51 protein-coding genes and 4 tRNA genes (2 of these 55 running past the window's edge) are annotated in these 55677 nt (G+C 71.3%); 29 read left to right on the top strand and 26 right to left on the bottom strand.

The annotated features are described in order from the left end of the window. A protein-coding gene (gene orn / locus AC07F0_RS12105) for an oligoribonuclease (protein WP_478977514.1) crosses the window boundary here: on the top strand, positions 1-136 show its final stretch. The gene continues 467 nt to the left of window position 1, outside the view; 136 of the gene's 603 nt are visible here — the last part of the coding sequence; its start codon lies beyond the left edge, outside the window; its stop codon occupies positions 134-136. Between the two features lie 115 nt (positions 137-251). After that, a tRNA-His gene (locus AC07F0_RS12100) sits at positions 252-324 on the top strand. A 163-nt stretch (positions 325-487) separates the two neighbouring features. On the opposite strand, the gene AC07F0_RS12095 is transcribed toward AC07F0_RS12100, so the two are convergent. Beyond that, entirely contained in the window at positions 488-817 is a 330-nt protein-coding gene (locus AC07F0_RS12095) for an alpha/beta hydrolase (protein ID WP_478977511.1), read from the bottom strand. Between the two features lie 883 nt (positions 818-1700). Here AC07F0_RS12095 and AC07F0_RS12090 point away from each other — a divergent pair. Continuing rightward, positions 1701-2894, top strand: coding sequence for a hypothetical protein (locus AC07F0_RS12090; RefSeq protein WP_478977508.1), 1194 nt, complete (start codon positions 1701-1703; stop codon positions 2892-2894). On the opposite strand, the gene AC07F0_RS12085 is transcribed toward AC07F0_RS12090, so the two are convergent. Continuing rightward, complete coding sequence (locus AC07F0_RS12085; protein ID WP_478977505.1) at positions 2875-3759, bottom strand: serine/threonine-protein kinase; 885 nt, start codon at positions 3757-3759, stop codon at positions 2875-2877. The genes AC07F0_RS12090 and AC07F0_RS12085 overlap by 20 nt on opposite strands. Further along, entirely contained in the window at positions 3756-4811 is a 1056-nt protein-coding gene (locus AC07F0_RS12080) for a LacI family DNA-binding transcriptional regulator (protein ID WP_356929697.1), read from the bottom strand. Before AC07F0_RS12080 ends, AC07F0_RS12085 begins: the two co-directional genes overlap by 4 nt. A 395-nt stretch (positions 4812-5206) precedes the next feature. Here AC07F0_RS12080 and AC07F0_RS12075 point away from each other — a divergent pair, with 395 nt between their 5' ends. From AC07F0_RS12075 to AC07F0_RS12060, 4 genes are all read left to right on the top strand, one after another. Then, positions 5207-6532 (top strand): ABC transporter substrate-binding protein, encoded by a 1326-nt coding sequence (locus tag AC07F0_RS12075; protein WP_478977502.1) that lies wholly within the window; start codon positions 5207-5209, stop codon positions 6530-6532. Between the two features lie 5 nt (positions 6533-6537). Beyond that, on the top strand, positions 6538-7548 hold the full coding sequence (locus tag AC07F0_RS12070) for a carbohydrate ABC transporter permease (protein ID WP_478977499.1): 1011 nt from the start codon (positions 6538-6540) through the stop codon (positions 7546-7548). Between the two features lie 11 nt (positions 7549-7559). Next, positions 7560-8465: a carbohydrate ABC transporter permease gene (locus tag AC07F0_RS12065; RefSeq protein WP_478977496.1), complete on the top strand. Its 906-nt coding sequence runs from the start codon at positions 7560-7562 to the stop codon at positions 8463-8465. A gap of 110 nt (positions 8466-8575) precedes the next feature. After that, complete coding sequence (locus tag AC07F0_RS12060) at positions 8576-10006, top strand: GH1 family beta-glucosidase (RefSeq protein ID WP_436729906.1); 1431 nt, start codon at positions 8576-8578, stop codon at positions 10004-10006. Between the two features lie 61 nt (positions 10007-10067). Here AC07F0_RS12060 and AC07F0_RS12055 read toward each other — a convergent pair whose 3' ends face one another. From AC07F0_RS12055 to AC07F0_RS12030, 6 genes are all read right to left on the bottom strand, one after another. Then, positions 10068-11384 (bottom strand): glycoside hydrolase family 36 protein, encoded by a 1317-nt coding sequence (locus AC07F0_RS12055; protein WP_478977493.1) that lies wholly within the window; start codon positions 11382-11384, stop codon positions 10068-10070. A 21-nt stretch (positions 11385-11405) separates the two neighbouring features. Beyond that, a complete protein-coding gene (locus AC07F0_RS12050) occupies positions 11406-12293 on the bottom strand; it encodes a carbohydrate ABC transporter permease (RefSeq protein ID WP_478977490.1) in 888 nt (295 codons plus the stop codon). Then, a complete protein-coding gene (locus tag AC07F0_RS12045; protein WP_478977487.1) occupies positions 12290-13264 on the bottom strand; it encodes a carbohydrate ABC transporter permease in 975 nt (324 codons plus the stop codon). The genes AC07F0_RS12050 and AC07F0_RS12045 overlap by 4 nt, the downstream gene beginning before the upstream one ends. Continuing rightward, the gene (locus AC07F0_RS12040; protein ID WP_478977484.1) at positions 13261-14574 is read right to left on the bottom strand and encodes an ABC transporter substrate-binding protein; all 1314 of its coding nucleotides are present in this window, start codon (positions 14572-14574) and stop codon (positions 13261-13263) included. Before AC07F0_RS12040 ends, AC07F0_RS12045 begins: the two co-directional genes overlap by 4 nt. A gap of 187 nt (positions 14575-14761) precedes the next feature. Then, complete coding sequence (locus AC07F0_RS12035; RefSeq protein WP_478977481.1) at positions 14762-16165, bottom strand: sensor histidine kinase; 1404 nt, start codon at positions 16163-16165, stop codon at positions 14762-14764. Further along, complete coding sequence (locus AC07F0_RS12030) at positions 16162-16866, bottom strand: response regulator transcription factor (protein ID WP_436729900.1); 705 nt, start codon at positions 16864-16866, stop codon at positions 16162-16164. The genes AC07F0_RS12035 and AC07F0_RS12030 overlap by 4 nt, the downstream gene beginning before the upstream one ends. Before the next feature lie 131 nt (positions 16867-16997). Between AC07F0_RS12030 and AC07F0_RS12025 the strand changes: the two genes are divergently transcribed. Next, positions 16998-17510: a hypothetical protein gene (locus AC07F0_RS12025; protein ID WP_478977478.1), complete on the top strand. Its 513-nt coding sequence runs from the start codon at positions 16998-17000 to the stop codon at positions 17508-17510. 58 nt (positions 17511-17568) lie between these two features. On the opposite strand, the gene AC07F0_RS12020 is transcribed toward AC07F0_RS12025, so the two are convergent. Together AC07F0_RS12020 and AC07F0_RS12015 are read right to left on the bottom strand one after the other, a co-directional pair. Beyond that, entirely contained in the window at positions 17569-18438 is an 870-nt protein-coding gene (locus tag AC07F0_RS12020; protein ID WP_478977475.1) for a spermidine synthase, read from the bottom strand. 128 nt (positions 18439-18566) lie between these two features. Beyond that, complete coding sequence (locus tag AC07F0_RS12015) at positions 18567-18971, bottom strand: hypothetical protein (protein ID WP_478977472.1); 405 nt, start codon at positions 18969-18971, stop codon at positions 18567-18569. Positions 18972-19268: 297 nt separating this feature from the next. Between AC07F0_RS12015 and AC07F0_RS12010 the strand changes: the two genes are divergently transcribed. After that, on the top strand, positions 19269-20720 hold the full coding sequence (locus AC07F0_RS12010) for a hypothetical protein (protein ID WP_478977469.1): 1452 nt from the start codon (positions 19269-19271) through the stop codon (positions 20718-20720). A gap of 90 nt (positions 20721-20810) precedes the next feature. Here the strand turns inward: AC07F0_RS12010 and AC07F0_RS12005 are convergent, their stop codons facing one another. After that, a complete protein-coding gene (locus AC07F0_RS12005; RefSeq protein WP_478977466.1) occupies positions 20811-21416 on the bottom strand; it encodes a histidine phosphatase family protein in 606 nt (201 codons plus the stop codon). 191 nt (positions 21417-21607) lie between these two features. On the opposite strand from AC07F0_RS12005, the gene AC07F0_RS12000 reads away from it, so the two are divergent. From AC07F0_RS12000 to AC07F0_RS11970, 7 genes are all read left to right on the top strand, one after another. Continuing rightward, entirely contained in the window at positions 21608-22561 is a 954-nt protein-coding gene (locus tag AC07F0_RS12000; RefSeq protein WP_478977463.1) for a phosphatase PAP2 family protein, read from the top strand. Beyond that, entirely contained in the window at positions 22512-23633 is a 1122-nt protein-coding gene (locus AC07F0_RS11995; RefSeq protein ID WP_478977460.1) for a hypothetical protein, read from the top strand. The genes AC07F0_RS12000 and AC07F0_RS11995 overlap by 50 nt, the downstream gene beginning before the upstream one ends. Then, positions 23624-25216, top strand: a complete 1593-nt coding sequence (locus AC07F0_RS11990; protein ID WP_478977458.1) for a hypothetical protein — start codon at positions 23624-23626, stop codon at positions 25214-25216. Before AC07F0_RS11995 ends, AC07F0_RS11990 begins: the two co-directional genes overlap by 10 nt. After that, positions 25213-26547 (top strand): AAA domain-containing protein, encoded by a 1335-nt coding sequence (locus AC07F0_RS11985; RefSeq protein WP_478977455.1) that lies wholly within the window; start codon positions 25213-25215, stop codon positions 26545-26547. Before AC07F0_RS11990 ends, AC07F0_RS11985 begins: the two co-directional genes overlap by 4 nt. Positions 26548-26781: 234 nt before the next feature. Further along, positions 26782-27150: a hypothetical protein gene (locus AC07F0_RS11980; protein WP_467371463.1), complete on the top strand. Its 369-nt coding sequence runs from the start codon at positions 26782-26784 to the stop codon at positions 27148-27150. Positions 27151-27284: 134 nt separating this feature from the next. After that, positions 27285-27884, top strand: a complete 600-nt coding sequence (locus tag AC07F0_RS11975) for a bifunctional DNA primase/polymerase (protein WP_478977452.1) — start codon at positions 27285-27287, stop codon at positions 27882-27884. After that, positions 27875-27948, top strand: a tRNA-Lys gene (locus AC07F0_RS11970). Before AC07F0_RS11975 ends, AC07F0_RS11970 begins: the two co-directional genes overlap by 10 nt. 67 nt (positions 27949-28015) lie before the next feature. On the opposite strand, the gene AC07F0_RS11965 is transcribed toward AC07F0_RS11970, so the two are convergent. After that, positions 28016-29311, bottom strand: coding sequence for a M6 family metalloprotease domain-containing protein (locus tag AC07F0_RS11965; protein ID WP_478977449.1), 1296 nt, complete (start codon positions 29309-29311; stop codon positions 28016-28018). Positions 29312-29588: 277 nt separating this feature from the next. Between AC07F0_RS11965 and AC07F0_RS11960 the strand changes: the two genes are divergently transcribed. Beyond that, positions 29589-31451 (top strand): putative bifunctional diguanylate cyclase/phosphodiesterase, encoded by a 1863-nt coding sequence (locus AC07F0_RS11960; RefSeq protein WP_478977447.1) that lies wholly within the window; start codon positions 29589-29591, stop codon positions 31449-31451. On the opposite strand, the gene AC07F0_RS11955 is transcribed toward AC07F0_RS11960, so the two are convergent. From AC07F0_RS11955 to AC07F0_RS11940, 4 genes are all read right to left on the bottom strand, one after another. Then, complete coding sequence (locus AC07F0_RS11955; protein WP_478977444.1) at positions 31427-32518, bottom strand: LLM class flavin-dependent oxidoreductase; 1092 nt, start codon at positions 32516-32518, stop codon at positions 31427-31429. The genes AC07F0_RS11960 and AC07F0_RS11955 overlap by 25 nt on opposite strands. Positions 32519-32607: 89 nt before the next feature. After that, positions 32608-32877 (bottom strand): hypothetical protein, encoded by a 270-nt coding sequence (locus tag AC07F0_RS11950; RefSeq protein ID WP_478977441.1) that lies wholly within the window; start codon positions 32875-32877, stop codon positions 32608-32610. 503 nt (positions 32878-33380) lie between these two features. Continuing rightward, entirely contained in the window at positions 33381-34112 is a 732-nt protein-coding gene (locus AC07F0_RS11945; RefSeq protein WP_478977438.1) for a maleate cis-trans isomerase family protein, read from the bottom strand. Then, entirely contained in the window at positions 34109-34924 is an 816-nt protein-coding gene (locus AC07F0_RS11940; RefSeq protein ID WP_436729585.1) for a maleate cis-trans isomerase family protein, read from the bottom strand. The genes AC07F0_RS11945 and AC07F0_RS11940 overlap by 4 nt, the downstream gene beginning before the upstream one ends. Positions 34925-35122: 198 nt before the next feature. On the opposite strand from AC07F0_RS11940, the gene AC07F0_RS11935 reads away from it, so the two are divergent. Together AC07F0_RS11935 and AC07F0_RS11930 are read left to right on the top strand one after the other, a co-directional pair. Continuing rightward, on the top strand, positions 35123-36070 hold the full coding sequence (locus tag AC07F0_RS11935) for a D-2-hydroxyacid dehydrogenase (RefSeq protein ID WP_478977435.1): 948 nt from the start codon (positions 35123-35125) through the stop codon (positions 36068-36070). 17 nt (positions 36071-36087) lie between these two features. Further along, entirely contained in the window at positions 36088-37497 is a 1410-nt protein-coding gene (locus tag AC07F0_RS11930) for an amidase (RefSeq protein WP_478977432.1), read from the top strand. Here AC07F0_RS11930 and AC07F0_RS11925 read toward each other — a convergent pair. Next, complete coding sequence (locus tag AC07F0_RS11925; protein WP_403851637.1) at positions 37478-37972, bottom strand: DUF3830 family protein; 495 nt, start codon at positions 37970-37972, stop codon at positions 37478-37480. The two genes, AC07F0_RS11930 and AC07F0_RS11925, sit on opposite strands and share 20 nt — an antisense overlap. 107 nt (positions 37973-38079) lie before the next feature. On the opposite strand from AC07F0_RS11925, the gene ehuB reads away from it, so the two are divergent. The 6 genes from ehuB to AC07F0_RS11895 all read left to right on the top strand — a co-directional run bounded on the left by ehuB (position 38080) and on the right by AC07F0_RS11895 (position 42281). After that, positions 38080-39009 (top strand): ectoine/hydroxyectoine ABC transporter substrate-binding protein EhuB, encoded by a 930-nt coding sequence (gene ehuB / locus AC07F0_RS11920; protein ID WP_478977429.1) that lies wholly within the window; start codon positions 38080-38082, stop codon positions 39007-39009. After that, entirely contained in the window at positions 39006-39722 is a 717-nt protein-coding gene (gene ehuC, locus AC07F0_RS11915) for an ectoine/hydroxyectoine ABC transporter permease subunit EhuC (RefSeq protein ID WP_478977426.1), read from the top strand. The genes ehuB and ehuC overlap by 4 nt, the downstream gene beginning before the upstream one ends. Next, on the top strand, positions 39719-40369 hold the full coding sequence (gene ehuD / locus AC07F0_RS11910; protein ID WP_478977423.1) for an ectoine/hydroxyectoine ABC transporter permease subunit EhuD: 651 nt from the start codon (positions 39719-39721) through the stop codon (positions 40367-40369). Before ehuC ends, ehuD begins: the two co-directional genes overlap by 4 nt. Next, entirely contained in the window at positions 40359-41144 is a 786-nt protein-coding gene (gene ehuA, locus AC07F0_RS11905; RefSeq protein WP_399408457.1) for an ectoine/hydroxyectoine ABC transporter ATP-binding protein EhuA, read from the top strand. Before ehuD ends, ehuA begins: the two co-directional genes overlap by 11 nt. 199 nt (positions 41145-41343) lie before the next feature. Then, entirely contained in the window at positions 41344-42105 is a 762-nt protein-coding gene (locus AC07F0_RS11900; protein ID WP_478977420.1) for an IclR family transcriptional regulator, read from the top strand. 102 nt (positions 42106-42207) lie between these two features. Further along, a tRNA-Lys gene (locus AC07F0_RS11895) sits at positions 42208-42281 on the top strand. Here AC07F0_RS11895 and AC07F0_RS11890 read toward each other — a convergent pair. The 5 genes from AC07F0_RS11890 to AC07F0_RS11870 form a co-directional block, all read right to left on the bottom strand. After that, entirely contained in the window at positions 42247-43947 is a 1701-nt protein-coding gene (locus AC07F0_RS11890; RefSeq protein ID WP_478977418.1) for an AMP-binding protein, read from the bottom strand. The genes AC07F0_RS11895 and AC07F0_RS11890 overlap by 35 nt on opposite strands. Before the next feature lie 40 nt (positions 43948-43987). Further along, a complete protein-coding gene (locus AC07F0_RS11885; protein WP_478977415.1) occupies positions 43988-44482 on the bottom strand; it encodes a hypothetical protein in 495 nt (164 codons plus the stop codon). 100 nt (positions 44483-44582) lie between these two features. Next, positions 44583-45188 (bottom strand): lytic polysaccharide monooxygenase auxiliary activity family 9 protein, encoded by a 606-nt coding sequence (locus AC07F0_RS11880; RefSeq protein ID WP_020271731.1) that lies wholly within the window; start codon positions 45186-45188, stop codon positions 44583-44585. A 101-nt stretch (positions 45189-45289) separates the two neighbouring features. Beyond that, a complete protein-coding gene (locus AC07F0_RS11875; RefSeq protein ID WP_478977412.1) occupies positions 45290-46411 on the bottom strand; it encodes an SPFH domain-containing protein in 1122 nt (373 codons plus the stop codon). Between the two features lie 80 nt (positions 46412-46491). Continuing rightward, the gene (locus AC07F0_RS11870) at positions 46492-47832 is read right to left on the bottom strand and encodes a peptidoglycan-binding protein (protein ID WP_478977409.1); all 1341 of its coding nucleotides are present in this window, start codon (positions 47830-47832) and stop codon (positions 46492-46494) included. 199 nt (positions 47833-48031) lie between these two features. On the opposite strand from AC07F0_RS11870, the gene AC07F0_RS11865 reads away from it, so the two are divergent. The 4 genes from AC07F0_RS11865 to glxA all read left to right on the top strand — a co-directional run bounded on the left by AC07F0_RS11865 (position 48032) and on the right by glxA (position 53204). Continuing rightward, positions 48032-48105: transfer RNA gene (locus tag AC07F0_RS11865), tRNA-Lys, on the top strand. A gap of 115 nt (positions 48106-48220) precedes the next feature. Next, a complete protein-coding gene (locus AC07F0_RS11860; protein WP_436729597.1) occupies positions 48221-48934 on the top strand; it encodes a FadR/GntR family transcriptional regulator in 714 nt (237 codons plus the stop codon). 326 nt (positions 48935-49260) lie between these two features. Then, on the top strand, positions 49261-51267 hold the full coding sequence (locus AC07F0_RS11855) for a glycosyltransferase family 2 protein (protein WP_478977406.1): 2007 nt from the start codon (positions 49261-49263) through the stop codon (positions 51265-51267). Continuing rightward, positions 51264-53204, top strand: a complete 1941-nt coding sequence (glxA, locus tag AC07F0_RS11850) for a radical copper oxidase GlxA (RefSeq protein WP_478977403.1) — start codon at positions 51264-51266, stop codon at positions 53202-53204. The genes AC07F0_RS11855 and glxA overlap by 4 nt, the downstream gene beginning before the upstream one ends. A gap of 84 nt (positions 53205-53288) precedes the next feature. On the opposite strand, the gene AC07F0_RS11845 is transcribed toward glxA, so the two are convergent. The 3 genes from AC07F0_RS11845 to AC07F0_RS11835 form a co-directional block, all read right to left on the bottom strand. After that, positions 53289-54323 carry a glycoside hydrolase family 6 protein gene (locus AC07F0_RS11845; protein ID WP_478977400.1) on the bottom strand — a complete coding sequence of 345 codons (1035 nt, stop codon included), beginning with the start codon at positions 54321-54323 and terminating at the stop codon, positions 53289-53291. A 566-nt stretch (positions 54324-54889) separates the two neighbouring features. Next, on the bottom strand, positions 54890-55579 hold the full coding sequence (locus tag AC07F0_RS11840; protein WP_436729602.1) for a class F sortase: 690 nt from the start codon (positions 55577-55579) through the stop codon (positions 54890-54892). Between the two features lie 2 nt (positions 55580-55581). Then, positions 55582-55677, bottom strand: the 3' portion of a protein-coding gene (locus AC07F0_RS11835; RefSeq protein WP_478977397.1) for a hypothetical protein. Its footprint extends 759 nt past the window's final position; only the last 96 of its 855 coding nucleotides appear in the window; its start codon lies beyond the right edge, outside the window; the stop codon is at positions 55582-55584.

The raw sequence follows: 55677 nt of genomic DNA, 5'->3' as shown, positions 1-55677 counted from the left end.
CCGGGCGCTCGCCGACATCCGCGAGTCCATCGCGGAGCTGCGCTACTACCGCGAGGCCGTCTTCGTCCCGCAGCCCGGGCCCGACTCGGACACCGCGAAGAAGCTCGCCGCGAAGCACGTACTGCCTGCGCAGTAGCCGTGCCGGAGGCCCGTGGAGGGGCGCCGCGAAAGCCGGGCGCGAGCACCCCTTCGGACCCTGTACACTTTTTCTCGGCCGGTCGGGGAAATCACTGACCTCCAAGCCGGTCATGGTGGGTGTAGCTCAGCTGGTAGAGCACCTGGTTGTGGTCCAGGATGCCGCGGGTTCGAGTCCCGTCACTCACCCTGTGTGTTCAGCCGGTGACTTCACGAACGAGGTCACCGGCTGAAGGCTTTTCACGACGGCGTCACGACCGCGCACCCTCTCCCGCGCACTCCACGTCCCCGGCGGGGAGCCGTCCCGTTCCCAGGTAGTCGTTCACGAGACGGTCGGCACACGGCACCGGCGTCAGCCCCTCCGCCCTGCGGCGGTAGACACCGTGGGACCGGATGTCGGCCGTGACCAGAGGGAGCCGGTGAGGCGGCGGTGGAACTCCAGCGCACCGGCGTAGGGGACGTTGTTGTCGCGCCGGGCCTGCACCATCAGCAAGGGCACGGAGTTGGCGATGCCGGTCCCCGGCTCGCGCGGGGCTGTGAGCCAGAACGCGCACGGAGCGATCATGCCGTTGACGAGCGGGCCGAAGACCGGCTCGGTGGCCCGGCCGCGGACGCTGTTGCGCCAGTACGTCTCCGGATCGGCCGGCCAGCCGCCCGCCGGCCAGCCCCCGTCGCCGCACATGAACATCGCCCCGCCGACCAGGCTGTCCGCCAGCTCCGGGGAGGACAGCAGGGCCAGCAGGGCGGACAGGTCCGGGCTCGGCTCGGCCAGGTCCCCGGGCGCCGCGGCGGACAGGTCACCACGGACGCGAGGGATGTGTCGTACTCCTGATGCTGGATCAGCTGACGGAGCAACAGACGTACGACCGGGGCGTCGAGACGGGTGCCCGCGACCCGGAGCGGACGCCGTTCGGCCTCGGCGAGCATCTGCTGCACGGTGGCCCGGACCTCGCGGGCCGTGCGGCCGAGTCCGTAGCGGGCGTGGTGCCGGGCGGCTCAGCCGGCCCATTCGTCGAGCCCCCCTCCAGGGGCCGCGCCCCTGACCCGGATGACGTCCTGCCGCGCTTCCGGTCACCTGTGATCAGGCGGGGGCAGAGATCATCATTAGTGATCTATCGGCCTGCCGGAGCCCGGGCTTCCGGCAGACTGTCGCGCCTGGATCGGGCGACAGGGCGGGCACGACAGCACATGGGGCGTTCACGGGCACGGCATCTGAGACCGCGATGTCTCGTGCTCGCGGTGGCCGCCTCGCTCGGCTCGTCCGCGGGCTGCTCTTCGTCGACCGTGCAGGAATCCACCCCGGAAGCACCGCGCGCGTCCGTGAGCGCCCCGGCCGACTCGCCCACCACCAGTCGGGGGCCTGCCGTCCCGGACGGACCCCCCGGGCACGGTGAGCCGAGCGCCCCCGTGAGCAGGCCCGCTCCTTCGCAGTCGGCAGACGGGTCGAGCACGCCCTCGCCCGACCAATCTGTCGGTGGAGACCCCGTCGACCCTGTGCCGCCGCCACCGCGTGCCCCGGGCCCGGGCCCCAGGGACCAACTGCTGCCGGACCCGGCGGCACCCGCGTGTCCCTCAGGTCCGTCCGCCGGCACCTCCGCGTCCCCTGGCCCGTCCACCGGCACCACGCCCTCCCCCAGCCCGTCCACCGGCACCTCGTCGTCCCCCGATCCGTCCCCGGGCCCCTCCGCGTCTCCCGGTCCTTCGCCCGGCAGCCCTCCGTCCTCCTGCGGTTCCACGTCCACGGCGTCACCGGCCGGGACGGAGTCCCCGGGGGCGTCCCCGTCATGAGCGACCCGCCCGCCGTTCCCCCTCCCCACTTCCGCGCGTCCGCGCCACCGCCCGAACGTCGTCCGCGGCAGGCCGGGGCCCGGCGTCGGCGCCGTCGGGTCCTGCGTCGCGTATCCGGCACCGGTGCCCCGGAGCCGCCCGTCTCCCGCCTTCCGGGCGCCGGCTTCCCGGCCGACCTGGCCACCCTCGTGTCGCTCCTCGCGGCGCTGCTGTTCTATGCCGGAGCGGTCCACACCCGGGCGTACTTCGAGTACTTCCACATCGACGTGCTGGCGCTCGGCCTGAGTTTCGCCGAGTTCGTCATGCGCAGTCTGCATCTGGTGACGGCTCCCGTGGTGCTGACCGCCGTGGTGGCCGTGGTCGTACTGCGGGATCCGCAGCTGCCGAGCCGCTCGCTTTCGCGTCTCCTTCCGCCCGCCCTGATCGGTCGGCTCCGACGGGTCGTCCGGGGCCTGGCCCGTCTCCACCTGCTCGTTCTGGGCGTGGCGGTCGCCATGCTCTTCTGCTGGAGCCGTATCCAGCCGTACGGATGGCTCGTGCCCGTTCTCCTGGCCGTCGGCATCCTGTGCGGTCAGCCGACCGCCGCCGGCGACGGCAGCCGCCCGGGCGGCATCCGGGCACGAGGCGCTCCGCTCACGGCGGTGTGTCTGTGCCTGCTCTGGGCTGTCGCCCTGGCCGCACACGAACGCGGTCTGCGCGATGCGGAGCGCGACGCCGATCACCTGGTCGGCAGAACGGCGGTCGTCGTCTTCAGCACCGACCGACTGAGCATGACCGGCCGCGGCCTGAAGGTGAAGGACCTCGGTCGGCAGATGCACTATCGCTATCGGTACACCGAGCTGAGGGTCGTCATCGAGCGCGGCGGGCGCTACTACGCCGTGCCCACGGGATGGCGGCACGACACCGACTCGACGTATGTACTCCGCGAATCCGACGACGTACGCATCGAACTCATGCCGGGTGCCCGGTGACGGCATGGTTGCCCCGGCGGCCGGCCGCCAACGGGATGTCGTACGCCCCAGACGTCACCGCCCGCCACGCCTCCGTCAACTCCCGTACTCTGCCGTACCGTTCGCCCGGATCGGCCCGCGTCGCCCGTTCTGCCACCGCCAGTTGCGCCGCTGTCCCGCGCCAGGCCGACTCGTCGTCGCCGGCGTCCAGGAGGAGGCGCAGAGACCGGCCCAGGGCGTGGACGGTGGTGCGGGTGTCGATCAGGGCGCCGCGGCGGAACTCCTCCGGGGCCATGAAGCGGCGGGAGCCGGGGAGCCGGTTCGCCGCCAGGACGAACGGGCCCGGGCGGTACTCGTCGAGGTCGACCAAGTGGAGTTCGTCGCCATCGAAGTCGTACAGGAACGCGCCGTCGTAAAGGTCGACGGCGACGTGTCCCGCGGCCTCCACCGCCAGGTGCGCGTCCAGCACCCTGTCCAGGGCACGGCAGACCCGGCCCAGCGGCAGGGCGCGGAAGCGGGCCATGGGGCTGTCCTGCTCAGCGCGGCCCCCCTGCCTTCGGGAGGTCGAGTGGTAGAGGACCTCGCCTCGGCGCCACGGCATCACCACCGCCGTACGGCCGTCCCGTACCGCGAACCGGTGCAGTTGCGGGACGATCACCGGATGCCGCACCGCCCGGTGGAAGGCCCAGGACCGGTCGAGGGAACGCTCGGCGGCGTCGGTCGGCGCCTCCTTCACGAACCAGTGGTCGCCGTCCGGGAGCCGGACGCCGTACGACACACAGCCCGAGTCCTGGTCGCGGAAGACACGGAACACCTCGCCCACGGAACCGAGGTACCGCTCGACCTCCTCGGCCCCGGCGAGGTCCAGCAGGCCGTGACTGCTCACGACGAGGTGCGCGGCACCAGTTCCGTCGCCAGGACCACCTGGCGGCGTTCCAGCCCCCGGGACACCGGCGGGCGGCGGTCGGCGATCTCGGCCAGGAGGAGGTCGATCATCCTGCGGCCCATCTCCTCGATGGGCTGGCGGACGCTGGTGAGGGGCGGATCCAGGTGGCGGGCGATGGCGGAGTCGTCGTAGCCGACCAGCGCCACGTCGTCGGGGATGCGGCGGCCCGCCTCGCGCAGGGCCTGGCGGGCGCCGGCCGCGGTCACGTCCGAGGCGGCGAAGACGGCGTCCACGTCGGGGCGGCGGGACAGCAGGGCCTCCATCGCCCGGTGGCCGCCCTCCTCGGAGAAGTCGCCCGGCTCGATCAGCAGCTCGTCCACCTCGTGACCCGCGTCGCGCAGGGCGTCGCGGTAGCCGTCGATGCGACGTTGCGCGCCGTACACGTCGAGGCGGCCGGTGATGTGGGCGATCGTGCGGCGGCCGCGCTCCATGAGGTGCTCGACGGCCTGGCGGGCGCCGCCGTAGTTGTCCGAGTCGACGGAGGTCAGCGTCTCGGCGGCGGACCTCGGGCCGCTGATCACCGCCGGGATCTCCAGCTGGGCGAGGAGGTCCGGCAAGGGGTCGTCGGCGTGGACCGAGACCAGCAGGACACCGTCCACGCGGTGGGCGGCCAGGTACTGGGCGAGCCGCTGCCGCTCCCGGTCACTGCCCGCGAAGATCAGCAGCAGCTGCATCTCCGTGTCCGACAGCTCCGCCCCGACGCCCTTCAGCATGTCCGAGAAGTACGGTTCCGCGAAGAACCGGGTCTCCGGCTCGGGTACGACCAGGGCGATCGCGTCCGTGCGGTTGGCGGCCAGGGCGCGGGCGGCGGTGTTCGGGACGTAACCCAGCTCGGCGACCGCCGCCTCGACGGCCGCCCGGGTCGCGTCGCTGACCCGGGGCGATCCGTTGATCACCCGGGACACCGTGCCGCGGCCGACACCGGCGCGCGCCGCCACCTCTTCGAGGGTGGGCCGGCCACCGCTTCGGCCCCGCGCTCCGTGGCTTGCCATGGGCTCCGCCTTCCCGTCCACACCCGCACTCTGCGGCTGGCCTGGAATTTAACAGGCTCGTCAGCTGGAGTGACCGCTACCGGCGCCCGTCGCCCCGGCCTTCCGCTTGTGCCCGCGGGCCGGTCCGACTGGCTCGATACCGCCGCCCGTGGCCGCAAGGGACTACGGCCAAGGTCCAGTTAACAGCCCGATAACTGAACGCATCTCTCCCTGTCCGGTCCCTTGACACCCCCGCCCGGACCGGAGAACCTTCAACACATCACTGGTGGGAGCGCTCCCACAGTACCTGACACATACACAACCCGCACGTTCCCCGCCCGAGCCGCAGCGAGTAAAACGGGCCCAACAATGCAGTTGGCCGGGGGGTCGGCACGTCAGGGCAACAGGAGGACGACATGCGAGCACGCATCCGAACCGCCCGCAAGGCGATGGTCCTCGCGGCCGTCGCGTCGCTGGGCGCCGGGCTGCTGGCCGGCTGTGCCGACGACGGCAAGGACGATGGCTCCGGCTCGCCGGACGGCGGTGACAAGGGCAAGACCACGATCACGTTGGGGCTTTTCGGCACCATGGGCTTCAAGGAAGCCGGGCTCTACACCGAGTACGAGAAGCTCAACCCCAACATCAAGATCGCCGAGAACGTCGTCGAGCGGAACGAGAACTACTACCCGGCGCTGCTCAACCACCTCACCACCAACAGTGGTCTGCAGGATGTCCAGGCCGTCGAGGTCGGGAACATCGCCGAGATCGTGAACACCCAGGCGGCCAAGCTCGAGGACCTCTCCAAGGTTTCGGGAGTGAACAAGAGCAACTGGCTGGAGTGGAAGTGGCAGCAGGCCACGACCAAGGACAACCAGACGATCGCCCTCGGCACGGACGTCGGTCCGATGGCCATCTGCTACCGCACGGACATGTTCAAGCAGGCCGGCCTGCCCACCGACCCGGCGGAGGTCGCCAAGCTGTGGGCGGGTGACTGGGCCAAGCTCGTGGCTGCCGGTGAGCGGTACCAGGGCAAGGCGCCCAAGGGCACCACCTTCATGGACTCCCCCGGTGGTCTGCTCAACGCGATCCTGAGCAGTGAGAAGGAGAAGTTCTACGACTCCTCCGGCAAGGTCATCTACAAGACGAACCCGGCCGTCAAGAAGGCCTTCGACCTCACCTCGGAGGCCGCCGAGAAGGGCCTGCTCGGCGCGCAGACCCAGTTCCAGCCGGCCTGGGACCAGACCATCGCCAACAACAAGTTCGCCGCGATGGCCTGCCCGCCGTGGATGCTGGGCTACATCAAGGGCAAGTCGAAGCCGGACGCCAAGGGCAAGTGGAACGTGGCCGTGGCGCCCAAGTCCGGCAACTGGGGCGGCAGCTTCCTCGCGGTGCCGAAGAACGGCAAGAACGTCGAGGAGGCCAAGAAGCTGGTCGCGTGGCTGACGGCGCCCGAGCAGCAGGCGAAGCTGTTCAAGGTGCAGGGCAGCTTCCCGAGCGCGCAGGCCGCGTACGACCTGCCCGAAGTGACCGGCGCCGTCAACGACATGACCGGTGACGCGCCGATCGGCAAGATCTTCTCCGAGGCCGCCAAGCAGATCCCCGTCCAGCCCATCGGCCCGAAGGACCAGATCATCCAGCAGGGTCTGACGGACAACGGCGTCATCCTCGTCACGAAGGGCAAGTCCGCCGAGGAGGCCTGGAAGACGGCGACGAAGACCATCGACAACAACCTGGACCAGTGACCCGGATGGCCACCCGTCACGACACCGCCGCGCCCCCCGTGGAGGGGGGCGCGGCCCCGGGCCGCCCGCCTGCGGACGCCGTCCCCGAGCAGGAGCGGCGACGGCGCGCCCGGCTGTCCCGCCGCTGGCAGCGGGACGTGCGCTGGAGCCCGTACGCCTTCATCTCGCCGTTCTTCCTGCTGTTCGTCGCCTTCGGTCTGTTCCCGCTGATCTACACGGGCTGGGCGTCGCTGCACCAGGTCGAGCTGACCGCGCCCACCGACATGAACTGGGTGGGGCTGCGCAACTACACCCGGATCTTCGACGACGACTTCTTCTGGAACGCGGCGAAGAACACCCTGACCATCGGCATCATCTCCACCGTTCCACAGCTGCTGATGGCGATGGGGATCGCCCACATCCTCAACTACAAGCTGCGGGCCTCGACCTTCTACCGGGTCGCGATGCTCGCGCCGTACGCCACGTCGATCGCCGCCGCCTCGCTGGTGTTCGTGCTGCTCTTCGGCCGTGACTACGGCATGATCAACTGGGCGCTGGACTTCGTCGGGGTCGACCCGGTCGACTGGCAGGGCGACAAGTGGCCCTCGCAGATCGCCGTCTCGTCGATCATCATCTGGCGCTGGACCGGCTACAACGCGCTGATCTACCTGGCCGCGATGCAGGCGATCCCACAGGACCTGTACGAGTCGGCGGCCCTGGACGGGGCCAACCGCTGGCAGCAGTTCTTCCACGTGACGCTGCCGTCACTGCGTCCGACCATCCTGTTCACCGTGGTCGTGTCGACGATCGGGGCGAGCCAGGTCTTCGGCGAGCCACTGCTGTTCGACGCCAACAAGGGCGCCTCCGGCGGTGCGGAGCACCAGTTCCAGACGCTCGGTCTCTACCTGTACGAGCAGGGCTGGGTCAACCAGCACCTGGGCCGTGCCTCGGCGATCGCCTGGACGATGTTCCTCATCCTGATCGTCATCGGCATCGTCAACTACGTCATCTCGCGCCGGCTGCGCGCCAGTAGTTAGGAGTTCCGGCCGTGACGACGACTGTGACGCCCCCCGAGACCACGCCCGCCAAGGCGGCGAAGCGTCCGCGCCTGCCGAAGTCCGCGCGGGCCGGCGGGCAACTGCACGGCGGTCCGATCGCGTACGCGATCCTCATCGTGTTCACCATCGTTTCGCTGTTCCCGCTGGTGTGGACGGCGATCGCCGCCTCGCGCGACAACCAGCGCCTGGCGCAGACGCCGCCGCCGTTCTGGTTCGGCTCCAACCTCTTCGACAACCTGGAGATCGCCTGGAAGGACGCCAACCTGGGCGAGGCGTTCTTCAACACCACGCTGGTGGCGGGGATTTCGGCACTGACCATCGTCTGCCTGTCGACGATCGCCGGGTTCGCCTTCGCCAAGCTGCGCTTCAAGGGCCGCAACGCGATGATGCTGATCGTGATCGGCACGATGATGGTGCCGCCGCAGCTGAGCGTGATCCCGCTGTACATGATGGTCGCCAAGCTGGACTGGACCGACCAGTTGCAGGCGGTGATCTTCCCCTCGCTGGTGAGCGCGTTCGGTGTGTTCTTCATGCGGCAGTACCTGATCCAAGCGCTGCCGGACGAGATCATCGAGGCCGCCCGGGTCGACGGGGCGAGCAGCTGGCGCGTGGTGTGGCACGTGGTGTTCCCCACCGCGCGGCCCGCGATGGCCGTGCTGGGCATGCTGATGTTCGTGCAGACCTGGAACGACTTCCTGTGGCCGTTCCTGGTGCTGACGCAGACCGGCAACCCGACCGTGCAGGTCGCGGTCGCGGGCCTGGGCCGCGGCTACACGCCCGACCAGTCCCTGATCATGGCGGGCGCGCTGCTCGGCACGCTGCCGCTGCTGCTGGTCTTCGCGATCTTCGGCAAGCAGATCGTGGGCGGCATCATGCAGGGCGCCGTCAAGGGCTGACGCCCTCCTCCCCAGGGGCCGGGCCGACGCTGCTCCGGCCCCTGTTCTCCCCCTTCCTCCCCCCTCCCCCCTCCACCGTCGGTCTCCACGACCCCAATGGGAGCGCTTCCATGCCTGACTCCGAGAACCCGGCCACTGCGGTGACCTTCCCTCCCGCCTTCCTCTGGGGCGCGGCGACCTCCGCGTACCAGATCGAGGGCGCGGTGCGGGAGGACGGCCGCACGCCGTCGATCTGGGACACCTTCAGCCATACGCCGGGCAAGACGGCCGGTGGCGACACCGGTGACATCGCTGTCGACCACTACCACCGCTACCGCGAGGACGTGGCGCTGATGGCGGAGCTGGGCCTGGGCGCCTACCGCTTCTCCGTCTCCTGGTCGCGGGTGCAGCCGACCGGGCGGGGTCCGGCCGTCCAGAAGGGCCTGGACTTCTACCGCCGGCTGGTCGACGAGCTGTTGTCCAAGGGCATCAAGCCGGCCGTCACGCTCTACCACTGGGACCTGCCGCAGGAGCTGGAGGACGCGGGCGGCTGGCCCGAGCGGGACACGGCGTACCGTTTCGCGGAGTACGCGCAGATCGTCGGCGAGGCGCTGGGCGACCGGGTCGAGCAGTGGATGACGCTCAACGAGCCGTGGTGCAGCGCGTTCCTGGGCTATGCCTCCGGGGTGCACGCCCCGGGCCGGACGGATCCGGCGGCCTCGCTGCGTGCCGCGCACCATCTGAACCTGGCGCACGGGCTGGGCGCGTCCGCCCTGCGGTCGGTGATGCCGGCCCGCAACACGGTCGCGATCAGCCTCAACTCCTCGGCCGTCAGGCCGCTTTCGCAGACCCCGGCGGACCTGGCGGCGGCCCGGAAGATCGACGACCTGGCCAACGGCGTCTTCCACGGCCCGATCCTGCACGGCGCGTACCCGGAGTCGCTGTACGTGGCGACGGCGGAGCTCACGGACTGGAACCACGTCCTCGACGGCGACCTGGCGCTGATCAACCAGCCGCTGGACGCGCTGGGCCTCAACTACTACACGCCCGCGCTGGTCTCGGCGGCCGACCCGGCGGCCAAGGGACCGCGCGCCGACGGCCACGGCTCCAGCGAGCACTCGCCCTGGCCGGCCGCGGAGGACGTCGCCTTCCACCAGACGCCCGGCGACCGCACCGAGATGGGCTGGACGATCGACCCGACCGGCCTGCACGAGCTGATCATGCGCTACACCCGGGAGGCGCCGGGCCTGCCGCTGTACATCACCGAGAACGGTGCGGCCTACGACGACAAGATCGACTCGGACGGCCGGGTGCACGACCCGGAGCGCGTCGCCTACCTGCACGGCCACCTCTCGGCGGTCCGCCGCGCGATCGCCGACGGCGCGGACGTCCGCGGCTACTTCCTGTGGTCCCTGATGGACAACTTCGAGTGGTCGTACGGCTACGGCAAGCGCTTCGGCGCGGTGTACGTGGACTACGCGACGCTCGAACGCACCCCGAAGTCCAGCGCCTACTGGTACGCCCGAGCGGCCCGGACGGGCACGCTGCCGGAGGCCGTGTAGCCACTGCGGAGGCGGGGGGACGGGGCGCGGCACCAATAGGGGAGTGCCGCGCCCCGGCATGTCAGGAGACGCTGCGTGGCGTCAGCAGCCGGCGGGTCGTCGTCACGCCCCACTCGTCGAGTGACAGCAGGCGGTCGCTGGAGGCCATCAGGCCTCCGGTGGATTCCACGTGTGCCGCCCACTGTTCACGGGTCTCGACGGCCGGGCGGGCCATCAGGCAGTCGGGGTCGTTGGTCCAGAGGCGGTCGTGCTGCCACTGGCGGTTCGCGCCCGTGAACTCCGCCGGGTCCTGGCCCGGCTGGGAGTAGTCGTCGGCCTCGGGGCGGCGGTGGGGGGCCGTGTCGGGGCTGACGCGCATGGCGTCGAACAGGCCGATGGAGGGGAGCATCGGGGCGCCGCAGCCCAGGAGGTAGGAGTCCGGGCCGATCGCGTCGCGGATCAGGCGGATGCCGGAGCGGTACGCCGTGAGGGGGTCGACGTCCGCGTGGCGGATGCCGTCCAGGGCGCCCGCGTAGAGGAAGTCCGTCTTGAAGTAGTCGTAGCCCTCCGTGCGCAGGGTGGTGAAGACCTCGGTCAGGTACGCCGCCGCGTCCGGGTGGGTGGTGTCCAGGACGCGCAGGTCGTGGCCCCAGTTGCGGCCGGCGTGGGCGAAGCCGCCGGCGGTGTCGCGGACCAGCCAGGCGGGGTGCTCGGCGGCCAGGTCGCTCGCCGGGTCGACGAGGAAGGGGGCCGTCCAGATGCCGGCGCGGCGGCCGCGGGAGCGAATCTTCTCGGCGATTCCGGCACGGGAGCGGAAGCGTCCGGAGAGAGTGAGCCAGTCCCCGAGGGCCCGCTGGTAGCCGTCGTCGATCTGGACGACGTCGACGGGCAGGTCGAGGGTGTCCATCGCGCGGAGGTTCTCGTGGATGTCGTCCTCGGTGACCTCCGTGAAGTACTCGTACCAGGAGCACCAGACGGTGGGCGCCGGGCGTGGGGCCGCGATGCCGAGACCGGAGGCCCACTCGCCCAGCACGGACTGGATGTCGTCGCCCGTCCACTCCTTCACCGGGCCGTCGGCACCGACCTCCGCGATCCCGCCCCGTGCGGCGAGCCGGATCGACGGCACCTCGCGCGTCGGTTCGGCCGCCGCCCACAGCCGGACCGGTGAGCCGTCGCCGGGGTCGAGCGCGAGCAGGCCCTCGCCCTGGAAGACGCCGGCGGGGACGGTGACGCCGGGCCGGTAGCAGACCGTGGCCCAGTTGGCGTTGACCGGACGGTGGGGCGCCGCGCCGAGGGCGTAGGCGCCGCTGGGGCTCCAGGACTGCCAGCCCTCCTCGTGGACGCGGGCGCGGCGGCGGTCGACGGGCACGGAGGCCAGCGGCGTGAAGGGGTGCTGCACGGTGATCTCTTTCGGGAGGGGTCAGCCCTTGTTGGCGCCCAGGGTCAGGCCGCTGACGAACTGGCGCTGGAGCACGAAGTAGACGATGAGAGTGGGGATGGCCGTGAGCAGGGCTCCGGCCGCGACCAGGTTGGGGTCGGTGAAGTACTGGCCGGAGAGGTTGTTCAGCGCCGACGTGATGGGCATGTTCTCGCCGGTGGAGATCAGGACGATGGCCCAGAAGAAGTCGTTGTAGATCCAGATGGACAGCAGGGTGGCGAGGGCGGCCATCGCGGGCTTGCACAGGGGCAGCACGATCTGCCAGTACAGCCGCCACACGGAGGCGCCGTCGACCAGGGCGGCCTCGGTCAGTTCGTGTGGCAGCGAGCGCATGTAGTTGCTCAGCACGAACGCGCAGAAGCCGGACTGGAAGGCCACGTGGATCAGGACCAGGCCGAGCGCGGAGTCGTAGAGCTTGCCGGACATGGTGATGCCGGGCAGGTCGATGAGCAGGTACAGGCGGTACAGCGGGGTGATGATGACCTGCTGCGGCAGCAGGTTGCCCGCCGTGAAGACCAGCAGCAGGAACAGGTTGACCCGGAAGTCGAAGCGGCTGACGTAGAAGGCGACCATCGACGACAGCAGCAGCGTCAGCAGCACGGCCGGCACGGCGACGATCAGCGTGTTGCCGAAGTAGTGCAGCATGTCCGACTGCTGGAAGGCGTTCGTGAAGTTGTCGACGTTCAGCCTGTCGGGCCAGGAGACATAGCCCTTCTCGCTGGTCTCCGCGTACGGCCGCATCGCCGCGAGCAAGGCCCACAGCAGGGGCGCCAGCCAGGCCAGCGCCGTGACGACGAGAAAGGTGTGCAGCAGGATCCGGGCGGGGCGGATGGGGGTGCGCTGCTTGTGAGCGCCGGCGACGGTGCTCATGCGCGCCGCTCCTTCCGGAAGGTGGCGATCAGGTACGGGATGATCACCGCGAGTGAGATCACCAGCAGCACGACGGCGATCGCCGAGCCGTATCCGATCCGGCTGGACTCGCCGATGATGTTGTTGGTCACCAGGATCGACAGCAGTTCGGTGCCCTGGGCGCCCTTGTTGAAGACGAAGACCAGGTCGAAGGCGCGCAGGGCCTCGATGATGGTGACGACCAGGACGACGGTGTTGGTGGGCCGCAGGGTCGGGAAGACGACGTTCTTGAACGTCTGCCACTCGTTGGCGCCGTCCAGCGAGGACGCCTCCCGCAGGGCGGGGTCGACGCCCTTCAGGCCGGCCAGGTAGAGGATCATCATGTAGCCGGCGTGCCGCCAGGAGGCGGCGACCAGGACGGCCCAGAGGTTGAGGTCCGGGTCGCCGATCCAGTCGATGTAGTGGCCGGGCTTGTTGGCCCCGATGAGGCTGTTGATCAGGCCGGTGTCGGGGTTGTAGACGAGCTGCCAGACGAATCCGGTGACCGCCAGCGACACCACCACCGGCAGGAAGAACGCGGTCTGGTAGACGCGGCTGAAGCGGATCTTCTTGTCCAGCTGCACGGCCAGGAACAGGCCGAAGGGGGTGGGCAGCAGGATGAGGACGACGAACCAGATGACGTTGTGCTCGACGGCGGGCCAGAACTGCGGGTTGCTGGTGAACAGCTGCCTGAAGTTCTCCAGGCCGACCCAGTGGATGGAGTCGAAGCCGATGCCGTCCCAGCTGGTGAAGGCCAGCGCGATGGAGGCGAGGGCCGTCAGCCACACCAGGGCGACGTGCAGGATCGTCGGCACGCCCGCCATCAGGCCGAGCGTGATGCGGTCGCGGCGGGTCAGCAGCCGGCGGTGGCCCGTCGAGCCCTTCGCGGGGGCGGCGCCCGGAGACGGCGCGGGGGCCGTCTCCGGGTTCTCGGTGGAGGTGTCGGTGCTCATGAGGACGCGAAGATCGTCTTCTTCTGACGCTCGATCGACGCGAGGATGCTGTCGACGTTCTTGGGGTTGCGGACGAAGTTCTGGAGCGCGGGCTGCATCACCGTGGAGGTGAAGTCCGGGCGGGAGTCGCGGTCCATGAACTGCGTCAGGCTCTTCGCGCCGGAGATCATCTCGAAGGACTTCTTCTGGAGCGCGGTGTAGGAGGCGGTGTCGGCCTTGGTGGAGGCGGCCACCACGCTCGAGTCGGCCTTGAGGTAGATCTGCTCGGCCTCGGGGGTGCCCAGGAACTCCAGCAGCTTGGCGGCGCCGTCGCGGTTCTTCGGGGCCTTGGAGAGCATGAAGCCGTCGGTGGGGGCCTCGACGGTGTCCTGGCCGAACTGCGGGTCGATCTCCGGGAAGGCGAAGAAGTCGAGGTCGTCCAGGTCGGCCTTGTTCGTGAACTGCTGGCCGACGAAGGTGCCCAGCAGGTACATGCCGGCCTTCTTCGCCACCAGGGTCTGGGCCGCGTCCTGCCAGGTGCGACCCACCGCGCCGTCCTGGTGGTAGGGGAGGATCTCCGTCCAGTGGTCGAAGACCTTGCGCACCTTGGGGTCGGTCCAGGAGGCCTTGCCCGCCATCAGCTCGACGTGGAAGTCGTAGCCGTTGGTGCGGAAGTTGATCTGGTCGAAGGTGCCCATCGCGGGCCAGGCGTCCTTGTCACCGAAGGCGATCGGGACCAGCCCGTCCTTCTGCATCCGCTTGCACAGGGCGACGAAGTCGTCCCAGCTGGTGGGGACCTCGTAGCCGTGCTGGGCGAAGACGCTCTTGCGGTAGAAGACCGCCCACGGGTACGTGTACAGCGGCACGAAGTAGTACTTGCCGTCCTCGCCCTTGCTGAGCTTCTTCATCGCGTCGGGGAAGTTCCCGCCGATCTTCTGCCACACGTCGTCGATCGGGGTGGCCAGCTTCTTCGACGCGAAGAACTGCATGCGGTACCCGGCGAACCAGGTGAACACGTCGTCGGGCGTGCCCTGGAGGTAGGAGTTGATCTGCTCCTGGAACGTGTTGTGGTCCTTGGTGTTCACGTCGACCTTGATGCCGGACTTCTTCGTGAAGGCGGCGTAGATCTCGGCGAACGCCTTCTTCGGCACCGCGTCCGAGGAGTTCGAGCCGAGGCTGACCGTCTTCGGGTCGGCGGCCGCACCGCTGCCGCCACAGGCGCTCAGCAGGGGTATGCCGGCGCCGAGCAGGGCCGCACCGCCTATGCCGCGCAGGACGGAGCGGCGGCTGGCAGCGGGGAGGGAGAGTCCGGAAGGAGAGAGGTCGTGCATGAACGGCTCCTGGGGGCATGGTTCGGCCACGAGGGTGTGGCGTGAAATCCAGTCTTAATCGACCAGAAATCAACTTGACCGAACACGGTGGCGCAATAACAGCCGTATGTCCGGTCATGCGTCAAGAGCCGTCGACCTCATTTGTCGAAACGTGACCGACCCGTGAGCGTGACCGGCCGCGGAGAGGTCAGACAGAGCGGGAGCGGTTGTATGCGGCAACCAGCCTGCCCCGCCGCCGGCGCCGCACCGGCCCGCGGTGGCCCCTGCGGCTCACCGGCGCCCGGTCGTCCAGCTGGATCCAGATCCGCACCTCGGTCCCGCCGAGCACCGAGGAACCGATCCGTGCGTCCCCGCCGGTCGACTCCGCAAGCCGGCGCACGATGTCCAGACCGAGCCCGGTCGAGCCGTCGGTCCCGGAGCCGCGGCCCCGCGCCATGGCGGCCTCCGGGTCGGGTATGCCGGGGCCCGCGTCGGACACGAGGACGATCACCGCGTCCTCGCCGTTGTGCACGTCGACCGCGAAGGCGGTGCCCTCCGGGGTGTGCCGGAAGACGTTGCCCAGCAGCGCGTCGAGCGCGGCGGCCAGGTCGGTGCGGGCCACGGGTATGCGCACCGGCCGGTCGGCCCCGGACACCCGCCACTTGCGGCCCTCGTCCTCCGCGAGCGCCGACCAGAAGGCCATCCGCTCCCGGACCACCTCGGCGGCGTCGCACCCGGCGCCCGGGCCGGCCGCGGCCGTCTGCGGCTTGGCCTCCCGGGCCGTGCGGATGATGGTGTCGACCTCGCGCTCCAACTGCTCGACCGCGGTCCGGGTCTGCTCGGCGGCCGGTCCCTCGCCGAGCGAGGCGGCGTTGAGCCGCAGCACGGTCAGGGGCGTGCGCAGCCGGTGGGACAGGTCGGCCGCCAGCTCCCGTTCGTTCGCCAGCAGATGGACGACCTGGTCGGCCATCGAGTTGAACGCGACCGCGGCGAGCCGCAGTTCGGTCGGGCCCTCCTCGGGCACGCGGGCGCCGAGCCTGCCCTCCCCCAGGTCGCGGGCCCCCTTCACCAGGCGCTTGGCGGGCCGGACCATCCGCACGCCCAGCCGGTCGGCGACCGCGACCGAGCCGAGGACCAGCGCGACACCGACCCCGGCGAGCACCGCCCAGGCCGTGCCCACGCCGTTGGTGACCTCGGCCTCCGGCACGTACACCTCGACGACCGCGATCTTGCCGGTGCTGAGCGCGACCGGCTGGAGCAGCGTCGAACCGCCGGCCACGCCCGTGGTGGAGGCGCGGCCCAGCTTGCGCACGGCGGCGATGTCCTCGTCCGTCGCGCGCTGCCGCCCGAGCTCCAGGGCATCCTGGCCGTCGCCCGCGGGTATGTGCACGGCCATCCCGGCATCGGAGCCCGCGGAGGCCACGACCCGTTCGAGCTGATCGCGGTCGGTGGTGATGGACAGCGCCGGGGCGACGGCCGCGGCCTCCCGCTCGGCGTTGGAGAAGGCGCGGTCCCGGGCCATCTCGCCGATGACGAGTCCGAGCGGCACCGCGAAGGCGAGCACGACCATGGTGGTCACCGCCAGCGACACCTTGACCAGCGCCCACCTCATCGCGGCGCCTCCGCCCCCGGCGGTTCGAGCTTCACGCCGACGCCCCTGAGGGTGTGCAGATAGCGGGGGCTGGCGGCCGTCTCGCCCAGTTTCCTGCGCAGCCAGGACAGATGGACGTCGATGGTCTGGTCGTCGCCGTACGACTGCTGCCACACCTCGGCGAGCAGTTCCTTGCGGGGGACGACGACCCCGGGGCGGCGGGCCAGGAAGGCGAGCAGGTCGAACTCGCGGCGGGTGAGGTCGAGCCGCGCGCCGTCCAGCTCGGCCTGGCGGCGCAGCGGATCGACGGTCAGGCCGCCCACCCGGATCACCGGGGACGGCTCCCCCTCGCCCGAGCCGGAGCGGGCGCGGCGCAGCACGGCCGCCATGCGGGCCGACAGGTGCTCGACGGAGAAGGGCTTGGTCAGGTAGTCGTCCGCCCCGGCGTTGAGCAGCCGGACGATCTCCGCCTCGTCGTCCCGGGCCGTGGCGACGATCACCGGCACGTCCGTGATGCCGCGCAGCATCTTCAGGGCCTCGGAGCCGTCGAGATCGGGCAGTCCGAGGTCCAGGATCACCACGTCGAAGCGGACATGGGCGACCTCGCGCAGCGCCTCCAGTGCCGTCCCGACGCTGCGTACGGTGTGCGAGGCGTCGGTCAGGTGCCGGATGAGCGCCGAGCGTACGAACTGGTCGTCCTCGACCACGAGCACACGTGCCATGCGCCGCACCGTACGCCATCTCGAACAGCCGGGTGCGGGCCTGTGGACAACTCCGCGCCTGGGGACAACCGGCCGCGCGTGACTGCCGTTTGTGGGCAACGCGTGGGACGAGTGCGGCAGTATGACCGGCGATGCGCAGAGGACTTCTCCACCTACTGGCATGGCTGCTCGCCACGGGCGCGGCGGTCACGCTGTCGTGGTGGGGTGTCCACACGGTGATGGCGGGCACGGCCTATGACCCGCCGCGCGCCCTGCCCGTCAAGGCCGCCGATGCGCCCGGACTGGAGTCGAAGCCGCCTGCCACGCCGTCGCAGCGGACGGGTCCGCGACCGAGCCGGACGCCGAGTCCACCGCCACCGCCCACGGCCGGAAAGCCGAGCCCCACTCCCACCCGACCACCCCGTCCCTCCCCCACGGCCACCGGCGAGGTCGAGAGCTACGACACCGAGGGCGGCCGGGCGGTCTTCGACCTGGGCAGGACCTCCGCCTCCCTCGTCTCGGCCACTCCTGGCGCGGGCTGGTCGATGCAGGTGTGGAAGACGGAGTCGTGGATCCGCGTGGAGTTCTCCTCGGGCGCGGACCGGGTGTCGGTGTTCTGCACCTGGCACGACGGGCCGCCGCGCGTGGAGATCGGGACCTACTGAGTGCCGGACGGGTGCGTGCCGCACGGGTGCGCGCCGTACCGGTGCCTTCCGCGGGGGCTCACCGGAACACCGAAGCGGGCGGCGCGGGGGACGCCACGGCCGCGATGTCCGTGACGGGTGCGGCCCCGCCGGTGAAGTCGGTGAGCGTCCTGCCGTGCTCGACCCGGCCGGGATGCGGGTCGGAGGCGGCGCGGCGGGTCAGTTCGGCGACGGGCAGCGGCTGGTCGGAGGCGACCAGGACGGCGTTCCCGAAGCGTTTGCCGCGCAGCACCGTCGGGTCGGCGACCAGCGCGAGCTGTCCGAATCGGGCGGCGGCGGTGGCGATCTGGCCGCGCAGATGGGCGAGCGGCGGCCCGTCGGCGAGGTTGGCGGCGTAGATCCCGCCGGGCTTGAGGGCCCTGCGCACGTCGTCGAGGAACTCGGTGGAGGTCAGATGGGCCGGGGTCCGGGCGCCGCTGAACACATCGGCGATGACCAGGTCGGCCCAGCCGTCCGGAACCTTGGCGAGCCCTTCACGGGCGTCGACGGACCGCACCCTGATGCGCGCGTTCGCGTCCAACGGCAGCTCGCGGCGGACCAGTCGGACCAGGCCGGCGTCCCGTTCGACGACCTGCTGGGTGGAGCGGGGCCGGGTGGCGGCGACGTACCGGGCGAGGGTGAACGCCCCTCCGCCGAGGTGCACGGCGTGCACGGGCCTGCCCGGCGGGGCGACGAGGTCGATGACATGTCCGAGCCGGCGCTGGTACTCGAAGGAGAGGTACGCCGGGTCGTCCAGGTCGACGTGCGACTGCGGGGCCCCGTCGATCACCAGGGTCCAGGCACGGGCCCGGTCACGGTCGGGGATCAGCTCGGCGAGCCCGCCGTCGACACTCTCGACGACGGCTTCCCCACCGGCCTGCCTGCGCCGACCGCTCCTGGACTTTCCCATGGGGTCATTATCGGGGTCGGGCTGTTAAGCAGGACGTACGGTTCCCCGGGGCGCCACCGCCCACCCCGCCTCCTTGGCCGCCTCGGCGGCCCGCTCCCGCACTCACCGCCCCCACCGAACCTCGGCGTCTAGCGGCAGCTGTCCGCCGCCTTGATCGTCCGGGCCGCCTCCCCGAGGGCCTTGCGCAGCACCACCGGGTCCGTCGCGAGGTCCGCCTCGCCGGGCGGCAGCAGCCAGTCCGAGCCCTCCACCGGAGGTTCGGGGGCCGGCAGTGCGCGTCCGTCGGTCTCCGTGCAGGTGCTCCCCGGCACGTCCCACGCCGCGGCCGTCCCCGGCGGCACCAGGAAGCCCAGCGTGTCACCGCCGTCGTCGTGCAGAACGGGCCCGACCGCTTCCCCGGCCCCGCGCCTCAGGATGTCGACCGCCTCCAGCCCCTGCCGCGCCGGCACCGTCACGACGTCGCAGCCGGCCGACGGAGTGCTCGGCGGCGTACCCGGCGGTGTACGAGGATCGTTGATCTGGCTGGTCTCCATCCCGGCCTCCACCACGGAACCCCTGCTTGGACGAGCGGTCGGGAGTCGGGGGCCTCCCGGTCCACAGGGTTCAACGCGGCAGACCGTCAACGGCTACGGCGCAAGTCAGCCGCAAAGGATGGCACTTCATGGCAGATCACGGGTGGGATATCCGGTTTGTAGCCAAACCCAGCGTGAGGACTCCGGCACAGCAGGTACGTTCTTGCCCGCCGGACACGGGGCAGACCATACGGGACAACACGTACAACCCGCCCCGAACCCGGCATGGTTCGACGGTTCGCACGAGAGGACCCGGCCATGGCGTCGTCAATGGTGACCTCGTCTCAACCCAACCGGCCGCCACAGCCCAACCTCGCCTTCCGGCAGCTGCGTGGACAGCGCTCGCCGGCCGAGTTCGCCGCGGCGATCCGCCGGGCGGCCCTGGAGATCGGCGAGCAGGTCTGCTGTGACGCGCGATACATCGGCCGGGTCGAGGCGGGCGAGATCCGCTGCCCCAACTACGCGTACGAACGGGTGTTCCTGCACATGTTCCCTGGCCGCACGCTCACCGACCTGGGGTTCGCGCCCCGCTCATCGGTACGCGGACGCCGGGCGCGCGATACCGAGGACGCGCCCCTGATGTGCATCCCGAACCCGGCGAACGCCACGAGTGAGACCAGCGGGGCGTGCGAGCCGTATGAAACGCAGAACCCGTACGACCCGCACCACCCGCACGACACCTACGAGGAGAGCGACGTGCTACGTCGCGCATTCATGACCGGCGGGGGCGCCACGGTGGCCGCCGCCTCGCTGGGGCCCGTCGGCCTCGCCCTCGACGCCGCGGCGGCACAGCGCCCCGTGCGCCGTGCCGGGGCGAGTGACGCGGGTGCTCTGGAAGACGCCGTCCGCCGCATCCGGCTGCTCGACGACCGGCACGGGGCCGACGGCCTCTACCGCCGCGCGGCGGCCCCGCTGCGTGCCGCCTACGCCCTGCTGGACGCCGGTACGACCCGGCAGACGACGGCGGACCGGCTCTACTCGGGCGCCGGTGAACTCGCCATCTCCGTGGGCTGGCTGGCCCACGACTCGGGACGCTTCGACGACGCCCGCTCCCATTACGCGGAGGCCCTGGCGACCGCCCGGATGACCGGCGACCCGGGCCTGGAGGCGCACGCCTTCTGCAACACGGCCTTCCTCGCGCGCGACGCGGGCCGGCCGCGCGAGGCGGTCCGGGCCGCCCAGGCCGCACAGCGCGTCGCCCGGCCCGTCGGCTCGGCCCGGCTGATGTCGCTGCTCGCGCTGCGCGAGGCGGGCGGCTGGGCGGGCCTCGCCGACCGCGTCGGCTGCGAGCAGGCACTGGCCCGGGCGCAGGCCCTCTTCGACCGGGGCCCCTCGGACGACGACCCCGAGTGGATGAGCTTCTACGGAGAGGCCGAACTGGAAGGCCTGGAGGCGCAGTGCTGGTCCACGCTCGGCGACTGGCCCCGGGCGGCCCGGCACGCGCGGCGGGCGGCGGAGCTCCAGGATCCGCACTTCACACGGAACATCGCGCTGTACACGGCGGAGCTGGCGGACGACCTCGCGCGGGGCGGGCGGCCGGACGAGGCCGCCGTGGCGGGGATGCGGGTGCTGGATCTGCTGCAGGAGGTCCAGTCGTCCCGGATCCAGACGATGCTGGCGGCTACGGCGCGGGTGCTCTCGCCGCACCGGCGGGCGTCCGGGGTGTCGGCGTTCCTGGAGAGGCATGCGTCGACGCCGAGGGCGGTGTGACGCGCTGCCCCCGGCAGCACCCCTGCCCGCCGCCAAGCGGCCCACGGCGGCCAGGCGGCTAGGCGGCTAGGCGGCTAGGCGGCTAGGCGGCTAGGCGGCTACGGCGGCCAGGTGCCCGAGATCGTTCCAACTCTCGATCGCCGGCTCCCCGTAGGCCCACCCCAGCACCGACAGCGACGTCGGATTCAGGCGTATCCGCGCCGCGAAGTCGATCGGCAGTCCCAGCCACCGCGCCCCGATGGAGCGCAGGATGTGCCCGTGGGCGAAGACCAGGACGTCCCGGTCCTCGGCACGCGCCCAGGAGACCACCTCGTCCGCCCGGGCCGTGATCTCGGCGAGGGTCTCGCCCTCGGGGACACCGTCGCGCCAGATGAGCCAGCCGGGCCGGACGGCCTGGATGTCCGCCGGGGTCATGCCCTCGTACGCCCCGTAGTCCCACTCCAGCAGCGTGTCCCAGGTCCGCGCGCGGTCGCCGAAGCCGGCCAGTTCGCACGTCTCACGCGCGCGGGCCAGCGGGCTGGTGCGCACCTCGACGCCGGGCAGGCCGTCGTACGGCGCCCGGTGCAGGCGCTCCCCGAGCAGCTCGGCCCCGCGCCGGCCCTCCTCCAGCAGCGGCACGTCCGTCCTGCCCGTGTGCTTGCCGGACAGCGACCACTCGGTCTGTCCGTGCCGGGCCAGCAGGATGCGCGGAGCCATGGGGGACCTTTCCGGGAGAAAAACGCGAGCGGAACTCCACCATCATCGCGCACGCTGGTCGCGGGCAACCCGGGGGGCGATCTCTGCGTCTTTGAGGTCCGGAGGGCGCCCCCAGGGGGCGCACGTACGCCGTAAAGTGGCACGACCTACCGGCCGGGCGCCGCGTGACGACGAAGGGGGAGGGCGATCGGATGCCGCACACCGAGACACCGGGCACCGAGGCGGCCCCTGCGCCCCGGCTCCGCTGGTGGACGGAGCTGCCGCTGATCCTGCTGGTGTACGCGTGCTACACGGCGGGCCGGCTCCTCGCCCGGGGCGATGTCTCCGGTGCGGTCGACAACGGCCTGGCGCTCCTGCGCGCCGAGAAGGCTCTGTATCTCAACTTCGAGCACCCGCTCAACCGCCTCTTCACGCACGAGGCCTGGATAGGCATACCGGCGGACTTCTGGTACGCGTCGCTGCACTACCTGGTCACGCCGGCGATCCTCGTGTGGCTCTTCCGCTCCCACGCGGTGCGCTACCGCGCCGCGCGCACCTGGCTAATGACGTCCACCCTCATAGGCCTGGTCGGTTTCACACTGATGCCGACCTGTCCGCCCCGGCTCCTCGACGCGAGCCACGGCTTCGTGGACACGATGGCGCAGTACAGCTCGTACGGCTGGTGGGGCGGCGCGGCGAGCGCCCCGCGCGGCATGGGCGGAATGACCAACCAGTACGCGGCGATGCCGAGTCTGCACGTGGGCTGGGCCCTGTGGTGCGGAGTGATGCTGTGGCGCTACGGCGGTACGCGCACGGCGAAGATCGCGGGAGTCGCCTACCCGCTGATCACGACGATCGTGGTCATGGGCACCGCCAACCACTACTTCCTCGACGCGGTCGCGGGCGCCGCCGTCATGGGCGTCGGGCTGCTGCTCGCCCCGGTCGTGATGCGCGCGGCGGACCGGGTCAAGGCGCGTTTCGTGCCGCGTGCCGCACCGGTCACGGCGGCATCTCCCGCCGCGGGTTCCCCGATTGTCAGTGCCGGATGCCAGACTTCCGCGGGTGAGCGAATTCCACGGCAGCGCGAGTCGCGGCTCGGAGCGGGAGCCGAGCCGAGTGCCTCCCCCAAGGACGCGGGGGACGGCGCTCCGGCACCGGCTCGCTGAGCTGCGCGGCCCCGACGTACCGGCGAAGGCCCTGGACGCGCGCGCGTTGGCGGCGCTGGCCGCCAACCCCGGTTGCGCGCGCAGAGCGGTCCTCGACGGCGCCGGGGTGAACAAGGCGGCGCTGGCGAGCGCACTGGGCTCGCCCTCGGCCTTCGGGCAGTCCCAGTTCGCGCTCACGCGGGGCAACGCGTTCGAGGCGCGGGTCAAGGCCGACGGCGGCGCGGAGCTGCTGCGGCTGGTGCACGAGAAGCTGGACCGGACGGCGGAGCCGCCCGCCGAGGCGCGCGTGCCCGACCTGACCGCGACCGGCCCCGAGGGGCGTACGGCCCGTACGGCGCTGGAGCTGCGGGAGGCCGCCGCGCACCCGGGCGCGTGGACGCTGCTCGATCATCCGATGCTCGCGCTGGACGTCGCGGGCTCCCCCGCGTTCCTCGAGCCGGACGCGGTCGTGGTGCATCCGGGCGGCAGCTGGACCGTGGTCGAGATCAAGTCGTTCCCGCTGCTGGACGGTTCGGCGGACCCGGCGAAGGTCGGGGCGGCGGCCCGGCAGGCGGCGGTGTACGTGCTGGCGCTGGAGGAACTCGCGGCCCGGCTGGACCCGTCCCCGCGCGTGCGGCACCGGATCCTGCTCGTCTGCCCCAGGGACTTCTCCAACCTGCCGGCCGCGTCCGCCGTGGACATCCGCAAGCAGCGTGCGGTGACGGCTCGTCAGCTGACCCGGCTGGCCCGCATCGAGGACATCGCCGAGACGCTCCCCGAGGGCACGTGTTTCTCCCCCGAGCTGCCCGCCGACGAGCTGACGGCCGCCGTCGAGTCGGTCCCGGCGACGTACGCGCCGGAGTGCCTGTCCGCGTGCGAGCTGGCCTTCCACTGCCGGGGCCGCTCCCGCGAGGCGGGTGCGGTGACCTCGCTCGGGCGGCCGGTGCGGGCGGAGCTGGGCGGGCTGACGACCGTGGAGGACGTCCTGGCGGCGGCCCGCGGCGAGGCGGGCGATCCCGATGATCCGGCGGTGGCGGCCCTCAGGCGGGCGGCGGCCCTGCGCGCCGAGGCACTGGAGGCGGCATGTCGCTGATCTCCACCCTGGCCCGGCTGGAAGCGGTCAGCACGGGCCGTGCCCAGCCCGCCGCGACCGTCCGGCACCGGCACCTGTCCGACCGTCCGCTGGTGTTCGTGCCGCTCACCACCGCCGGTGAGGCCGGCGCCCCGCTCGGCGCGCTGGTCGGCACCGACCGGGACGCGCCGCGGCTGCTGGTCGTCCCGCAGCCCCGCGACCGGGACCTCAGGTTCGCGTTCCTGGCGGACCTGGCCGACGTGGTGCTGCCGTACGTCGACGCGTACGCCGAGGTCGTGGAGGCCGCCGAGCGCACCGAGACCGACCCGGAGACCGGCAAGCGGGTCAAGGTCGAGGTCGACCTGTGCGCGGACGCGCCGCAGCTGATCGTGCCGAGCCGCGGGGGCATCGACCTGGTGCGGCTGCTCGGGCGCTCCATGCGGTTCCGGCGGACGGCCGAGCAGGAGCCGGAGGCCCCGTATCCGGCGCCGCCCCGGGTGCCGCTGCTCGGGCGGTGGCTGACGCACTTCGGGGAGCGGGCCCGGGTGCCCGGCTCCTCCCTGCTGCTGGCCATGACCGACGTACTGGGCCGGCACTGGGCGACCGGGCAGTCCACGCTGGAGGACCAGCACCTGGGGGCGCTGCTCGCCTGGATCGACCCGCCGGAGGGCCTGACCGGCGCCGAGGCGGCGCTGCGGGCCGAGCTGGAGCGGGACGCGCAGGGCCAGCTGACGTGTCCCCCGGCCGGTCCCGCCACGGACCCGGCGTTCGACAACAAGCTGCTCGCCCCGGCCATCGAGCGCTACGACCGTGCCCGCACGGCCCTGGCCGCCGCCGAGGACGGCCTGGAGGCCGACGACCGGCTCGGCGCGCTGACCGCAGCCGAGCGGGAGATCCGGGACCTGGTGCTCAGCCGCACCCTGCCCACCTGGGAGAAGGTCTGGCAGGGCCTGGACCTGCTGCGGGAACTGCCCGAGGGGGCGCATGTCGAGGAGCGCTGGACCCGCGACCGCTGGTCCTTCACCGGCCACCGCGACCGCGTCCTGGCCGGCGAGCCCCCGCAGCCGCGCCGCGACGACGCGGTCACGGCGGCCAACAAGCTCGCCACACGCGAGCGCGAGCAGGCCCGGCTGGAGGCGCAGGAGGCCCTCGACGACCCGCTGGTCATGGCGGGACGGCGGCTGTCCGGGGAGGCGTTCGCGGGTGAGGTCACGGACGTCGTGATGGCGTACAGCGAGGGCAAGCGGCCCAGCCCGCGCCCCCTGGTCACCGTGCGCACGGACGACCGGCCGCATCTCGGGGAGCGGACGAAGGTCTACCGGTCGCTGGGCGGGAAGCCGCAGTCGGCGGAGTTCGTCGGGGCCGAGGAGGACGGCGCGTACGTCGTGCTGCGGATCCTCGACAAGATGGGCCGCGGCAAGGAGCCCGAGCCGGGGTCGGTGCCGGAGAAGGGCGACCGCGTCTGCTTCACGCTCTTCGAGCACGAGCAGCGGGGCGGCGCGAAGCTGCCCGACCCGGAGGAGACGCCCTGGACGCACGGTGGGCCGCCCGGTGAGGCGACCCTGGAGGCCGCCGACCCGGTGACCGCGGAGGACCTGCTGTGACGACGCTCTTCGATCCCGCCGCCGCGGCGGCCCAGGCCACCGACGCGATCCTCCACGACACGCTGCACGGCACCGCGCGCGGTGTCGTCGTCGACTCGCCGCCCGGCGCCGGCAAGTCCACGCTCGTGGTCCGCGCGGCCCTGGAGCTGGCCGGGGCCGGCCATCCGCTGATGGTGGTGGCGCAGACCAACGCCCAGGTCGACGACCTGGTCCTGCGGCTCGCCGAGAAGAGCCCCGAGCTGCCGGTGGGGCGGCTCCACAGCAGCGACGCCGACCCGTACGACAAGGCGCTCGACGGCTTGGAGAACGTCCGCAAGTCGGCGAAGGCGGCCGATCTCGCCGGGCTAGCCGTGGTGATCTCGACGGCGGCGAAGTGGGCGCATGTGAAGGCCGACGAGCCGTGGCGGTACGCGATCGTCGACGAGGCGTACCAGATGCGCTCGGACGCGCTGCTCGCCGTGGCCGGGCTGTTCGAGCGGGCGCTGTTCGTGGGCGACCCGGGGCAGCTGGACCCGTTCGCGATCGTGGGCGGCGAGCAGTGGGCGGGCCTCACGTACGACCCGTCGGCCTCGGCGGTGACGACGCTGCTCGCGCACAACCCGGACCTGCCCCAGCACCGGCTGCCGGTGTCCTGGCGGCTTCCGGCCTCGGCGGCGCCGCTGGTCTCGGACGCCTTCTACCCGTACACGCCGTTCCGCAGCGGCACCGGCCACGACGACCGCCGTCTCTCCTTCGCCGTGCCGTCGGACGGCTCGGGCCCCGACCGGGTGATCGACGAGGCGGCCGAGTCGGGCTGGGGCCTGCTGGAGCTGCCCGCCCGGCACACCCCGCGCACGGACCCGGAGGCGGTCCGGGCGGTGGCGACGGTCGTACGGCGCCTGCTGGACCGGGGCGGCGCGGCGACGTCGGAGCGCTCACCCGACCCTTCTCCCCTGACCGCGGACCGGATCGCCGTCGGCACGGCACACCGGGACCAGGCGGCGGCGGTGCGCGCGGCCCTGGCCGGCCTCGGCGTCACCGACGTGGTCGTGGACACGGCGAACCGGCTCCAGGGCCGCGAGTACGACGTCACGGTGGTCCTGCACCCCCTCTCCGGCCGCCCCGACGCCACGGCCTTCCACCTGGAGACGGGCCGCCTGTGCGTCCTGGCCTCCCGCCACCGGCACGCGTGCGTCGTGGTCTGCCGGGCGGGGGTCGGCGACCTGCTGGACGCCTATCCGTCGACGGAGCCGGTACAGCTGGGGACGGAGGTGAAGTTTCCGGACGGGTGGGAGGCGAATCACGCGGTCCTGGCGCACCTGGCCGAACATCGCGTGCCGTGGCAGCCGTGACGAACGCCACGGATGTGACGGCCATCCCCCCACCAGCGAACACCCCACCCTCCACCGGCACAGGCCGGCACGCCGCCGGAGGCGGCCGGTGAACACAGCGTGGCGGCCGTGACGAACGCCGGGTGGTGTCGCAGCCGTATCCACTACCGCGATGCCCACTTGCGCGCCCGCGAGACAATGGACGGTGGCCCGCTCCACCGGGAGGGCCAGCGCGACGTACGAGGAGGAGTAGACATGGCGGAGCCCACGCCGCGTCGGAACGAACCGCGGCTACGCCCCGCGCCCCTGCTCTTCGAGCCCGCGGAGGCGGCCTCCGACCCTGAGCACTTCTTCGATCTCGAGTCGATCGACGATCCCCGCGCGCTGCTGTCCCGCGCGACGGAGCTGACGCTGGCGTTCCGGGCCGCGGCGGACCGGGCGGTGGAGTTCCAGGCGATCGCGGCGGCGCAGCTGGCGGATCCGCGGCGGTTCGACCGGCTGACGACCGCGGACATCGCGGAGCGGGCCGAGTGGACCGAGGACTACGCCAAGAAGATGGTCGAGTTCGGACGGGACCTGATGCGGGGCGGCGGCGAGGGCCGGGGGTCCGTCGACCCGGTGTGAGACCGGGAGAGCCGCACCTTCTCGATCTACCTGGCATATGCCAGGCGGGCAAGATACCCCCTCCCCACCCCTCCTGTCCCGATTTCCCGCAACCCTCGGGAACCGCGCGTTCACGGCCGGTAGATATGGACGCCATGAGCAGCGCATGGAACGCCTCCTATGTCACCCCGGACGGGGCCGCCTGGCTCGCCTCGGCAGGAACGTATCCGCGAAGCACGCTCGCCCTCTGGGACGAGCGCCCGGACGCACCGGTCGTGCTGCCCTGCGGGTCGGTCTTCGACGTCGTCAGCGCGCCCGCGATGTTCGGGCGGCGGATGCTCGACCGGCTGTGGGACGACGGGCCCGGCTCGGGGCCGGTCGCGGAGTTCCGCGGCCGGATGCTGCTGTTCTCCGCGCCCGGCACGGCCCAGCGGCTGCCGGTGCTGCTGGAGTGGGAGGAGTGGGGCAAGCGCGGCGGGGACCGCCGGGAGCCCGGCCGCACGGGCGGGGTTCCACCCCTGCTGTGCCACGGCACGGGCGACGCGGTGACCGTCCCGGCACCGGCGGACGACACCTCCCCCGACCGCTCCGGCGCCCGCTGGCTCGTCGCCCCCGACACCCGTCAGCCCTGGCTGCCCGGCCCCGAGGTACTGCTGTGGGCGGCCGTCCGGGCGGCCCGTTCGGCGGTGCGGATATCGATTTTTCCTCCCGCCGACCAGGGTGCTAAGGTCTACGACGTCAGCAGGCGCCGCTAGCTCAGTTGGTTAGAGCAGCTGACTCTTAATCAGCGGGTCCGGGGTTCGAGTCCCTGGCGGCGCACAGACGGCAAAGGCCCCTCGCGAGAGCGAGGGGCCTTCTGCATGCCCGGCGTCCGCATCGCGCGTCTTCAGTGCCCGGCCATGATCCGCACGGTCCAGGCCCCCGAAGCCGTACGCCCCTCCACCTCCACCCGGACCCCCTCCCCCGGCACCGTGAAACTCTCCCCAGGGCCGATCGGCGCGTCCGCGAGGGGCGGGTAGACCGAGTCCTCCCGGCAGGCCCCGGTGCGCGGATGGGCGTCGATCACCTCGATCGGCCCACCCCCGGAGTGCGCCCCGCCCCGCACCCGGTACACGAGCACCCCCTGCCGGCACGCTGCCACGTCGTTGCCCACCGGCCCGCGCGCCTCGAACGCGAGCACGCTGTCGCGGCCGGTGCGCAGCACCGCGAGCTTGGTGCCCCGCCCGAGCCCGAAGGCCGGCGCCCCCGCGGCGCCCGTCACCGGCACTCCGGGCCCGGCCGCCAGTGGCTCCAGGGTCAGCCGGGCGGGCCCGGCGTCCTGCACGCACCGCACCTGCCGCTGCTCCAGCCAGCCCAGTTTCCACTTGTGCCAGCCGAACAGGTCGGGCGCCAGTCCGAACTGGCTGCCCATCAGGTCCCAGTCGCCGACGTGCGTGTCCCAGTCGCCCTTGCCGTCCACGGGCCGGTGGTAGAGGTCGGGCAGGTCGAACACGTGCCCGGTCTCGTGGGCGAGGACGAGCCGGTCCGGGGGATGCTGCTCGAACACCGTGACGACCCGGCGCAGATCGGTGCCGTCGGCCCGCATCGGACTCGTCAGGTTGACGACCTTGGTCGCGTCGGACTCCACACCGGGCGCGTCCGGGTCCGCGACGAAGTACACGACGTCGTAGCGGGAGAAGTCGACCTGCGGGTCGGCCACGGAGAGCGCGTCCCGCAGATAAGCGGCCCGGTGCGCGGCGCTCCAGTCGCGCTGTATGTCGTACGCCGTGGACGGCTGCGGCATCTGGATCCAGTGCCCGACGGGGCGCGGGCGCAGGGTGAAACGGCCGTAGGAGGCGCGTTCGAAGAAGCGGGTGGTGGCCGGGAAGTGGTCGGCGGTCAGCTCCTGCGGCGTGGTCAGCGGATGGGCGTCCGGGAAGGACAGGAACACCATGACCGCGTCCAGGGCCCGGACCGGGCGCGGATAGGCGGCGTTCCAGGTGTCCAGGCCCTCGGAGTGGTGGGCATTGGTGCGGGTCAGGGCGCAGGGCGCCACCGGGTCGGGTTCGGCGGCCGACGGGCCGGTGCCGAGGGAGGTCGCGGCGAGCGCCGACATGGTGGTGAACACGGCCGCGGTGCTGCGCAGTCGGGCGCGCGAGAACTGACGCGGCACGGGCACCTCCGAGTACGGTTCGCGGGACACCGCACCCAGCCTGTGATGATTTGTCGCACTGCGTCCTGTTTGCTTGCGCCAGTCGGGTGAAGAAGCCGAAGCATCGCGGATGTCGACACCCGCGAAGCACTCACAGAACGTCACAACTGGTCGGGGGCCTGAAGAAGCCGTCCAGGCATGAGCAGAAACGATCTGGCAGAGGGGCGGGTTGGTCCGGAAGACTGGACACCGGCTGGAAGGCCCTGGGGCCAGCCTCTATGATCGGCACACTTTCCTGACCTTTCCTGCACGGACAGAGATCGAATACATGCGGGAGCGAGCGGTGAGCGGAACCTCCGAAGGGCCGGCGCCCGCGGCAGACCTCGACCGGCCGGCCGTCACAGAGAGTGAGATCGACGCGCCTCCCCGTGCCGAGCCCCCGGCGCCCGCGCCCTATCGCTCCGTCTTCGCGGCCGCCCCGCTCGCCATGGCCGTCGTCGACCGCGAGGGGATGGTCGTCAGCGCCAACGACTCGCTCGCCGTGCTGCTCGGTACCCCGCCCGACGATCTGGCCGGGACCGTCGCCGCCGACCTGGTCGACCTCACCTGTGACGCCCGCACCTGGCACGCGTACCGCGAGGTGCTGCGCGGCCGGCAGTCCCGGCTGCGCTGCACGCGCCGGCTCAAGCACCCCGACGGGCATTCGCTGTGGGTGCAGGTGACGGTCGCCCCACTGCCCGCCGAGGACGGGGCCGTCCTGCTGACTGTCGCCGACATCAGCTCACGCCGCGAACTCCAGGCCCGGCTGCGGCACTTGCAGATGCACGACCCGGTGACCCGGCTGCCCAACCGCACGCTGTTCTTCGAACGCCTGTCGGCCGCGCTGGAGGCGGAGTCGTACGAGCAGAGCGGCACGGGCCGGATCGGGCTGTGCTACCTGGACCTGGACGGCTTCAAGGCCATCAACGACACCCTGGGCCACCGCGTGGGCGACCGGCTGCTGGCCGCCGTCGCCGAGCGCCTCACGCGCTGCGCGGACGAGGCCGGGCATTCCCGGCCCAGCATCCCGCTGGTGGCCCGGCTCGGCGGTGACGAGTTCGCGCTGCTCGTCGAGGACTCCACGGGCACCGAGCAACTGGCCGAGCTGGCCGAGTCGGTGCTGGAGGCGATCCAGGACCCGTTCGACATCTCCGGGCAGCGACTGTCGGTCTCGGCGTCGATCGGCGTGGTGGAGCGGCACGCGGCCGGGACGACTCCGACCGCCCTGATGCAGGCGGCGGACACCACGCTCTACTGGGCGAAGGCCGACGGCAAGTCCCGCTGGACGCTGTTCGACCCGGAGCGCAACGCCCACCGCATGACCCGCCAGGCCCTCGCCTCCACCCTGCGGCCGGCCATCGACCGGGGCGAGTTCCAACTGGAGTACCAGCCGCTGGTCGGCATGGAGGACGACCGGCTGCACGGGGTCGAGGCACTCATCCGCTGGAATCATCCTCAGTTCGGCGTACTGACGCCGAATCGGTTCATCGGACTTGCCGAGGAGGACGGTTCGATCGTTCCGCTGGGCCGCTGGGTGCTGCGCACGGCCTGCGGACAGGCCCGCCGCTGGCAGCTGGACCACCCCGACGAGCCGCCGATCTTCGTGAGCGTGAATGTGGCGGTGCGTCAGGTCTGGGACTCAGACCTGGTGGCGGACGTGGCACAGATCCTGGCCGAGACGGGCCTCGCGCCGCACCTGCTCCAGCTGGAGCTCACCGAGTCGGCGGTGATGGGCTCGGCCGGCCGGCCGCTCCAGACCCTGAAGGCCCTCAGCGACATGGGCGTGCGCATCGCCATCGACGACTTCGGCACCGGCTACTCGAACCTGGCCTACCTCAGCCGCCTGCCGGTGTCCGTACTGAAGCTGGACGGCACCTTCGTCCGCGGCTTCCAGTACGACGACCAGGACAGCACGGCCACCCGCCCCAACCCGGCCGACGAGGTCGTGGTCGAGGCGATGATCCAGCTCGCCCACCGGCTGGGGCTGACCGTCACGGCCGAATGCGTGGAGACCTCGGACCAGGCGACCCGGCTGCGGCGCATCGGCTGCGACACCGGACAGGGCTGGCTCTACTCCCGTCCGGTGCCGCCGGACCGTATCTCCGAGCTGCTGGGCACGCCGGGCGTTCAGGCGGGCGTCGGCAACCCGTAGGCGTCGGCGATGAGTTCGTAGGAGCGCACGCGTACGTCACCGCCGTGCGCGTTGGCCGTGATCATCAGCTCGTCGGCGCCGGTGCGCTTGTGCAGGTCGTCCAGGCCGGAGCGGACCTCGTCCGGGGTGCCGTGGATGACGTTGGCGTTCCAGGAGTCGACGAAGTCGCGTTCCATGGGGCTGAACGCGTAGGCCTCCGCCTCCTCGGGGGTGGGCACGAGGCCGGGGCGTCCGGTGCGCAGCCGGACCATGCTGAGGGCGGCGGCCAGCACCTGGCGGCGGGCCTCCCTCTCCTCGTCGGCGGCGAGCGCGGAGACGCCGATGAGGGCATAGGGCTCGTCGAGCACGGCGGACGGCTGGAAGGACTCCCGGTACAGGTCCAGGGCCGGGATGGTGTTCTGCGCCGAGAAGTGGTGCGCGAAGGCGAAGGGCAGGCCGAGGACACCGGCGAGGCGGGCGCTGAAGCCGGAGGAGCCGAGCAGCCAGACGGGCGGGCGGTGCGGGGACTGGACGCCGCCGGGGGACGTGGCCTGGACCGGCCCGGGTACGGCGTGGATACGGCGGTAGGGATGCCCGTCGGGGAAGTCGTCGTCGAGGAACCGGGTCAGCTCGGCGAGCTGCTCGGGGAAGTCGTCGGCGCCTTCGCGCAGCCGGTCGGTGCGGCGCAGGGCGGCGGCCGTGGCACCGTCGGTTCCCGGCGCGCGTCCGAGCCCGAGGTCGATGCGGCCCGGGGCCATGGCCTCCAGCGTCCCGAACTGCTCGGCGATGACGAGCGGGGCGTGGTTGGGCAGCATGACGCCGCCCGAGCCGAGACGGATGCGGCCGGTGTGGGCCGCGAGGTGGGCGAGGATCACGGCCGGGGACGAGGAGGCCACACCGGGCATGGAGTGGTGTTCGGCGACCCAGTAGCGGTGGAAGCCGCGGGACTCGGCGAGGCGGGCCAGGTCGACGCTGGTGCGCAGCGCGTCGGAGGCGGTGCGGCCGGCCCCGACGGTGACCAGGTCCAGTACGGAGAGGGGGACGGGGGCGCTGCCCTGCGCTGCGCCGCGTATCTCGTCTGCCGCCACGGTGGGGTGCCTCCTGCTGTGGGCCGTGTGCTGTCGTCCCGGCCTTAACAGGGGACTGTCTCCGGTTATTCCCGAAAGGTGCCGCAGGGTCAGGCGGCCTGCTCCCAGTCGCTCCGCGCTCCGCCGTACGGGGGCCGCCGGGCGGCCTTCTCGCGGACTCGGAGCACGATCCACGCGAGGGCGGCTCCACCGGCGAGCCACCAGGGCAGGGACCACACGGCACCCCACCAATCCGCCCGCGGATCGAGGACGGCGTCGGCGCCGGCCGTGACCATCGCCGCTGCCAGGCTCCAGCACAGCAGGCGCCCGGACAGCTGGACAGCGCTTACAGAGGGTCTGAACGGGCCCGTTTCGGCCATCGGGGAGTCCTTCACGGCACGACTGGCTGCGGACGTGGCCAGTGTGCACGGGATGGACCACCGAAGGGGAACGCGCTTTCGGTCAACTCAAGAGCCCTGTGATGCGGCGGAGTTGAGCGTTCCTCACCTCCTGGCGGGTCGTTCACCCCCTATGCCCGGATCTGCCCCGCCGAAGAGGTGGGACCGATTCCGGGCGTCGGGGGCGAGAACGGCACGCGCGCCAGGTGCGTACCAGGCGTCACGGGGCAGGCGGGACTTTGCGGACACCTAGGGCCTGTTGCGAAAGTGGCCTCGTCGCCCGGAGGGCGGCCGCGCGGCGTCCGGTGCGTGCTCTGGGGGTCCCCCCGGCCGAAGGCTGGGGGGAGTGCCGCCCGGAAGCCCTCGTACGGGCGTACTCGGGCTTTCGGCCGGTGCGGCGAGTGGGGGCACCTCCCACGCCCTCAAGGCAGTGGGGGAGCGTGCCGGGCGCCGCGCGGCAGAGGGCACTTTCGCAACAGGCCTCCCTAGGCCTGGACGATCGGCTCCCTCGTGAACAGCGCCCCCAGTTCCGGCGCGTTCACGCGGCGGTCCGCGAGGCGGAGGCCTTCCCAGACCGTGACCTGGTTGGCGGTGAGGACCGGCTTGCCGAGGTCCTTCTCCAGGGCCGGGATGTGGGCCGCCGTGTGCAGGGCCGTGTCGGGCAGGAGGAGGGCTTCGGCCTCGGGGTGGTCGGCGTGCCGGGCCATGGCGAGGAGTTCCGCCTCGCCCCAGGTGCCGACCTCGGCGGCCGTGATGATGCCGGAGCTCTTCACCGAGACGACCTCGACACCGTCCGCCCGCAGGAACTCGGCGAACAACTGCGCCACGTCGTCCGGGTACGTCGCGCCGATCGCGACCCGGCGCACTCCCAGCTCCCGTACCGCGTGCACGAACGCGAAGGACGTCGAGGAGGCCGGCATGCCGGCGGTCTGCGCCAGGGTGCGCACCTGGTCCTGCGCGCCGTCCCAGCCGTAGACGAAGCTGCCGCTGGTGCAGGCCCAGACCACGGCGTCCGCGCCGGCGTGCCGCAGCTCCTGGACGCCCGCCGCGAGTCGCCCGGCGGAGCCCATCTCGAGCAGCGCGTCCACCCGGTGCGCGTCCTCACCGATGTCGGTGTGCACCAGGTCCACCCGGATGTCGCTGCCCAGCAACTGCTCGATGCGCGGATAGTCGTCCTCGGCCGAGTGGCCCGGGTAGAGAAATCCCAGTGCGGTCATGTCCAGCCTTCCTGCTGCTGCTCTTCTTCCGGCACGACGGGACCGTGGTCCGCCCCCGGCGATCCGAGACCGGCCCGCGCCTCCGGACTGATCAGCGCTTGATACGGTCCCACCGCACGGGTACCCAGTCGGCGCAGCGCCGCCCACATCGTCACTTGGTTGGCCGAGATCACCGGGATGCGCAGTTCGGCCTCCAGTTGGGGGATGACGTCGTAGGTGGGCAGGTTGGTACAGCTGATGAACAGGGCGTCGGCATCGCCGCGTACGGCCTGCCGTGCCATGTCCACCACCTCCCGGTAGGGGACCTTCCAGATGTGCCGGGTCAGACCCATGAAGGCACAGCCGGAGATCGTGACGCCGGCCTGGGCGACGTACGCCTCCAGCGACTGCGTCACCGACACCGTGTACGGCGTCACCAGCGCCACCCGCCGTACGTCCAGCTCCACCAGGGCCTCCAGCAGCCCCCCGGAGGTGGTGATCGCCGGGACGGCGCCCGCCCGGCTCATCGCCTCGCACATCGCGCGCTCGCCCATGACACCGCCGACGAAACTGCCCGACGTACAGGCGTAGGCGATGACCTCGGGGGCGATCGCGTTGAGCGTGCGGACCGCCTCGCTCAGCGTCTCGTGTTCGCTGACCATGCGGGCGAGGTCGAGGCTGACCTCGACCGGCACGAACGGTGTTCGTGTCATGTGCAGGGAGACCTCGTCCGGCACCCACCGCCACAGCTCGCGGTCGAGAGCGAAGTCGAAGGGGGCGACAACGCCGACCCCGCGCTGCGGGCTCGGCCCGCCGAGAAATGAGACGTCCATGGCAGGGCACCGGCCTCACACTGGGCAACGAGTGTGCAACGGATCGTGGGAACGCCCGTGTTGACGACGGTAGGTTCGGGTGCGAGCGTGGTCAATCCGCCCGGATCATTCCTTGGTCAACACCGTGTTAACTCGTCGTCACCGGCCGCCTGGCGAAGGCAGGCCGCCCCCGCCGCACGGCTGGAGAAACGGCTGCTCATGCCCACCCCCACCCTGCTCGTCCTGGACGCCGAACCCCTCCCCCGCCTCGGGCGCCTCACCGGCCGCGCCCGTATCGAACACACCGACGCGGAGGGTCTCGCCGCACGCCTCCCGCGTGCGGATGTACTCCTGGTGTGGGATTTCACCTCGCGCGCCGTGCGGGACGCGTGGCCCGGCGAGGGCCCACGACCACGCTGGGTGCATACGGCGAGCGCCGGTGTGGACCATCTGATGTGTCCGGAACTCGCCGCCTCCGACACGGTGGTGACGAACGCCCGCGGCATCTTCGACCAGCCGATCGCCGAGTACGTCGCCGCGCTCGTGCTGGCGATGGCCAAGGACCTGCCGCGCACGCTTCAGCTGCAACGGGAGCGGACCTGGCGGCACCGCGAGTCGCAGAGGGTCGCCGGGAGCCGGGCCGTCGTGGTCGGCACCGGTCCGATCGGCCGGGCGATCGCCCGCACGCTGGAGGCGCTGGGCATCACGACGGCGCTCGTCGGCCGCGCCCCGCGCGCCGACGTGCACGGCCCGGAGGACCTGGACCGGCTGCTGGCGCGCGCCGACTGGGTGATCGCGGCGGCACCGCTCACCGATCGGACGCACGGCATGTTCGACGCCCGCCGCTTCGGCGTGATGCAGCCGTCCGCCCGGTTCGTCAACATCGGCCGCGGCCAGCTGGTCGTCGAGGACGCGCTCGCCGAGGCCCTGGCCAAGCACTGGATCGCGGGCGCCGCACTGGACGTCTTCGAGTCCGAGCCGCTGACCCCCGACAGTCCGTTGTGGCAGGTCCCGGGCCTGATCGTGTCCCCGCACATGAGCGGCGACATCGTCGGCTGGCGGGACGAGCTCGGTGCCCAGTTCGTGGAGCTGTTCGAGCTCTGGGCGGCCGGAAAACCGCTGGAGAACGTGGTCGACAAACAGCGCGGGTATGTACCCGGACACTGACGTTCCTTGGAGGGTGCATGACCGAGCTCACCGAGCTGACCGCCGTACGACTCCTCGACGGCTACCGCAAGGGCGAGTGGAGCCCTGTGGAGGCGACCCGCGCGGCGCTGGAGCGGGCCGAGGCGATCCAGCCGGAGGTGAACGCCTTCGTCCGGCTGACCGCCGAGGACGCGCTGGCCCGGGCCCGGGAGTCGGAGGAGCGATGGCGGCGCGGTGAGCCCCAGGGGCTGCTGGACGGGGTGCCGGTCACGGTCAAGGACATCCTGCTGCTGCGCGGCGCGCCGACCCTGCGCGGTTCGAAGGCCGTGGATCCGGCGGGGCGCTGGGACGAGGACGCCCCGTCCGTGGCCCGGCTGCGGGAGCACGGGGCGGTCTTCATCGGCAAGACGACGACCCCCGAGTACGGCTGGAAGGGCGTGACGGACTCGCCGCTGAGCGGGGTCACGCGCAACCCGTACGACCCCTCGCGCACGGCCGGCGGGTCGAGCGGCGGCAGCGCGGCGGCCGTGGCGCTCGGTGCGGGGCCGCTGTCCCTGGGCACGGACGGCGGCGGCAGTGTCCGCATCCCGGCGTCGTTCTGCGGGATCTTCGCGCTGAAGCCGACGTACGGGCGGGTGCCGCTCTACCCGGCGAGCGCGTTCGGCACGCTGGCGCACGTCGGGCCGATGACCCGGGACGCTGCGGACGCGGCGCTGCTGATGGACGTCATCGGCCACCCCGACTCGCGTGACTGGTCGGCGCTCGCCCCGCCGCCCGGGGCGTACACGGACGGCCTGACGGGCGGGGTGCACGGTTTGCGCGTGGCGTACTCGCCGTCGCTGGGCGGGCAGGTGGCGGTGCGTCCGGAGGTCGCGAGGGCGGTACGGCACGCGGTGGAGCGGCTGGCGGAGCTCGGCGCCTACGTCACGGAGACCGACCCGGACCTCACCGAACCGGTGGAGGCCTTCCACACGCTGTGGTTCAGCGGGGCGGCCCGGGTGACCCAGCATCTGGGACCGAAGCAGCGGGAACTGCTGGACCCGGGCCTGCGCGAGATCTGCACACAAGGCGCCCGCTACTCGGCGCTGGACTATCTCGCCGCGGTGGACGTCCGGATGGACCTGGGGCGCCGGATGGGCCGCTTCCACGACACCTACGACCTGCTCGTCACGCCGACCCTGCCGATCACGGCGTTCGAGGCGGGCGCCGAGGTACCGAAGGGCTCCGGCCATCGGCGCTGGACGGGGTGGACGCCGTTCACGTACCCGTTCAACATGACGCAGCAGCCGGCGGCGAGCGTGCCGGTCGGCGCCGACGGGGACGGCCTGCCGATCGGACTCCAGCTCGTGGCCGCCCGGCACCGGGACGATCTGGTGCTGCGGGCGGCCCACGCGCTGTACGAGGCCGGCGTGGCGTCCGACGGCCGGATCAGGCCCTCCGGAAGCTGAGCGTCTCCCCGGCCGCTCCCGACCTCCACAGGTCGTTGCACGCCTCGGCCATGGTGTCCAGGCCCTCGACGATCTGGCCCCAGACGATGCCGGGGACCCAGCCGACATCGCCGTTCAGCAGCAGGTTGTTGCGCTCGTAGAACAGGGCCAGGTCGACGAGCGTGGTCCCGGCGCGGACCTCGCGGTCGTAGCCGTAGGACTTGGTCCCCAACTCCGTCCCCGCGAAGGCGAAATAGCACAGATCGCCCGGGATGGGAGTGACGGTCGGGTTCTCCAGGGGTGGTTCGGTTTCGGCGAAGGGCGGAAAAAGGGCGTAGATCTCGTTGCGTGCGTACTTCGCGTGGTAGACGTCGCCGGCCAGCGGAAGGGCGTCCCAGACGGCCGCGCAGGTGATCGGCGCGCGGTCGTCCAGGAGCCTGGCCCTGCAGGTCACGTCGCGCTTGACCAGGGAGACTTCGATATAGCGATCAGCCATGCCTCCATGGGAGTGCCCGCCGCCCCCGCGGTCAAGGGCGCACCGGGAGACGTGCGGGGCTTGAAAAGATCGGCATAACTCGGATGCGGTCGGGTAGCCGCGCGCCCATGGCTCCACCACAGAGAAGCCCACTGAGAAGTACGGAACCCATATCCCAGGCCGCCTCCAGGCCCACACGCCGGTCGCTGCTCGCGGGGGTCGCGGCGCTCGGCGCGCTGGGCGCGGCGGGATGCAGCCGTGTGGCCACGGCGTCGAGCACCGAGGGCGGTGACCTGCTCGGCCGGCTCCGGGCGGCGGGCGTCGTCCGCCTCGGCATCGCCGGCGAGATCCCGTTCGGCTTCATCGACAAGAACGGCGAGTTGACCGGTGAGGCACCGGAACTGGCCAAGGTGATCTTCAAGCGCCTCGGCATCGACCGGGTACAGCCCGTGCCGACCGAGTTCGGCTCGCTCATCCCGGGCCTGAACTCCCAGCAGTTCGACGTCGTCGCCGCCGGGATGTACGTCAACCCCGAGCGCTGCGAGCAGGTCATCTTCTCCGACCCCGACTACCAGATGCTCGACGCGTTCATCGTCCGCAAGGGCAACCCGAAGGGGCTACGCAACTACAAGGACGTCGTCGAGAAGAAGGCGAAGTTCGCCACCGGGACCGGATACGCCGAGATCCAGTACGCCGTCGACGCGGGGTACAAGGAGAGCGACATCCTCATCGTCCCGGACCAGGTGGCGGGGCTGAACGCCGTCGAGGCGGGCCGCGTGGACGTGTTCGCCGGTACGGCGCTCACCACCCGCGAGGTCGTGAAGAAGTCCAGCAAGGCGGAGTCGACCGAGCCGTTCGCCCCGCTCGTGGACGGCAAGCCGCACGTCGACGGCGGCGCCTTCGCGTTCCGGCCGACCGAGACCAAGCTGCGGGACGCCTTCAACGTCGAGCTGCACAAGCTCAAGAAGAGCGGCGAACTGTTCCGCATCCTCAAGCCCTTCGGTTTCACCAAGGCGGAGATGACGGATCTGACCGCGAAGGAGCTCTGCGGCGGATGACCTCGGGACTCTGGGAACTCGTACTCAAGGGCGTCTGGGTCACGATCCAGCTGCTCGTGTGCAGCGCGCTGCTGGCCACGGCGGTCTCCTTCGTCGTCGGTGTCCTGCGCACCCACCGGCTGTGGATCGTCCGCTTCCTCGCGGGCTTCTACACCGAGGTGTTCCGCGGGACTTCGGCCCTGGTGATGATCTTCTGGGTGTACTTCGTGCTGCCGATCTCCTTCGGCTGGCAGCTGGTACCGCTGTGGGCCGGCTCACTCGCGCTCGGCCTGACCTTCGGGGCGTACGGCTCCGAGATCGTGCGCGGCGCGCTGAACGCCGTCGACCCGGCGCAGAAGGAGGGCGGGATCGCGCTCAGCTTCACGCCCTGGCAGCGGATGCGGCTGATCCTGCTGCCGCAGGCGGTGCCGGAGATGATCCCGCCGTTCTCCAACCTGCTCATCGAACTGCTCAAGGGCACCGCACTGGTGTCGATCATGGGCATGGGTGACCTGGCCTTCAGCGGCAACCTGGTGCGCCTGGCGCTCCAGGAGAGCGCGGAGATCTACACGATCGTGCTGCTGATCTACTTCGCCATCGCCTTCCTGCTGACCCGCGGCATGCGCGGCCTGGAGCGCAAGCTCAAGGCCGGCACGGGCAAGCCGGTCGGGTCCACGGCCGACCAGGAACTGAGCCGGCCGGAGACGACCGGTGTGGGAGGTGCTGTCGCGTGAAGTGGGACTGGAGCGCAGTCAGCGGCTTCATGCCGCAGTTCTGGGAGGGTCTGCTGGTCACCCTGCAGATCCTGGCCCTCGGTTCGCTGATCTCGTTCGCGCTGGGCCTGGTGTGGGCGCTGCTCATGCGGGTGCCCTCGCGATGGGTGACCTGGCCGCTCGGCGTGGTCACGGAGTTCGTCCGCAACACCCCGCTGCTGGTGCAGCTGTTCTTCCTCTTCTACGTGCTGCCCGAGTGGGGCCTGACCTTCTCGGCGCTGGCCACCGGTGTCTTCGCCATCGGGCTGCACTACTCGACGTACACGATGCAGGTCTACCGCGCCGGCATCGAGGCCGTGCCGGTCGGCCAGTGGGAGGCGGCGACGGCACTGAACCTGCCGCTGCGCCGGACGTGGACCGCGGTGATCCTGCCGCAGGCGGTGCGCCGGGTCGTCCCCGCGCTCGGCAACTACGTCATCTCGATGCTCAAGGACACACCGATGGTGATGGCGATCACCGTGCTGGAGCTGCTCGGCCAGGCGCGTCTGTACTCGCAGGAGCACTTCCAGTTCACCGAGCCGCTGACCGTGATCGGCGTGGCCTTCATCCTCATCTCCTACCTGGCCTCCCTTCTCCTGCGAGCCCTGGAGCGACGCCTTGCCCACTGACACTCTCCCCAACCCCGAGAAGAACCCCGCCAGGAGCACCGGCGAGCTGATCCGGCTGGAGCAGGTCACCAAGCGGTTCGGGAGCAACACCGTCCTGGACCACCTGGACTTCTCGGTCGACGCCGGCAAGCACGTCACCCTGATCGGGCCGTCCGGGTCCGGCAAGACCACGATCCTGCGGCTGCTGATGACCCTGCTCAAGCCCGACGAGGGCACGATCACGGTCGACGGGCAGAAGCTGTTCCCGGCCTCCGACAAGGAGGTGCGGGAGGTCCGCAAGAAGATCGGGATGGTCTTCCAGCAGTTCAACCTGTTCCCGAACATGACGGTGCTGCGGAACATCACCGAGGCACCGGTCACCGTCCTCGGCATGTCCAAGGACGAGGCCGTGGAGCGGGCCAAGGGTCTGCTGGACCTGGTGGGCCTGTCCGACAAGTGCGACGCGCACCCGGCGCAACTGTCCGGCGGGCAGCAGCAGCGGGTGGCGATCGCCCGGGCGCTGGCGATGCGGCCGCAGGTGCTGCTCCTGGACGAGGTGACCTCCGCGCTCGACCCGGAGCTGGTCGCGGGCGTCCTCGACGTGCTGCGGGACATCGCCCGTTCCACGGACATCACCATGCTCTGTGTGACCCACGAGATGAATTTCGCCCGGGACATCTCCGACCAGGTACTGATGTTCGACTCGGGCCGGGTCATCGAGTCGGGTCCGCCGGAGAAGATCTTCAGCGAGCCCGAGCACGACCGCACGCGGGAGTTCCTCAGCGCAGTGCTCTGACTACACCGCGTGACCAGGCAGAACGTCCGGACCTGAGGGCTGGGGCATGCTTCTGGCATATGCCAGAGGATCGATGCCCCAGTCCGGAGGCCCGGGAATCTTGTCAACCCCCGCTCTCCGCAGGGTGTTTGCCGGTTAACCTGGAAGAGGTTCACTGACCGGATTACGGCCCTAACAGCAAGCGCAGGGGGAGACCACCGTGGCGCTGAAGCACGAGCCGCCGACCACCCCGTACCACTTGGCCCAGGAAGCCCTGCGCGTCCTGGAGACGGTGGCGCGGAGTTCCACCGGAGTCACCGACGCCGAGCTCGCCCGGCACACCGGCATCGGACCGGAGCGGCTGACCGCGCTGCTGCGCATGCTGCGCCGCGAGGGCTACGTCGAGCAGATCGCCGACGGCGCGTACGTCACGGGCGAGACGCTGGCCCGCCTCGGCTCCGCCCAGCACCGCGAGCAGGCCCTGCGCGACAAGCTCCAGCACACCCTCGACCGGCTGCGCGACTCGGTCGGCGCCGCCGTCTACATGAGCCGGTACGTCGACGGCGAGATCAGGGTCACCCAGTACGCCGACAGCCCGGCCACGCCCAGGGTCCACGAGTGGGTCGACTTCCGCTCCTCGGCGCACGCCACCGCGATCGGCAAGAGCCTGCTCACCCAGCTCGACCACGCCGGCCGCCGCGACCACCTCGCCCGGCACAAGATGGCCCGCCTCACCTCGCGCACCATCACCAGCGACCGGCTGCTGCTCTCCCGGCTGGAGTCCCAGCCGCCCACCGTGCCCGTCCTGGACCTCCAGGAGTACGCGGTCGGCACGGTCTGCGCGGCCGTCCCCGTCACGGCCGGCTCCTCCGTCGGCTGCCTGGCGCTGTCCCTCCCGATCGAGCACGCCCACCGGCTCCGCCAGGCCGCGGACGCCCTCAACCGCAACGCGGCACCGGTCCTGCTGTCCATGGCGATATAGCTCCTGCTGAGGGTGGTCGGAAGCACCCCGCTGGACCGGGTATTATTTTCTCCGTCGCCGCCGCGAGAACGCGCCATGCGGAACGCGGTCGGCGGGAGTCATGCGCCGCTAGCTCAGTTGGTTAGAGCAGCTGACTCTTAATCAGCGGGTCCGGGGTTCGAGTCCCTGGCGGCGCACCGGTGAAGGGCCTCTCGTGGGAGCGGGAGGCCCTTCGACGTGTTCGAGATCCTCCCTGGTCAGCAGGCGGTACGCGCGCTCCCCCGGCGGGCGCCACCACACCGGGTCCGCGCACCGCAGGCCCTCCTTCCGTAACGCCGCCCGATGGATCTTGTTCGTGGCCGTCACCGGCATCCGCCCCACCACCCGCACGAACCGGGGCGCCATCTTCGTCCCGAGGTCGGGCTGGGCGAGCAGGAACCGCGCGAAAGCCTCCGGGTCGAAGGTCCCGGCGATCGTCGCCATCACCTGGTCCCCGGTCACCGGATCGGGCACCGCGTACACGGCGACGGCAGCGGCACCCTCGTACCGGGCGAGGATGTTCTCGATCATCGCGGCGGCCAGGTTCTCGCCGTCGACGCGGAGGCGGTCGTCGGTGCGGCCGGCGAAGTAGAGGTAGCCGTCGGCGTCCCGGTAGAAGAGGTCACCCGTCCAGTACCAGCCTCCCCCGCTCTCGGCTTCGCCCGAGCGGGGGGAGCCCCCTCTGCGCCGCTCCGCCTCCGCCGCCGGGTTGCGCCAGTAGCCCTCGAAGAGGCTGGGTCCCTGGTTGACCAGTTCGCCGATCGCCTCGTCCCCGTTGAGGAGCCGCCCCGCCGTGTCGAAGCGGGCCGGCTGGCACTCCTCGCGGCTCTCCGGGTCGAGGACGACGAGCCCCGGAGCCGCCCGGCCGACCGCGCCCGGCGGTGTCCCCGGTGACCACTGCACGGCCGCCCCGCCCTCCGAGGAGCCGTATCCCTCCACCAGCCGCACGCCGAACCGCCGCTCGAAGGCCGCCGCGTCCACCGCACCGGCCTCCGTGCCGAAGCCCAGGCGCAGCGGGTTGTCCCGGTCGTCGGGGCCGGGCTGGGTGGCCAGGACGTACTGGATCGCCCGGCCGACGTACGTGAAGTACGTCGCCCCGTGGCGGCGTACGTCCGGCAGGAAGCGGGATGCCGAGAAGCGCCGGCGCAGGGCCACGCCCGCGCCCGTCACCAGCGCGGGGGCCCAGCCGGCGATCACCGCGTTGCCGTGGAACATCGGCATGCAGAGGTAGTGCACGTCCTGCGGCCCCAGGGCGAACTGGCCGGCCAGGGAGCGTCCGGCGGCTGCCAGGCGGCCCTGGGAGCAGAGTGCGGCCTTGGGCGCGCCGGTCGAGCCGGAGGTGAAGTAGAGGAGGAAGCGGTCGCGCGGGGTGGCGCGGGAGGCGTCCGGGCGTGCGTCGGCATAGGGGGCCAGGAGGTCGGCGTACTCCTCCGCGTCCGTCACCAGCAGGCGTACTCCGGGCAGGTCCAGGCCCTTGAGCAGCGGCAGGTGGGTCCCCTCGGTGACCAGGATCCGGCACTCGGTGTGCAGGATGTCGCGGGCGAGTTCGGCGCCCCTGCGGGTGGGGTTCACGCCGGCGACCGCCGCCCCGGCCAGGGCCGCCGCGCCCAGCCACAGGGGGAACTCGGGGAGGTTGTCGAGGAGCACCCCGATGTGAGGCTCGGCGTCCGGCGGCAGCAGGTCGGCGAGCAGGGCCGCCCGGGCCGCGGCTCCGACGGCCACCTCGTGGTGGGACAGCGCCCGATCCTCACACCGCAGTCCCGGCCGGTGGTCGCCCCACCGGGCGGCGACGAGTTCCGCCACCGTGCTCGCCCCTGATTCCATGGCCACGCACGATAATTGACATACCGTCAGGTGTGGAGACTCAGGGCACCACGGAGGCCCCGCTGCCACCACTGAAGAAGAAGTCGCTGTACGGGCCGAAGATCTGGACGTACGTGACGATGAAGCCGGCGCAGAACAGGACGATCACGCCGAGGAACGCCAGGATGCCGAAGGCGGCCACCGCGTGCCGCACCCGGCTCGGCGGCTGCGCCGTGGCCTCGACCTGGCGGCCGTCGGCGTAGTAGACCGTGACGTAGTCGCCCTCGACGATCGTCCCCGGGCCGCCCTCCTCCTCGAACCGGACGACCCGGCCGTCGCGGGTGACGAACTCGTACACGTGATGGAGCGCGGTGTGCACGGATGCGTCGCCGTGCCCGCCGCTGACCGTCGTGTACGCGCGCAGGCACCGGCCCTCGGCCGTGAGCCCGCTGTTCCAGGCGCCCCGGATCTGGAGCCAGCGCCGCACGATCCGGTAGGCCATGAAGAGCGCCCCGGCCATGATCAGGCCCGGTACGACGTGAAAGATCACGTCCATCGCGCATCCCCCGAGGTCGATGCGCCGGCCCCGATCGGCCGGCGTGGGAGGAACCTACCCACGCCGGCCGCACCGGTGACTCAAGGGAACCTCAGAAGGTTCAGAACGTGACGTCCGAGCAGGCGTAGAACGCGTTGCCCGTGTCGGCGATCGTCCACACCGCCAGAATGACGTGATGGCCGCTCAGCCCGGACGGCAGCCTGCCGCTGTGGGAGAGCGTGGACGGGGGCCGCTGGCCGTTGTACGGCACCGTGAAGAACGGCGTGAGGTTGAGGTCGGACCGGGCCAGGTTGTGGTTCTGATTCCAGCCCGGCTTGGTGATGTAGTACTTGAAGTCGGTCGTGGCGTGCATGGCCGTGAACTGCCAGCGGAACGTGTAGGTCTGGCCACCCGTCACCCTGGTGGTGGGCCAGGCCCCGCCCGACGGCGTCCGCGGTGCGCTGAGCTGGCTGAACTGGCCGAGCCCGGCGTTGCATATCTGTCCGTCGGCCGGACCGGAGGCCGGGAAGCCCTTCGGGCCCTCGACGCTCTGCGGTTCCCATTGGATCGGCCCGCAGTTGGTCACGGTGCCGTTCTGGCAGAGCTTCTGCCGGCTGACGGGGAGGTCGGTGTAGCCGTGGCCGCTGGCGCCGCCGGAGGAGAGTACGAGGGCTCCGGTCGTGGCCAGCCCCACCGCGGCTGCGGACAACTTGGTCCTTGTGCGCATGCTGCCGCTCCTGGAGAACGTGGGGGAGGTGCAGTGAGCTGTGCAGGTAGGTCTAGACCAAGTCTGAGAGTAAGGACGTCAGTTGAACATGTCCATACCAATCACGGAGCTGTTTCTCCCCGGCCCGCGCAGAACGCCACCGTCAGGTCCTTCACCAGCGCCTTCCGCTCGTAATCGTCGAGTTCGACCAACCCTCGCATGGTCAGCCGGGTCACCGTGTCCTCCACCGAGTCCACGACCGAGGTGAGCACGCTCGCCCGGTGCTGGGCGTCCAGCGCGGCGATGCGGCGGCGGTGCATCGCCGCGGCGACCTCGGGGGCGTACTCCACCCGGAGCGGCTGTACCGAGAACACCTCCAGGCCGACCGGCTCCGCGTCGGCCGCCACCAGCCCGGTCAGCGCCTCGGCCGCCGCGTCCGTGGCGCCCTTGGTCCCACCGGGCATCTCCACCGGCACCCGGGCCAGCGCCGCCTCGACGCACTCGCGCAGATACGTCTCGTGGTCCTCGACACCCAGCGTGGCCCGCGCGGTGTCCCGCACCCGCCACACCACCAGGACGACCACCCGCAGCGCGACCCCGCTCGCGTCGGCGGCCGGCACCGGCTCGCTGCGCCAGTGCCGCAGCCGTACGTCCACCCGGCGGCGCAGCAGCAGCGGGTTGACCCACAGCAGACCCGAGCGCCGGACGGTCCCCCGGTAGCGGCCGAACAGATCCAGCACCCAGGCCCGCCCGGTCCGGCCCCGGGCCAGCCCGCCGAACCCGAACAGCCCGAGCGCCCCGGCCCCCGCGTACGCCGCCCACTGCGCGGGCCCGATCCCGGCCCCGGTGTGCACGGGCAGTCGCAGCGCCTCCAGCACCAGCGGCGGCAGCAGCCCGGCCCACCAGGAGGTGGCCGCGCACCCGGCCGCCCCGCACACCCCGGCCAGCACACCCGCCGCCCCGGGCAGCACCCGCGCGGGCCGCTCCGTCAGGTCGGGGTCGACCTGCGGCGCCGGGCGCGGTGCCGCGGCCGCCTGGCGTCCGAGGCGCGGCTGCTCCCCCGTGCCCTGCCGGCGGGCGACGACCGCCGGCGTCAGCGGTACCGGGGCCGGGTCGGGGTCGTCGCGGAACAGCAGGTGGACGGGGATCTCGGTGGTGGCCTCGTTGCGGATGAGCCGGGCGGGTCTGGCCGGGCCGTCGGCCGGCCCGTCGGGCTCGGATGTGTGGGAAGTGGTCGTACTCATGGGTGCCTCCAGCCTCCGCGCCAGATGCGTCACAACGGTGATCCCCGGTGCCCGGGGTCCGGGCCCCTCCGAGGCGGGCCTCACGAGAAGAGCCGCCGCCAGGTCTCGGGACCCGGGTAGCCGTCCGCCGCGCCGCCCCGCCAGCCCTGGGTGCGCTGGAAGGCCTCGACGGCCCGCCGGTCCGCCTCGCCCCAGCGCGGTCCCGGCCCGACCCGGTAGAACCCGCCGAATCCCTTGCGCACCAGCTGTCTCCCCAACTGGGTGACGTACGTGTTGCTGGCGCCGGGCCGGAACATCGCGCGCCCCGGGTAGCCGGGGACGCCGTGGGAGGAGGGCGGCGGCCCGAGCGTCCCGGACTTCACGTCCTTGCCCTCGCCGGTGACCAGCAGCTCCCAGGTCCGCGGGCCGGGCAGGCCGTCCGCGTCGGCGCCCGTCCAGCCCTGGGCCAGCTGGAAGGCCCGGGTCGCCCGCCGGTCCGCGTCCGTCCAGCGCGGGCTCGGGCCCGAGGCGTAGGAGCCGCCGGCCCCGCGCGCGACGAGCATCCGGCCGAGCAGCGTGACGTACTTGTTGTTCGCGCCGGGGCCGAAATACGCCGCTCCCGGGTAGGGCGTGGCGGCCGGTGCGCCCGACGTCCCGCCGGCCGGTTCCTTGCCCGGCACGGTCCCCGGTTCCTTCCCCGGCTCCTGGGGGGTGACGCCCTTGTACCGGTAGGGGACGTACTGGTCCGAGTCGGCCCAGTAGGCGTACGGGGTGGACTGCCGGCGGGTGTGCGGGCGGGTCTGCTCGTAGGCGGTGTAACGGGTGCGCGTGGAGTCCGTCCAGCCGCCGAAAATCACGACGTGCGAGCCGCTCTCCGGGGCGGCCGCATTGTGGAACAGCAGAATGTCGCCCGGCTGGAGTTCCTCCTTGGAGATCCGCTCCGCATATTGGACGAGGCTGCCCGTCCATTCGTTTCCGGGCAGCTTCCAGGCCATCGAGACATAGCCCGAACAGTCCTGGCGGTAGCCGTCGGACCAGTATTCGTTCATTCTGTACGGCACCTTCGCGGCGACCCAGGCATTGGCCCGGTTGATGATCTCCGTACGGGTGAGGGCGGTGAGCTCGAGGGTGGCCGACGGCTGCGCGGGACGACCGCCGGTGCCGTACAGCGGGGCCGTGCCACCCTGGGGGGTGTCGGGCTCTTCACCTGCGGAAACGCCGGTGCGATGGGATGGTGCGTGCGGGGCGGCCGCGGCCGGTACGGCGTGGCCCGTGCCGAGCGCCGCCGAGGCCGCGGCGGCCAGGGCGAGGGCACGGTGTGCGGCCGGATGGGCGGTGGCGCGGCCGGCCCAGGAATGCGGCAGGGCGCGGCGCCAGTGGACGCATCCGGGGCAGTCGCAGTCGCTCGCGGGGTCGAATTCCTCGAATACCGGAGACCTCATGCGATTCCCCTCACACTTCCGGCGGAAAAAGCCGCGCCTGTACCCGTCCGGGGGCGCGTCGTCAGTTTCTCAACTGTCTTCCGCACGCGCATGCTGACGGTCCGAACGATGTACGCGGCGCCGTACGGGACCCTTCCGGGGGTCGTGCCGCGTGGTCCGGAGCACCTCCCGGCGTCCTGTAGAGTTACGTCGTCAGCGCGCGCCGCTAGCTCAGTTGGTTAGAGCAGCTGACTCTTAATCAGCGGGTCCGGGGTTCGAGTCCCTGGCGGCGCACAGACGGCGAAGGCCCCTCGCGAGAGCGGGGGGCCTTCCGCATGCCTGCCCACAGTCCTCGTGCACTCTGGCCGGAACCCGGCCCACCGTGCGATTGGCCGGATACCCTCTCGCCATGGCAGCGCGTGATCTCCAGGAGCGGATCAAGAAGCTCATCATCGACCGCCGGCTGGCCTCCGGGGCCCCGCTGCCGACCGAGCCCGAGCTGATGGAGTACCTCGGCGCGAGCCGGAACTCGGTGCGGGAGGCGCTGAAGGCGCTCCAGGCCATGGGCATCGTGGAGATCCGGCACGGCTTCGGCACCTACGTCGGCCCGATGTCCCTGGCCCCGATGATCGAGGGCCTCGCCTTCCGCACGGTCGCCGGGCACTACCGGGGCGAGGACTCCCTGCTCCAGCTGCTGGAACTGCGGGAGGCGGTGGAGACCGGGCTGGTCTCCCGGCTCGCGGGGCGGATACCGGATGCGGACCTCGTTGAACTGGACGGGCTCGTCGGCCGTATGGAAGAGCAGGCCGCGCGCGGAGCCGGTCTCGCCGAGACCGACCGGGCCTTCCACGCCACCCTCTACCGGGGGCTGGACAACGTGCTGCTGAGCGAGGTCCTGGAGGCGTTCTGGGACGCCTTCCACCGGGTCCGCACCGACCTCGGGGGCGAGCCGCAGGACCCGAAGGTGACCTGCCGGCAGCACCGGGAGATCCTCGACGCGGTCCGGTCCGGCGACTCGATGCGGGCGGAGGAGGCCATAAGAGAGCACTTCGGGAACATCCGCGCCCGCCTGTCCACAACCGCTCCACAGGCTCCCCACACCCACCACAATCAACGCGTATGACCGGTAAACGCCGCGTTTCGCACCTTGCGATCATGATGAGCGCCGTAGAACCCTGGTTTTCTGGTTTTTCAAGATGCTGCGGTTTCGCGGCAGTTGGGGGGATTCGGAGCCGGTTGCGCGCTGGGCGGGGGTAGGGGCCCCGGTTCCTGAAGCGATGCCGAGGGGGGCATCATGCAACCGGAAGGTCGCGTTGCCGTGTCTATAGGGTGTGGATGACGTGGTGACAGCGACCCACCACTGATACGTCTGTGAAGGTCGAGGGGGACCTGCCGCAGACGGAAGGAAGCGACGAAACACGCGGTGTCCGCGTGTGGGGGGAATGACTCATGACGTCGAGGCCGACGGGCGCCCGGCAGCAGGACCACGACCCGTCCGAGACCACCCAGCTCAGGGTTCCGGCGCATCGGATGAGCACCACGGGGACGTTCCGGCGGATCAAGAAGACGCTGCCGAGATACGACTACGAGCACTACAGCCGGCTCGCGGGTCCCCTCACCCAGCCTGATCCGACCAAGCCGTACAAGGTGCAGTACCGGTCGCTGATCTCGCAGGAACCGCACCGCATAAGAGTCGCCCTGATGCTGGCGGCGGCCCCGGTGCTGTCCGTGGTGCTGCTGGTGTGGCTGCTCCAGCCCGAGCACTGGACCGAGCGCGACTACCCGGCCTTCGACTGGCTGCCCGCGCTCGACATCGTCATGCTGGTCTCGATCGGTCTGATCGAGTTCTTCCGCTGCATGAACGTGGTGTCGAACGCGCACGCCACGCTGGTCGCCCGCGACCCGATCCCGGTGGTGCCCGAGACCGGCACCAGAGTGGCCTTCCTCACCTCCTTCGTGCCCGGCAAGGAACCGCTGGAGATGGTGACGAAGACCCTGGAGGCGGCCGTCAGGATCCGCCACCGGGGCCTGATGCACGTGTGGCTGCTCGACGAGGGCGACGACCCCGAGGTGAAGGCGGTCTGCGAGCGACTCGGCGTGCACCACTTCTCCCGCAAGGGCGTCGCCAAGTGGAACCAGGCCAAGGGCCCGCACCGCGCCAAGACCAAGCACGGCAACTACAACGCCTGGCTCGAAGCGCACGGCGACGACTACGACTTCTTCGCCTCGGTCGACACCGACCACGTGCCGCTGCCCAACTACCTGGAGCGGATGCTCGGCTTCTTCCGCGACCCGGACGTCGGCTTCGTCATCGGCCCGCAGGTCTACGGCAACTACGACAACCCCATCACCAAGGCCGCCGAGTCGCAGCAGTTCCTGTTCCACGCGCTGATCCAGCGCGCGGGCAACCGCTACGGCTCCCCCATGTTCGTCGGCACCTCCAACGCCGTGCGCATCAAGGCGCTGAAGCAGATCGGCGGTCTGTACGACTCGATCACCGAGGACATGGCTACCGGCTTCGAGATGCACCGCCACAAGAACCCGGCGACGGGCCGCAAGTGGCGCTCGGTCTACACGCCGGACGTGCTCGCGGTCGGTGAGGGCCCCAGCGCCTGGACGGACTTCTTCACCCAGCAGATGCGCTGGTCGCGAGGGACGTACGAGACGATCCTCAAGCAGTACTGGAAGGGCTGGTACTCGCTGCCGCCGAGCAAGCTCTTCAACTACACGATGATGATCATCTTCTACCCGATGTCGGCCCTGAACTGGATCCTGGCGGCGTTGAGCTGCTGCCTGTTCCTGGGCCTGGGCGCCTCGGGTGTGAACATCGACCCGGCGGTCTGGCTGATGCTCTACGGCAACGCCTCCGCCCTGCAGATCGGCCTGTACGTCTGGAACCGCCGGCACAACGTCTCGCCGCACGAGCCGGAGGGCTCCGGCGGTGTGGCCGGCATGGTGATGTCCGCGCTGTCGGCGCCGCTGTACGCGAAGGCGCTGATCGACTCGGTGCTGCGGCGCAAGAGCAAGTTCGTGGTCACGCCCAAGGGTGATTCCGCGAGCCCGGACCGCTGGTTCGGGACGTTCCGCTACCACTGGTACTTCGTCGCGATCTTCGGTGCGTCGATCGCGGCCGGCTTCGTCTTCGGCCACTCGCACCCCGCGATGATCATCTGGGCGACGTTCGCGCTGCTGATCACCGCCTCGCCGGTCTTCGCCTGGCGCTGGCAGCTGCGGCAGGACGCGAAGAAGCCCGCCGCTCCCGCCGCGGAGCAGCCGCAGGACCCTGCGGGGCCGCACCGGACGCAGCCGCTGCCCATCCCGCAGCAGCCGTCGGCGGCGCACGCCCCGCAGCACAAGCCCGGTTGGGCCGCCACCCCTGGCGGAAACGGGGAGGTCGGGGGGACCGACCAGACCATGCAGATCGCCCTTGGTGGACTTGGGGGACGTAAGGAATGAACGACCGTGCAGGCCGCCGCCGGGCCCGTCGACTCGCGATAGGCACGGCGGTGGTACTCGCGCTGGCCGGGATGAACGGGCCGTGGCTCTACCGCTTCGGGACCGAGAAATACCACCAGTACACAATCAACAAGCCGGAGTACAAGGCCGCGAACGGCAAGTGGGAGATCATCGAGTTTCCCGAGGAGTACCGGCAGAACACGATCCACGCGGCGCTGCTGCGCACCGGCAAGGTGCTGCTCGTCGCGGGGTCGGGCAACAACCAGGACAACTTCGACGCGAAGAAGTTCGACACGCGGATCTGGGACCCGGTCAAGGGCACCATCAAGAAGGTCCCCACGCCCAGCGACCTGTTCTGCACGGGCCACACCCAGCTCGCCAACGGCAACCTGCTCATCGCGGGCGGCACCAAGCGGTACGAGAAGCTCAAGGGTGACGTCACCAAGGCCGGCGGCCTGATGATCGTCCACAACGAGAACCCGGACAAGCCGATCACGCTGCCCGCGGGCACCAAGTTCACCGGCAAGCAGAACGGCAAGACCTTCGTCTCGAAGGACCCGGTGCTCGTGCCGCGCGCGAAGAAGGTCTTCGACAAGGCGACCGGCAAGTTCCTGCGCAACGACCCGGGCCTCGGCCGGATCTACGTCGAGGCCCAGAAGCGGGGCCGGAAGCACGAGACGGGCACGCAGGACAACTACCGCGTGCACGGCCTGAAGGGCGCCGACGCCAAGAACACGTACGGCATCGCGCAGAAACTCGCCCTCGACAAGAAGGACTTCCAGGGGATCCGGGACGCCTTCGAGTTCGATCCCGTGGCCGAGAAGTACATCAAGGTCGACCCGATGAAGGAGGCCCGCTGGTACCCGACGCTCACCACCCTGAGCGACGGGAAGATCCTCAGCGTCTCCGGCCTCGACGACATCGGCCAGCTCGTCCCCGGCAAGAACGAGGTCTTCGACCCGAAGACCAAGAAGTGGAGCTACACGGACAAGATCCGGCAGTTCCCGACCTACCCGGCGCTGTTCCTCATGCAGAACGGCAAGGTCTTCTACTCGGGTTCCAACGCGGGCTACGGGCCGGACAACGTGGGCCGTGACCCGGGCGTGTGGGACGTGGAGACCAACAAGTTCACGAAGATCCCCGGCCTGAGCGACTCCAAGCTGATGGAGACCTCGGGCACGGTACTGCTGCCGCCCGCGCAGGACGAGAAGTACATGGTGATCGGCGGCGGTGGCGTCGGCGAGTCCAAGGAGTCCAGCGAGAAGACCCGGATCGTCGACCTGAAGGCCGACAACCCGCGCTTCGTGGACGGCCCGTCCCTGGAGAAGGGAACGCGCTACCCGCAGGCCTCGGTCCTGCCCGACGACAGCGTGCTGATATCGGGCGGTTCGGAGGACTACCGCGGGCGCAGCGACTCCAACATCCTTCAGGCACGGCTCTACGACACGGAGAAGAACGAGCTCCGGCGGGTCGCCGACCCGCTGGTGGGCCGCAACTACCACTCCGGGTCGATCCTGCTGCCCGACGGCCGCGTGATGTTCTTCGGCTCCGACTCGCTGTACGCCGACAAGGCCAACACCAAGCCGGGCGAGTTCGAGCAGCGCATCGAGATCTACACGCCGCCGTACCTCTACGGCGACGGGGACCAGCCCTCGCTGTCGGGCGGGCCGCAGACCATCGAGCGCGGCGGGACGGGCACGTTCACCTCGTCGGACGCGGCCAAGGTCAAGAAGGTCCGGCTGATCCGCCCGAGCGCCTCCACGCACGTCACGGACGTCGACCAGCGGTCGATCGCCCTGGACTTCAAGGCGTCCGGCGACAAGCTGACGGTGACCGTGCCGAAGAACCGGAACCTGGTCCAGGCGGGCTGGTACATGCTGTTCGTGACGGACGACCGGGGCACGCCGAGCAAGGCGCAGTGGGTCAGGGTGCCGTAGTGATCGGCTGATGGGGGCGCCCTCCGGTGCGGGGGGGGGCGCCCCTTTCGTGTGCTGCCTGCGCTCGTGCTCCGCCCGCCGGCGCTAGGAGGTGGCCTTGGCCAGCTTCAGGGCGTAGTCCGCCCACCACTGGCCCGCCTTCGGCCCGCCCTTGCACTCGCCGTCCGACTCGCCCGGGCGCTTGACCCACAGGTACGCGTCGACCAGCGGGTCCGCCGTCTTCGTCGTCGGCGTCTCGCCGAGGGCCCGGCCGGGCGGGTTGCACCAGCGCTCGTCCGGGTTGCCCTGGGTGTAGGGGCCCTTGCCATTGCGGCTGGTGTCGACGACGAAGTGCTTGCCGCCCACCTTGGCGGAGAGCTGCTTGCCGTAGGCGATGGAGTCCTCGGTGGAGTAGAAGTTGGAGACGTTGACGGAGAAGCCGTCGGCCTGGTCGATGCCGGCCCACTTCAGCGGCTCGAAGATCTGGTCGGGGTTCTTCCAGCCGGCGTTGCCCGCGTCCAGGTAGACCTTCGTGTTCTTCAGGGACTTGAGCTTGCCGACGGCACCCTTGAGGAGGTCGTAGCGCTCCTCGTGGAACTGCTCCGGGGTGCAGCCGTCCACCAGGTGCAGCAGCGCGTCCGGTTCGAGGATGACCGTGGCGGAGCGGTCGCCGATGCCCGCCGCCACGCCGTCGAGCCACTCGCGGTAGGCGTTGCCGTCGGCGGCACCGCCCTGCGAGTACTGGCCGCAGTCGCGGTGCGGGATGTTGTAGAGGACGAGCAGTGCCGTACGGCCGGCCTTGTCGGCGGCCTCGGTGAACCCCTTGGTCTGCTCCCGCGGATTGTCCGGGCCGATCCACTCGGCGACCGGCTGCTCGGCGATCTTGCGGAGGTGCTCGGCATCCTGCTTCTTGCCGGACTTCTCCAGGGCGGCGACCTGCCGAGCCGCCGTGCCGTCGGGATTGACCCAGAACGGGGCCTTTTCCTTCGGCTGTTGGGTGATCCCGGCGCCCCCGTCCGCCCCGTTCGCCCCGTCCCCTCCGTCACCGGAGGAACAACCCGCGATCAGCAGTGCCGCCCCCAGCACCGCTGCGGACACCCGCCTTCCGGCGGCTGCCCCTACCCCCCTGCTGCCGTACATCCAACTCCCCCTTGGGCACACTGTTCCAAGTCTCAATCCTGACATACGTCGCGCAGCTCCCGTGGGAGCACAGCCCACCCGCGCCCGTGACGCAGAGCCACCGAGCCGGGACTTGACGTTATTCAACCTCTAGGCCCGGGCGGTCCGTTGGTTCTAGAGTCTTCTCAGCAGGGCCCGGCCTCCGGCCAGAGTTTCACCCACCGTGGCTCCCGCGCCCTCCCGCGCGGCTCGCCGGGTTACTCCCGCAGCCCGTGCGCGCGGTCGAGGACCAGCCCGGTCGGCGACTTCAGGGGGAGCGGGTCGTCGACCGGGTTGGGTGGACGCCGGAGGCCGCTTGGGCCTGTTGCGAAAGTGCCCTCTGCCGCGCGACGCCCGGCACGCTCCCCCACTGCCTTGAGGGCGTGGGAGGTGCCCCCACTCGCCGCACCGCCCGAAAGCCCGAGTACGCCCAGTACGAGGGCTTCCGGGCGGCACTCCCCCAGCCTTCGGCCGGGGGGACCCCCAGAGCACGCACCGGACGCCGCGCGGCCGCCCTCCGGGCGACGAGGCCACTTTCGCAACAGGCCCTAGAGGCCCGTCCCCGTCAGGTACGCCGACACCACCACGTTCGCCGTGTAGCTGCGGGTCGTACGGTCGAAGCTGCCGCCGCAGGTGACCAGCCGCAGTTCGGCACGGCCCGACTCGCGGGGTCCGTAGGCCTGGTGGGCGTCGAAGTGGTCGCGGGTGAGGACCTGGACGGATTCGACGGTGAACTCCGCGACCTTGGCGTCGGCCCGGATCACCCGGATCTTCTGGCCCGGCCGCATGGCGCTGACCTTGTAGAAGACGGCGGGCCGGGTTTCGGTGTCGACGTGACCGACCATCAGCGCGGTGCCCGGCGCCCCGGGTGCCACGCCGCCCGCGTACCAGCCGACCACGCCCGGCTGGTCGTACGGGGGCGGATCGAGCGCGCCGCGCGCGTCCAGTCCTCGTGCCACCACGGGCGCCTGCACCCCGAGCCCGGGGATGTCGACGCGCTGGGGCAGCGCGTCGCCCAACGGGCGGTGCTCGGGCGGCAGTTTCACGTCCGGGGGCCGGCCGGCCGCCGCCATGTCGCCCGTGGTGGGGGCGGAGATGCCGTGCCGTACGTCGGTCACCTCGCGGCCCCACAGCCACAGTCCGAGCAGCAGCGCCACCCAGGTCACGCCGGCCAGCAGACGGCCGGTGCCGGAGGAGCGGCCCTTGATTCGTTCCTGTTCTCGGTCCTGTTCGGACATGGTCAGTCCGTTCCACGGCCGCGGCGGACACCGCCCAGTGCGACGACCACGGCGGCCACGCCCGCGAGCACCAGGCCGGTCACCCCCTGCGCCGTGCC

Source organism: Streptomyces sp. NPDC045955, assembly GCF_056430805.1.
Note: the sequence above shows the minus strand (reverse complement) of the source record. Positions and strands in the feature narration are given on the sequence as shown.

Coding starts and splice junctions, on each gene's coding strand:
- AC07F0_RS12070 (WP_478977499.1), top strand. CDS start 6,538: ATGGCCACCCGTCACGACACCGCCGCGCCCCCCGTGGAGGGGGGCGCG.
- AC07F0_RS12080 (WP_356929697.1), bottom strand. CDS start 4,811: ATGGCAAGCCACGGAGCGCGGGGCCGAAGCGGTGGCCGGCCCACCCTC.
- AC07F0_RS12000 (WP_478977463.1), top strand. CDS start 21,608: ATGCCGCACACCGAGACACCGGGCACCGAGGCGGCCCCTGCGCCCCGG.
- AC07F0_RS12020 (WP_478977475.1), bottom strand. CDS start 18,438: ATGGGAAAGTCCAGGAGCGGTCGGCGCAGGCAGGCCGGTGGGGAAGCC.
- AC07F0_RS12010 (WP_478977469.1), top strand. CDS start 19,269: ATGGCGTCGTCAATGGTGACCTCGTCTCAACCCAACCGGCCGCCACAG.
- AC07F0_RS11875 (WP_478977412.1), bottom strand. CDS start 46,411: ATGAGTACGACCACTTCCCACACATCCGAGCCCGACGGGCCGGCCGAC.
- AC07F0_RS11930 (WP_478977432.1), top strand. CDS start 36,088: ATGACCGAGCTCACCGAGCTGACCGCCGTACGACTCCTCGACGGCTAC.
- AC07F0_RS12030 (WP_436729900.1), bottom strand. CDS start 16,866: ATGGCACGTGTGCTCGTGGTCGAGGACGACCAGTTCGTACGCTCGGCG.
- AC07F0_RS11870 (WP_478977409.1), bottom strand. CDS start 47,832: ATGAGGTCTCCGGTATTCGAGGAATTCGACCCCGCGAGCGACTGCGAC.
- AC07F0_RS12050 (WP_478977490.1), bottom strand. CDS start 12,293: ATGAGCACCGTCGCCGGCGCTCACAAGCAGCGCACCCCCATCCGCCCC.
- AC07F0_RS11980 (WP_467371463.1), top strand. CDS start 26,782: ATGGCGGAGCCCACGCCGCGTCGGAACGAACCGCGGCTACGCCCCGCG.
- ehuC (WP_478977426.1), top strand. CDS start 39,006: ATGACCTCGGGACTCTGGGAACTCGTACTCAAGGGCGTCTGGGTCACG.
- AC07F0_RS11890 (WP_478977418.1), bottom strand. CDS start 43,947: ATGGAATCAGGGGCGAGCACGGTGGCGGAACTCGTCGCCGCCCGGTGG.
- AC07F0_RS12075 (WP_478977502.1), top strand. CDS start 5,207: ATGCGAGCACGCATCCGAACCGCCCGCAAGGCGATGGTCCTCGCGGCC.
- AC07F0_RS11945 (WP_478977438.1), bottom strand. CDS start 34,112: ATGACCGCACTGGGATTTCTCTACCCGGGCCACTCGGCCGAGGACGAC.
- AC07F0_RS11925 (WP_403851637.1), bottom strand. CDS start 37,972: ATGGCTGATCGCTATATCGAAGTCTCCCTGGTCAAGCGCGACGTGACC.
- AC07F0_RS11855 (WP_478977406.1), top strand. CDS start 49,261: ATGACGTCGAGGCCGACGGGCGCCCGGCAGCAGGACCACGACCCGTCC.
- glxA (WP_478977403.1), top strand. CDS start 51,264: ATGAACGACCGTGCAGGCCGCCGCCGGGCCCGTCGACTCGCGATAGGC.
- AC07F0_RS11860 (WP_436729597.1), top strand. CDS start 48,221: ATGGCAGCGCGTGATCTCCAGGAGCGGATCAAGAAGCTCATCATCGAC.
- AC07F0_RS11840 (WP_436729602.1), bottom strand. CDS start 55,579: ATGTCCGAACAGGACCGAGAACAGGAACGAATCAAGGGCCGCTCCTCC.
- AC07F0_RS11960 (WP_478977447.1), top strand. CDS start 29,589: ATGCGGGAGCGAGCGGTGAGCGGAACCTCCGAAGGGCCGGCGCCCGCG.
- AC07F0_RS12005 (WP_478977466.1), bottom strand. CDS start 21,416: ATGGCTCCGCGCATCCTGCTGGCCCGGCACGGACAGACCGAGTGGTCG.
- AC07F0_RS12095 (WP_478977511.1), bottom strand. CDS start 817: ATGTGCGGCGACGGGGGCTGGCCGGCGGGCGGCTGGCCGGCCGATCCG.
- AC07F0_RS11845 (WP_478977400.1), bottom strand. CDS start 54,323: ATGTACGGCAGCAGGGGGGTAGGGGCAGCCGCCGGAAGGCGGGTGTCC.
- AC07F0_RS11950 (WP_478977441.1), bottom strand. CDS start 32,877: ATGGCCGAAACGGGCCCGTTCAGACCCTCTGTAAGCGCTGTCCAGCTG.
- ehuB (WP_478977429.1), top strand. CDS start 38,080: ATGGCTCCACCACAGAGAAGCCCACTGAGAAGTACGGAACCCATATCC.
- AC07F0_RS11975 (WP_478977452.1), top strand. CDS start 27,285: ATGAGCAGCGCATGGAACGCCTCCTATGTCACCCCGGACGGGGCCGCC.
- AC07F0_RS12025 (WP_478977478.1), top strand. CDS start 16,998: ATGCGCAGAGGACTTCTCCACCTACTGGCATGGCTGCTCGCCACGGGC.
- AC07F0_RS11990 (WP_478977458.1), top strand. CDS start 23,624: ATGTCGCTGATCTCCACCCTGGCCCGGCTGGAAGCGGTCAGCACGGGC.
- AC07F0_RS11885 (WP_478977415.1), bottom strand. CDS start 44,482: ATGGACGTGATCTTTCACGTCGTACCGGGCCTGATCATGGCCGGGGCG.
- AC07F0_RS12040 (WP_478977484.1), bottom strand. CDS start 14,574: ATGCACGACCTCTCTCCTTCCGGACTCTCCCTCCCCGCTGCCAGCCGC.
- AC07F0_RS11880 (WP_020271731.1), bottom strand. CDS start 45,188: ATGCGCACAAGGACCAAGTTGTCCGCAGCCGCGGTGGGGCTGGCCACG.
- AC07F0_RS12035 (WP_478977481.1), bottom strand. CDS start 16,165: ATGAGGTGGGCGCTGGTCAAGGTGTCGCTGGCGGTGACCACCATGGTC.
- AC07F0_RS11935 (WP_478977435.1), top strand. CDS start 35,123: ATGCCCACCCCCACCCTGCTCGTCCTGGACGCCGAACCCCTCCCCCGC.
- AC07F0_RS12060 (WP_436729906.1), top strand. CDS start 8,576: ATGCCTGACTCCGAGAACCCGGCCACTGCGGTGACCTTCCCTCCCGCC.
- AC07F0_RS11940 (WP_436729585.1), bottom strand. CDS start 34,924: ATGGACGTCTCATTTCTCGGCGGGCCGAGCCCGCAGCGCGGGGTCGGC.
- AC07F0_RS12015 (WP_478977472.1), bottom strand. CDS start 18,971: ATGGAGACCAGCCAGATCAACGATCCTCGTACACCGCCGGGTACGCCG.
- AC07F0_RS12045 (WP_478977487.1), bottom strand. CDS start 13,264: ATGAGCACCGACACCTCCACCGAGAACCCGGAGACGGCCCCCGCGCCG.